Here is a 55,897-nt window from a genome sequence, read left to right as displayed (position 1 = left end):
ATCGCCCTCCTGCCACGGCACCTCCGGCGCGAAATCGATGTTCTTCTTGATCTTGTTGTCGGCCAACGCCGGCTGCGCGGCGCAAAGGGCCAGCACGATGATGGCGGCAAAAGTCTTCAAATCACTACTCCTCGTTCAGCGCGCCGGGGCCGCGCTTGGCTGGCCCGGACGCAAGGTGAAACGGCGGCGGCCGGTTTCCCTGCCGGCCAGGCCCCAACTCAACTCCGAAAACTGCATGTCGCCGCGCGCCGACACCGTCAGCAGCATGGACGCGCGGGTGCCGTAGTCGCGACCCTTGATGAAGATGGGCGACAACACCCGCTCCAGCGCGGAGCCGATGCGGGTGTTCGGCAACTGTCCCGGCGGCGCCGGCGTGCCGTCGGACAGGGCGACGAAGGCCTGGTCCTCGGTGGGCACGCGCTGGAACTCGCGCAAATACTCCGCCAGCCGCTCGCTCTTGAACCACGGCGTGTCCAGCGTGGCGTTGGACAGCGTATGAATGCCCGGCGTCACCCGCGCGATCTGTCCGCCGCGGCTATGAAAATGGAACAGGTCCGAGGCATAGCCGAACAAAAGATTGAACGGCGCATAGCGGCCTTGCTCGGCGCGCAGCCAGTCGGCGAAGGCGAACGGGTCCTCGTCGCCGCTGACGAAACGCTCCACCAGCTCGCCGCGCGAACGCTCCGCCTTGATCGGGTGGCCGTCGCGGATATTGGTCACCGCGGCGATGCGGCCGCGGCCGTCCACCATCAACCAGCTGCCGCCGGACTCGGCGTCGCGGCCGCCCAGCGTATTCTGATATTGCGGCCACCAATCCAGCGGCTCGGTCGGACGCGCATAGTATTCGTCCCGGTTGGCCAGCAACACCAGCTGGCCCAATCCGGGGGTCTTGTAGGCAAAAGCGATCACGCACATGATGAAGACCGATTTGAGGATGGCTTGGCGACTCGCGTAAACTTAGGGTTTAGGGAGCAGCCGCGGACAGTTCCGACCAGGCCTGTATTCCGTTCAATGTCCGCCGCGCGTCGGCGCTACGGCCTTGAACGGGTTCCAAGCGGCCGGGCTTCCCTCCATTGTAACTGATAAGGCTGAGGAAGCCGGACCATGAATTTCGACAAGACCATAGACCTCTCCGGCCTCAACTGCCCGCTGCCCATCCTGCGCGCCAAGAAGGCGCTGGCGGAAATGGACAGCGGCGCGGTGCTGGAGGTGATCGCCACCGATCCCGGCGCGCCCAAGGACTTCGAAGCCTTCTGCCGCCAGACCGGCAACGCACTGTTGACGTCGGACACCACCGCGGAAGGCAAATTCCGCATGGTGCTGAAACGGAAATAATCCCGATGGCTCAGAACCCGTTTACAACAAAGGCGAGACCCGGCGAAAACGGCAGAAGAAGCGGAATGTACTCACGTGCATGAGCATTCCGAAAGCTCTTTCACCGCCGTATCGCCGACGCTCAGCAGCTTGTAAACAGGTTCTTTTTGGCCGCCGCCTTTTTCATCGCAATCCGCAGGCAAGACCATGACGCAAACCCTGACCCTGATCCGCCCCGATGACTGGCATCTGCACCTGCGCGACGGCGCGGCGCTGGCCGCCGTATTGCCCGACACCTGTCGCCAGATGGGCCGCGCCATCATCATGCCCAATCTCAAGCCGCCGGTGACCACCGTGGACGCCGCCGCCGCCTACCGCGAGCGCATCCTGGCCGCGCGCCCGGCCGGCAGCCGCTTCGAACCGCTGATGACGCTGTACCTGACCGACAACACCTCGCCGGCGGAAATCCGCAAGGCCAAGGCCAGCGGCTTTGTCCACGCGGTCAAGCTCTACCCGGCCGGCGCCACCACCAACTCCGACTTCGGCGTGTCCGACGTCAACAAGGCCATGCCGGCGCTGGAAGCCATGGCCGAAACCGGCCTGCCGCTGCTGGTGCACGGCGAAGTCACCGACCCGGCCATCGACGTGTTCGACCGCGAGGCGGTCTTCATCGAACAGGTGTTCCAACCCTTGCTGGCCAAGCTGCCCGCGCTGCGCGTGGTGTTCGAGCACATCACCACCCGCGACGCCGCCGAATACGTGGCCGCCGCGCCGGACAACGTCGCCGCCACCATCACCGCCCATCATCTGCTGATGAACCGCAACGCGCTGTTCGTCGGCGGCATCCGCCCGCACCACTACTGCCTGCCGGTGCTCAAGCGCGAGCTGCACCGCCAGGCGCTGCTCAAGGCCGCCACCAGCGGCTCCGCCAAATTCTTCCTCGGCACCGACAGCGCGCCGCACGCGCGCCACGCCAAGGAGAGCAGCTGCGGCTGCGCCGGCATGTACACCGCCAACGCCGCCATCGAGCTGTACGCCGAGGCCTTCGAGGCGGCCGGCGCGCTGGACAAGCTGGAAGCCTTCGCCAGCCTCAACGGCCCGGCCTTCTACCGCCTGCCGGTCAACGCGGAGCGCGTGACCCTGGCCAAGCAGGCGTGGACGGTGCCGGACGCGCTGCCCTACGACGGCGACGCGCTGGTGCCGCTGCGCGCCGGCGAGAGCATGGCCTGGAAGCTGCAGGACTAAAAAGGAGGGGGCGAACCTCGCAGCCTCAATCGTCGCGGGTCAGCACTTCCAGCAACTCGATCTCGAACAAGAGATTGGAATTGGGCTTGATGTGGGCGCCGATCTGGCGCTCGCCGTAAGCCAGGCGCGCCGGCACGTACAGCCGGCGCTTGCCGCCCACCTTCATGCCCATCAGCCCCTGGTCCCAACCCTTGATCACGCGGCCGGTGCCGATCACGCACTGGAACGGCCGTCCCTTGGCGTGGGACGAATCGAACTCGGTGCCGTCCTCCAGCCAGCCGGTGTACTGGGTGGTGATCAAAGCGCCCCTGACCACTTCCTTGCCCGCGCCCTCCACCAGATCGGTGATTTGCAGTTCATCGCTCATCTATGCGTCCTCGCCTTCAGTTTGCCGCGGATGATAGCGGACTCGCCCCGCCGCGGCGAGTCCGGCTCGCCAAGCGGCGCCGTAGTTCCGGATAAAACTTTTTCTACAAATATATTAATCATTAAATGCAATTCAAATACTGCAAGGACAAACTTTCCCATTTGACATACATCATGACAAATCAGTAGGATGCAAACACTTGAGAACGGCTGAACCAAGACAAAATAGCCGTCGGAGCAATAGCAGGAGCCGTCAGACCAGTGCCAAGACATGGCTGGCGGGTCAGGAGAAAGCTTATGTTGCTGGATTTGCCATGGCAGGACCTGAGCGCCATCTTCGCGGCGGTCACCATTGCTTACGTGATTTTCGGCGTGGCCGGCTTCGGCACCGCCCTGGTCGCCAGCCCGGTGCTGGCCATTTTCATCCCGGTGGCCAAGATCGTGCCCCTGCTGGCGCTGATGGACATGTTCGCCGCCTTCAGCAACATCCTGCGCGACGGCAGCAAGGCGGACCTAGGCGAACTGAAGCGGCTGATCCCGCTGATGGTGGCCGGCAGCCTGATCGGCGCCGCCATCTTGCTGAAAACCCGGCCGGACGCGCTGCTGCTGGCGCTGGGCGTGTTCGTGGTGGCCTACTCGCTGTACTCGCTCAGCGGCCTTAGCCCCAAGCGGCAATTCCAGCCCCGCGCGGCGGTGCCCTTCGGCCTGGTGGGCGGCGTGTTCAGCGCGCTGTTCGGCAGCGGCGGCTTCATCTACGCCATTTACCTGTCCGGCCGCATCGAACAAAAAGAACATCTGCGCATCACCCAGACCACGCTGATCGGCCTGAGCACCCTGACCCGGGTGGTGCTGTTCGCGCTGGCCGGCGTCTATATGGACGCCTCCCTGCTGCTGCTGGCGCTGATCCTGGCGCCGGCCATGCTGTGCGGGGTGTTCGCCGGCCGCCACATCACCCTGAGGCTGACCCGCGAGCAGTTCATCCGGGTGATCAATACCGTCGTCCTGTTTTCCGGCATCGTCCTGCTAGGCCGTTACTTCAGCCACTGAGAACGTGTTTACGCTCTCGCGAGCGAAGGCGAGACCAGGCGAAAACAGCTGAGAAAGCGGAGTGTACAGATGGTACATGAGCACTTCGAAGCGGGTTTCAACGCCGTATCGCCAACGCGCGGCAGATCGTAAACAGGTTCTGAGCGGACTCCACTACGCAATACCCGCCATAGCCCTCCGCCGGCCCAAACCACGCGCGGCCGCGCCCATGGCGTCGATTCTCTTATCCCTGACGGGAGGGCGTCCTGTCGCCCGCGGTCCGGGATTGTGTTTGCTGCTCTTAATCGATGAGGAGTGCCAAGTGAATCAAGCTGCATTGAACGAAATGATGACGCCGGAGGAATACCTGGCCAGTCTCAACGACGGCCGCGAAGTCTACATCTACGGCCAGAAGGTGGCGGACGTCAGCCGGCACCCGGCTTTCCGCAACAGCGCCTACTCGATGTCGCGGCTGTACGAGGCGCTGCACCACCCGGACAGCCAGGAATTGATGACCGACATCGACCCGGAAGGCTACCGCACCCACCGCTATTTCATGCCCAGCCGCTCCTGTGAGGATCTGCTCAAGGCGCGCGACGCCATCGCCCACTGGTCGCGGCTGACTTACGGCTTCATGGGCCGCACCCCGGACTACAAGGCCGGCTTCACCGCCACGCTGAAGTCCGATCCCCACCTGTACGCGCCCTTCCACGACAACGCGCTGAACTGGTACCGCCAGAGCGCGCGCAAAGTGCTGTTCCTCAACCACGTGCTGGTGAACCCGCCGGCGGGCCGCGCCCGCGCCGCGTCGGAAATGCGCGATCTTTACCTGCACGTGGAAAAGGAAACCGACGCCGGCATCATCGTGCGCGGCGCCAAGATGGTGGCCACCAGCGCCGCCATCTCCAACGCCACCTTCGTCGCCCAGAACAGCGCCGCCCAATACCAGCCCGGCGGCGAAGAGGACTTCGCGCTCTGCTTCATCCTGCCGATGAACGCGCCCAACCTCAAAATCATTTGCCGCCGCTCCTACGAAGCCGCGGCGCTCAGCCCCTTCGACAACCCGCTGTCCAGCCGCTTCGACGAAAACGACTCGGTGCTGATCTTCGACGGCGTGTTCGTGCCCTGGGAAAACGTGCTGATCTACCGCGACATCGAGCGCGCGCGCAGCTTCTATTCCGCCTCCGGCTTCCTCAACCGCTACCCGCTGCAGTCCGGCACCCGGCTAGCGGTGAAGATGGACTTCATCTGCGGCCTGCTGGCCAAGGTGCTGGAGTCCAACGGCAGCGACGGCTTCCGCGGCGTGCGCGCCCGGCTGGCCGACATCGTGGCGCTGCGCAACCTGATGTGGTCGCTGACCGAATCGCTGTGTCACAACCCGGAACCGCGCCGCGACGGCTCGGTGGTGCCGCGGCTGGAGGCCGCCGCCACGGTGCGCTATTTCGGCACCCAGATGATGTCCCAGCTCAAACCGGTGTTCAACACCATACTCGGCGGCTCGCCCATCATGCAGGTGTCCAGCTGGCTGGACCTGGCCAATCCCGAGCTTAAGGATCTGATCGGCTGCTACTTCCAGGGCACCGACCAGGAAGCGGTGGACCGGCTCAAGCTGATCAAGCTGCTGTGGGACGCGCTGGGCAGCGAGTTCGGCGGCCGCCACGAGCTGTACGAGCACAATTACGCCGGCAACAACGAACAGGTGCGGCTGGACATGCTGCGCCACTGCGAGAGCAGCGGCGTGCTGGAGCAATGCCGCGCGCTGGTGGACGACTGCATGGCCGACTACACGACGGACGGCTGGGCGCGTCCGGGCTGGCAGTTCGACGGCGCTTGCCGCGACCGCGTTTGAACCGGACCGGAAAGGAGGCAAGCATGCTGTACGCAGGCAAATGGGACCGCGCCGGCCTGGACTACCAGGCCTTGAAGAACCAATGGCATGTGGTGGCGCGCGCCGACGAAGTCAGCGCCGAACGCCCCAAGGCGGTGCGGCTGCTGGGCGAGGAACTGGTGCTGTGGCGCGACGGCGCCGGCCAGATCCACGCCTGGAAAGATTATTGCGGCCATCGCGGCGCCAAGCTGTCGCTGGGCTGCGTCAAAAAGGGCGAGATCGAATGCCCGTACCACGGCTGGCGCTTCGACGCCGGCGGCCAGTGCACGCGGGTGCCGGCCCACCCGGATCAGGCCACGCCCTCGTCCGCGCGGCTGATCTTCCGCCACCACGCGGCCGAACGCTACGGCCTGATCTGGGCCAGCCTGGACGCGCCGCAGCGGCCGCTGCCGGTGTTCCCGGAATGGGAAGACGACAGCTTCCGCAAGGTTTTCGCCGGCCCCTACCGCTATCTGGGCAACGCCTTGCGCTCGGTGGAGAACTTCCTCGACGCCTCGCACTTCCCCTTCGTCCACGCCAATTTGAACGGCGACCCGGACGCGCCGGAGCCGCTGCCGGACTATCAGGTGTTCAAGGACGAGCGCGGGCTGCGCACCTCGGAAATCTCGGTGTTCCAGCCCTACGGCGACCACCGCGGCATCCCGGTCACCGCGCGTTACACCTACTCGGTGTTCAACCCCACCACCGCCTACTTCGTCAAGAAGACCGGCGACACCGAGCGCTTCTGCACCTTTCTCAACGCCACCCCGGTGGACGAGGCCGAATGCGTGATCTGGCTGATCGTCGCCATCAACTTCGGCGCCGACTTGAGCGAGGAGAAAATCCTCTACCGCCAGGACATGGTGTTCGAGCAGGACCGGCTGATCGTGGAGTCTCAGCGCCCAGCGCGGCTGCCGCTGGACCTCCAGCAGGAAATGCATGTGCGCAGCGACCGGCTGGGCATCGAATACCGGCGCTGGATCAAGGAACTGGGGCTGCGCGCCAGCGCGCAAGACCACGCCGAGCCGCGCGCCGCGGCCGTGCTGAACTGATAGGGAGCAAGCAATGGAAGCATTTGAACCCCGCCGCCTGCAGCTGGCCGAGCGCGAATCCAACGCCCGCACCTACGCGCGCGGCATAGACCGCGTGATCAGCCGCGGCGAACTGGCCCGGGTCTACGACAGCGAAGGCCGCGAATACCTGGACTGCCTGGCCTGCGCCGGCGCGCTGCCGCTGGGCCACAACCACCCCTTCGTCCAGCAGCGGGTGGCCGATTTTCTGCAATCCGGCCAACTGCAGCAGGCGCTGGACATCGCCACCCCAGCCAAGCTCGCCTTCGTCGAACAGCTGTACCAGGCGCTGCCGGCCGCTTTCGCCGAACACGCCAAGGTGCAGTTCTGCGGCCCGTCCGGCTCCGACGCGGTGGAAGCCGCGCTCAAGCTGTTCAAGACCGCCACCGGCCGCCGCCCGGTACTGGCCTTCCAGGGCGCCTATCACGGCATGACCATGGGCGCGCTGGGCATGATGGGCAATCTGGGGCCGAAACAGGCGGTCAGCGGCTACCCGGCGGAAATCCAGTTCCTGCCGTTTCCCTACGCCTACCGCAGCCCCTTCGGCGCCGACGCCGCCGACACCGAACGGCTGTCGCTGGCTTATCTGGAAAATCTGTTGTCCGACCCGGAAAGCGGCGTCGGCAAGCCGGCCATGCTGCTGGTGGAGCCCATCCAGGGCGAAGGCGGCTGCATTCCGGCCAGCGCGGAATGGCTGCGCGGCCTGCGCGAGATCACCGCGCGCCACGACGTGCCGCTGGTGATGGACGAAGTGCAGACCGGCTTCGGCCGCAGCGGCGACATGTTCGCCCACGAGTGGGCCGGCATCGTGCCGGACGCCGTCATCCTGTCCAAGGCGGTGGGCGGCGGCTACCCGCTGGCCCTGGTCGCCTACCACCAGAAATACGACCGCTGGGCGCCCGGCGCCCACGCCGGCACCTTCCGCGGCAACCAGATCGCCCTGGTCAGCGGCGCGGCCACGCTGGAATACCTGCGCCGGCCCGGCGTGCTGGAGCAAGTGCGGGAGGTGGGCCAACTGCTGCGCCAGCGCCTGCAGGCGCTGCAAGCGCGCTTCTCCTGCATCGGCGAGGTGCGCGGCCGCGGCCTGATGCTGGGGGTGGAACTGATAGACCCCAACGGCGCGCCGGACGCGCTGGGCCACCCGCCGGCCAACGGCCTGCTGGCCAAGGCGCTCAAGCGCGCCTGTCTGGAACACGGCCTGATCCTGGAAAGCGGCGGCCGCCACGGCGCGGTGATGCGCTTGCTGCCGCCGCTGATCATCGGCGCCGACGACGCGGAGGACATCGTCCGCCGTTTTGAAACCGCGCTGGCCAGCTTGTGGCCCGCCGCCCCGGCCGCCGCGCACGCCCCGGCCGCCATGGCCTTCTGAACCTGGAGCGACAGCATGACGCATACCGTACACGACATCATCGGCATCGGCTTCGGCCCCGCCAACATCGCGCTGGCCATCGCGCTGGAAGAACTGGCGCCGCAGCTGTCCGTGCGCTTTCTGGAGCGGCGGCCCTCCGCCGCCTGGCAGCCCGGCATGCTGCTGGAAGGCTCGGACATCCAGAACCACCCGCTGCGCGACCTGGTCACCCCGCGCAACCCGCGCAGCCGCTACACCTTCACCAACTTCCTGCACGAACACAACCGGCTCTACGAGCACCTGAACCTGCCGCTGCACTACCCGCTGCGGCTGGAATACGCGCAATACGTCAGCTGGGCCGCCGGCTGCTTCCAGCACCTGGTGGAATACCAGCGCGAAGTCATCGACATCCTGCCGGTCAGCGACAGCGGCGGCGCGCTCAGCCATTACCGCGTGCTGTGCGCCGACGGCCGCGAATACCTGGCGCTCAGCGTGGTGCTGGCGCCGGGCCGCACCCCCAACATCCCGGAGCCGTTCCAGCGCGCGCCGGACCCGCGCGTGGTCCACCTCAACCACTACCTGCCGGCGCTGGAGCGGCTGAAGGCCAAGGGCGGCGGCCGGGTGGCGGTGATAGGCGGCAGCCAGAGCGCGGTGGAAATCCTGCTGCACGCCAGCGCCGAGCCGACGTTGACGCGGGTGGTCGGCGTCACCCGCAACTTCGGCTACCGCCAGAAAGACACCAGCCCCTTCTCCGACGAGGTGTACTTCCCCGCCTTCGTCGACGCCTTCTTCGCCGCCAGCCCGGAACACAAGGCCAGGCTGCGCCAGGAACTGGTGTTCACCAACTACTCGGCCGCCGACATCGACGTGCTCAACCAGCTCTACGTCAAGCAGTACGCCAACCGGCTGCAGGACAAGGACAGCCTGGCCCTGCTCACCTGCATGGAGACCGAGGCCTGCGAACCCGGCGCCGACGGCGTCACGCTGCGGCTGCGCCACTTCCTGGGCGGCGACGCGGTCAGCGAAACCGTGGACCTGGTGGTGCTGGCCACCGGCTTCCTCGACCTGGGCCGCGGCCCCAAGCGCGAACCCTGGCCGCGCGTGCTGGAAACCCTGTCGCCGCAGCTGTTCGCCGAGCGCGACACCGTGGACATCGCGCTGGACTACCGCGTGCGGCTGCGCGGCGAGGCCGACCACGGCGCGCCGCTCTACCTGAACGGCCTGTGCGAATCCTCCCACGGCATGGGCGACGCCGGCTCCTTCAGCCTGCTGGCGCTGCGCTCCCAGGCCATCGTGCAATCGCTGACGGCGCGGCTGGAACAAGGATCGCGGCATGACGGCGCCCGCGCTTGAAGCGCTGCTGAGCGCCGCCACCGGCTGGCAGGCGCGCGCGCGGCCCTTATTGGCGGACAAGGCCGACGCGCTGCCGGTCAGCTGCGAGCTGGCGGTGATAGGCGCCGGCCTGACCGGGCTGTCGGCGGCGCTGGCCGCCGCCGAGGCCGGCTGCTCGGTGGTGGTACTGGAAGCCGACGCCGTCGGCAGCGGCGCCACCGGCCGCAACTCCGGCTTCGTGGTGCCGGTGCCGGCGCGCTGCGGCCCTCCGGAGCTGCGCGCCTGGCTGGGACCGCAGGCCGAAGGCTATCTGGCCGGCCTGAGCGAGGCCGCGGCCGAATTGCTAGCCCTGCCGGAAGCCAGCCCGGTGCGCAAAGGCTGGATGCAGCTGTTCGCCGCCCCCGGCTCCGCGCAGGCCGGCGCGCTGGCCTGGCGCAGGCTGGGCGTGCGCGCCCGCGCGCTGGACGCCGAACAGGCGCAAGCCCTGAGCGCCGCCGCCGGCTACCACGGCGGCCTGCTGTTCGAGGACGGCGGCCAGATCGACCCGCTGGCGCTGGCGCGCGGCCTGGCCGAACGCTGCCGCCGGCGCGGCGTGGTGCTGCTGGAGCGTTGCCCGGCCAAACTGCTGGAACTGGAAAGCCGCGACGGCATGCACGTGATCCGCACCCCGCGCGGCAGCCTGCGCGCCGGCCGCGTGCTGATGGCGGGCAACGCCTACAGCCGCGACGGGGTCGCCGCCGTCGCCCGCCACAGCGTGCCGCTGACGCTGGCGCTCGGACAGTTCGAGCTGAGCGCGGAACAGCAGGCGCGGGTGCTGCCCGCCGACATCCCCTTCTCCGACAACCGCCGCGATATGTGGTTTTTCCGCAAAACGCCGGAAGGCCAATTGCTGACCGGCCTGTTCGCGCTGCGCTCCGACGCCGGCGCGGAACACTACGACGCCGCCTTGCGCCGGCGCGTCCGCGCCGTCTTCGGCCTGGAGCTGGACGTCGCGCCGCGGTTATGGGCCGGCCAGGTCGGCCTCACCCCGTCCGGCCTGCCCAGCCTGCGGCGCGTCGGCGACGGCGTCCTGGCCTGGACCGGCTGCAACGGCCGCGGCCTGGCGCTGTCCTTCATGCTGGGCCGGAACCTGGCCCGCCAGCTGATAGGCGCCGGCCCGGCCCTATTGCCGTTCAACTCGCGAGCGCTGCGCGGCCGCGCGCTGCTAAAGTGGATGGCCGAAGCGGCCATCGCCCACGACCGCCGCCGACGCGCCCGGCTCGCGCCGACCGAAGCTTGTACGCCAAAGGACACCACCCAGTGAGTTCATGCGCCTTTCATTACCAGGAATACTGCTGTAGCCGCCCCGAGCTGATAGACCGGATGATAGCCCGCTACCCGCTGGCGCTGATCAGCAGCGAACACCAGGGCCGGCACCACGCCAGCCACATCCCGCTGTTCCGCGTCGCCGACCGCAGCCTGTTCGGCCACGTCGACCGCCGCAACCCCCAATTCCAGGGCCGCGGCCGCTTTCCCGCGCGCCTGGTGTTCATGGGCCCGCAAAGCTATATCCCGCCGGAAGCCTACCGCAGCCGGCTGCTGCCCACCTGGAACTACGTCGCGGTGCACATGGACGTCGAGATCGAAGTCCTCGACGACCTCGAATCCGCCCGCCGCGCGCTGCGCGACACCTGCGAGCGGCTGCAACCGCCGCAAGCGCCGTTCCAGTACCAGGCGGCCGATCCCCGGGTGATCGCCAACGCGCCGCACATCCTCGGCCTGCGCATCCACGTGCTCCACGAGGAAGGCCGCTTCAAGCTGTCGCAGGACAAGACCCCGGCCGACCAGCAGGCGGCGCTGGATCATCTGCTGCGCCGCGACGATGCCGCGGAGCGCGCGCTGCTGGAAGAACTGCTGCGCTTCGCCGAAACCGCGGAGCCGGCGCATGGCTGAGCCCTCCGCGCTGGCCCGGCGCTTCATCGACAGAGGCGTCGCGCTGGACCCCGGCCAGCGCCGCGCCGCCGACGCGCTGGACGCGCTGCGCCTCCAGGCGCGGCCCGGCCCCGGCTGGCCGCTGCGGCGGCCGCCGCCGCAAACCGGCGCCTATCTGTGGGGCGAGCCCGGCCGCGGCAAGACCATGCTGATGGACGGCCTGTTCTCGCTGTCCGACGCGCCGGCCCAACGCATCCACTACCACCAGTTCCTACGCGACCTGCACCGCGGCCTGGCCCAGGCCGGCGGCGAGCAAGCCAACTACCTGCCGGCGCTGGCGCGGCGCGTGGCCGCGCAAAGCCGCCTGTTCTGCCTGGACGAATTCCATCTGCACGACATCGCCGACGCCATCCTGATGGAACGCTTCCTGACCGTGCTGCTGGAAGAGCGGGTGCTGGTGATCCTGACTTCCAACTACGCGCCGGAGCAACTGCTGCCGGACCCGCAGCTGCACCGCTACGCGCTGCGGGTGATCGCGCTGATCCAGCGTCACATGCAGGTGCTGCACCTGGACGGCGACCGCGACTACCGCTACCGCGAAGCCGCCGCCGGCGAACACTATCTGCACCCCTGCGACGCGGACGCCGAACAACGCCTGCGCCGGCTGCTGCAAGAGCAGGGCCGGAGCGTGGGCCCCGCCGCCGCCGTCTCGCTGTCCGGCCGGCCGCTGTCCGCGCGGGCGCAAAGCCCGGACTGCGTCTGGTTCGACTTCGAAACCCTCTGCCTGGGCCCGCGCTCGCATCTGGATTACCTGGAAATGTCGGAACGCTGGCACACCGTGGTCGTCTCCGACATCGCCCAGGCGCAGTTGAACAAGGCGGACGGCCTGCGCCGCTTCATCTGGCTGGTGGACGTGCTCTACGACCGCCGCCAGCGCCTGCTGCTGATTTCCGAACGCCCCATCGAAACCATGCTGCGCGAAGTCACGCTGTCCGCGGACACCCACCGCACGCTGAGCCGGCTCGCCGAAATGCAATCCGCCTCCTTCGCCGCCGCCGCCCCCATCGAAATGAGCCCGCTATGCCAATAGTCAGAATCGAAGACGCCGCCGCGCGCACGCCGGCCCAGCGCCAAGCCATCGCCCACTGCGTCTACGACGCGCTGCGCGCCGTGTTCGGCGTCAGCGACGAGGAACTGCAAGCGCGCTACCAGCGCTTCGCGCCGGACGATCTGCTGCCGCCGGGCGGCGACCCGGACTACCTGCACATCGAGATCACCGTCTTCGCCGGCCGCAAACCGGACACCAAGAAAAAGCTCTACGCCAAACTGGCCGCCGACCTGGCCGCGCTGCTGGACATCGCGCCCGCCTCGGTGCTGATCCTGCTGCGCGAAGAGCCGGCCGAAAACTGGGGCATGCGCGGCGGCCAGTCCGCCAGCGACATCGACTTCGGCTACGCCATCGCCGTCTGATGAGCCAGGACCCGCAGGCCCTGCGCCAAACCCTGGGCAGCTTCGCCACCGGCGTCGCCGTCGCCTCGGTCTTAGACCCCGAACACGGCCCGCTGGGCCTGACCATCAACGCCTTCAGCTCGGTATCGCTGGAGCCGCCGCTGATCCTGTGGTGCTTGCGCCGGCAATCGCGCGCCGCCGCCAGCTTTCTCTCCGCCGATCGCTTCGCCATCCAGGTGCTGAGCCGGCAGCAGCTGGACGTGTGCCGGCTGTTCGCCGCCCCCGGCCACGCCGAACGCAAGCGCGCCCGCTTCACGCTGGAGCGCCACGGCGCGCCGCTGATAGACGGCGCTGCCGCCTGGCTGGCCTGCCGCCGCAAAAGCCATTACCAAGAAGGCGACCACCTGATTCTGATCGGCGAAGTCCTGGCCGCCCATCACGATCCGGCCCGCCAGCCGCTGGTCTACTGGCGCGGCCAGTACCATCAAACCCATCCCCTAGCCTCCCTGGAACCGCAACCATGACGCAAAACAACAAACACGTCCTGCGCAGTCTGATCGCCAGCCGCTCCGGCCTGCTGGTGCCCGGCGCCTACAACGCGCTGAGCGCGCGCATCGTCGAAGACCTCGGCTTCGGCGCGCTCTACCTGACCGGCGCCGGCCTGACCAATATGCAGCTGGGCCTGCCGGACCTCAGCTTCGTCGGCCTGAAGGAAGTGGCGGACCAGACCGCCGCCATCCGCGACGCGGTGTCCATCCCCATCATCGTCGACGCCGACACCGGCTTCGGCAACGCGCTCAATGTGCGCCGCACCGTGCGCGTGCTCGAGCGCGCCGGCGCCGACGCCATCCAGCTGGAAGATCAGGTGCTGCCGAAGAAGTGCGGCCATTTCGCCGGCCAGAACCTGATCAGCGCCGCCGAAATGTGCGGCAAGCTGCAGGCGGCGGCGGACGCGCGCCAGGACGAGCAACTGCTGATCATCGCCCGCACCGACGCTTGCGCGGTGGACGGCATAGACGCCGCCATCGAACGCGCCGGCCGCTACGCCGAGGCCGGCGCCGACGTGCTGTTCATCGAAGCGGTACGCGAGCTGGACGACATCCGCCGCCTGCCGGCGCTGTTCGACCGCCCCTTGCTGATGAACATCGTCATCGGCGGCAAAACCCCGGCGTTGAGCGCCGCCGACCTGAAGGAACTGGGCTACGGCCTGGTGCTGTACGCCAACGCCGCGCTGCAAGGCGCGGTGCTGGGCATGCAGCGGGCGCTGGGCGCGCTGTCCCGCGACGGCATCTTGCAGGAAGACCCGCAACTGGTGACCCCGTTCTCCGAGCGCCAGCGCCTGGTCAACAAACCGTTCTACGACGAGCTGGACGCGCGCTACGGCGCGGACGGACGGGATTGAGCGCGGGCGGGCCGCGATGAAGGGCGGGCTCCAAGCCCGCCCGTCTATTGGATTTCGTCTTTGATGAAGTACAGCTCGTGGTCCGACTTCAAGCCCAGCTTCTTGATCGCGGCCTGCTTCTGGCCGCTGATGGTCTTGATGCTCTTAGAAAATTTTTCGGCGATCTCGCTCACCGTCATGCCGTCGAGAAAACAGCGCAGCACTTCCAGCTCCCGCGGCGACAAGGCGGACAGGCGGACCACCCGGTCCATCGCGGCCGGCGCGTGCGTGGAACTGTCGGCGGGCACGCTGTCCGCCTGCTGGGCCTCCGCCAGTTCCAGCGCCATCTCCGCCGTCAAATAGACGCGCCCAGCCACCACCACCCGGATCGCGCGCACCAGTTCGTCCAGATCCTGCTGCTTGCCGACGAAACCGCGCGCGCCGGCCCGCAAGGCCAGGGACACCGTGGCCGTGTTGTAGTAAGAGGACATGATCAGGATCACCACCTCGGGGAAGCGCGCGCGGATGGCGCGGATCAGGTTCAAACCATCCATGTCCTGAGGCTGCAACGCATAATCCAGCACCAGCACATCCGGACTGCCCTGGCTCAACGCCGCCAGAAAAGAGCGGCTGTCGCCGAAACAGCCGGTCAAGACGATATCGCTCTCCCGCGACAATCTAAAGCCCAGGCCCTGCCTGACCACCTCATGATCGTCCAACAGCATCACTTTGATTTTGCTTTCCTTCATTTCCCCTCCACCGTCTCCAAACCCTCTCTCATTCGATTCAAATACTCATTTTTTTAATCATCGCCTCAATATAGCATGCAAAACCATCTAGCAGAGATCATGTCCATCCACAACTTGCGGCAGGTCCTCCACCCCATACAACCCCGTTTTAATCACAAGCATCAACATCGTTTTCAAATCGTCAGCATATATTCAGCAAGCCAAAATAAATCAGCTGCCAAAACGAGTAAAAACACCCTTTGCCAATCCAAAACCCCATAATCACCGCCATTCAAACCAAATGGGTATTTCCAATACACCACAATACAAAGCCATACCGTAAACGCATATACCGCAGAGTGTGCGTCAAATGGGGAAAAATGCTAAATTCGGCAACAAAGCCACGTCAACAAGAGCACTCTCAAACGGCTGGCATTCTCTCGCAAATCATTTTACAGTCATGCCACAATGAATGGCCGTCAAACGGCGCCGCATCGCAAAATCGGCCCGACCCACTATAATGTTCAAGCAAACTTACCCAAGATGGCGGCCGCATGGCAAAAACTCCCTTTAACCCATTTATTCTCCCCCCTCTCACCCTGGCCCTGCGCCATGCCATTACACCCGCGCTTCGTGCGATGGCCTGGATTATTGTGTTTATTTGCTGGCCGGCCATGGCCAGCGCGGCCGCTCAGGAACAGCCCTCGCTCTATACCGCGGAGGAAATCGCCTGGATCAAGAGCCATCCCACCATCCCCTACTCCATCGACCCCTACTGGCCATTGGAATACATTGAAAACGGCCACCATAAGGGACTCAGCTGCGCCTACCTCAAAGCCATCGCCCAAAAGAGCGGCCTGCAGTTCCAGCTGGTTAAAGCAGACAATACCCAAGACATGATAGGCAAGTTGAAAGGGGGTCAGATCTATCTGGCCACCATGGGCGCGACGCAGCTGATTCCCAAGGAATACGGCATCCCGCTGCTGAATAGCCAGCCTTACGCCTCCACCGCCACCATCATCATCACCAGGGCGGGCGCCGAAGGCCTGTTCAATCCCTCGCAGCTGGAACGCAAGACCGTCGCGGTCAAGGGCGGAGGCGGCTATGAGCAATATCTGCGCGCGCACTACCCTTACTTGAAACTGGTGTTGATCAACGACCCGGTGGCGGCCTTGAAGGCCGTCGCCGACGGCAAGGTGTTCGCCGCCATCGGCGCGGAAATCGTGTTCCGGCCGGTATTGCAGGGCCGCTTCCCCAAAACGCTGCAAATCTCCGGCACCATGCCGGAAATGTTCACCGGCCTGAACATCAAGGTGGCGCGGCAATATCCGGAACTGCGTTCCATCATCGACAAATCCCTGTTGCAGCTGAGCCCGTCCGAAACCGACGAGATCTTTGACGATTGGGTCGCCGACATCGACTTCGGAAAACCGTCGATGCATCAGATCAGCCGCTACTACCTGCCGGAAATCCTGCTGGTGCTCTCGGTGCTGTCGGTGATGGTCTTCCTGTTCATGCAGGCCCGCTGGGCCAAACGCCGCGCCGTGGCCAGCGAGGAAGCGAAGTCGAAGTTCCTCGCCATGATGAGCCACGAAATCAGAACGCCGATGAACGCCATCCTCGCCGCCATCGAGCTCTTGCAACAGACCCGACAAAGCCGGCAACAGCAGGAGCTGTCCTTGCTGGCCAGCTCCTCCGCCCACAATCTGCTGGAGCTGCTGGACGATGTGCTGGACACCGCCAAGCTGGAGGCGCGACACCTGGCGCTGGAAAAACTGCCCACCGATTTGCTGGAGTTGGCGAAAGGGATCAGCGACAGCCAGCGCCTGAGCGCCAGCCGCAAGGGCCTGGACTTGACGCTGTCCGCGGACGGACTGGAAAACCGGCTATTGCTGCTGGACCCGATGCGCATGCGCCAGATCATGACCAATCTGCTGTCCAACGCCATCAAGTTCACCGATCGCGGCGAGGTGGCGCTGTTGATGCAGTTCAATCTGCAAAGCGAGAAGTCCGGCAAGCTCCTGGTCACGGTGCGCGATACCGGGGTCGGCATCGCCAAGGCGCGGCAGGACAAGCTCTTCCGCGCTTATAGCCAGGCGGAGCGCTCCACCAGCCGCCGCTACGGCGGCAGCGGACTGGGACTGAGCATTTGCAAGCAGCTGATCGAGCTGATGGGCGGCAGCATTCTGTTGGAAAGCGCCGAGGGCAAGGGCGCCGCCGTCAGCTTCGTCCTGCATGTCGAGGTGGCGGACCCGCCCGTCGACGAGGCCCCTGCTCCCGACGCCATGCCCGCCGCCCTGCCGCGCCATAGATTGCTGGTGGTGGAAGACATGGCGGTGAATCAGCAAGCCATCCGCCGGCAGCTCGCCCAGCTGGGCTGCGCCGTCACGATAGCGGAAAACGGCCTGGCCGCCTTGCAACGACTGCGCCAGGGCGAAGTCTATTCGATGATTTTGATGGACTGCCAACTGCCCGGCATCGACGGCTACGAAACCGCCAGGCGAATCCGGGCACTGGAAACGGAACGAAACCTGCCCTTCACCCCCATCATCGCCATCTCCGCGATCACCGACCTCACGCACAAGAGCCGCTGCATCGCCAGCGGCATGGACGGCATCTTGTCCAAGCCGCTGAGCTTGCAGGATCTGGAGGATATTCTCCGGCTGTGGCTGATGACGGAGGAGCTCGCGCCGCCGCCGGCCCTGCCCGCTTCGGCCCCGGACCTGGCCCGGCTGTACAGCCAGAGCGCGCGGCACGACTTGCTCCAGTTCCGGCAAGCCGTCGCCGACCAACAGCCCGAGGCCATGCTCCACCATGTGCACCGGCTCAAGGGCGGCGCGCTGACCGTGGGCGCGGAAGCGCTGACGCGGCTGGCCGCCAATATGGAACAAGCGCTGCAGGCCGAGGGCGGACGCCCCGACGAAGCCGCGCTGCTGGCCTGGCACCAGGCGTTCGAACAGGCGCTGACCCAGTGGCGAGAAGAAACTCCCGAGAGCGGCGCTTAGCGCCGGTTCAAAGAACAGGCTCTTAGAGCCTGTTCAAAGTCTCGCGAGCAAGGGCGAGACAAGGCGAAAACCAGCGAAAAAGCGGAATGTACAAGTGGTACATGAGCATTTTGAGCTGGTTTTTAACGCCGTATCGCTGAAGCGCAGCAGACTTTGAACAGGTTCTTAGCCGCGCTCGCCGCCGCACTGATCCACCACCACCCGGATCTCGTCGCTCAGGCCCACCCGGACCAGCGAGCGTCCCGTCAGCGGCGCCAGCTGCGCCGCGCTCCCCGGCGTCTGTATCTTGGTGCTGCCGGCTTGTCGGCCGCAGGCTTCATCCTGCAACAGCCAGAAGGCCGCGTTGCCGGTATTGCGCAGCACGCCGCCCTCCAGATGGAAATCCAGATAGGCCGCGCGCGGCCGGACGATCAACACGCTGCTCAGAGACAGCGGATAGTCCGCCCATGCGCCGGCCCGGCGCGCGCCCCGCGCGGCGGCCGCCGTCGCCACCTCCTCCACTTGCAGCCGGTAATAGCGTTCCCGCGCCTCCATCGCCGCGCCGCGGTAACGCAGCTTGATCGCGCCGCTGGCGCCGGGCGGCAAGGTCAAGCGCGCCGGCGCTACCGCCACCGTGGCCGCGCCGGCCTCCTCCGCCTCGCCCGCGCCAGCCTCCAGGCCGGCCAGCGGTCGCAAACCGATGCGGTAGCTGTGCGGCTGGCGCGAATCGTTCTTCAGCTCCACCCGCATCTCGCTCTGATCGGCATCCAGCTCGATCAGCGGCGCCATCTGCAAGGCCCAGGCCGGCAGCGCCGACACAGCGCACAGCAGCGCCGGCCAGGCCTTTCGTATACTCATCAACATCTCGTTTCCTTTCGCCGATGCGCCGGGCCGTAACGGCCGCGCGCATCGCCTCTACTTACTTGGCAAGCTCCAGCCCCATTTCCACCCGCACCATGCCGGCGCCAAGCGCGCGACCGTACCAGGGCGCGCCTTGAACCGTCTGCAGCGATGCCGGGTCGTCCAGCTGGAACCACAGGCTGAACGGCAGCTTCCGTTTCTCCAGCCCCTGCGCGGGATCGCTGCCATCATCCAGCCAGATTCCCGCGCCCAGCTCGTGGCTTACCGTACCGGAACAGTTGTCCGGCTCGCGCCGGCCGCCGCCGTCGGCGTCGAAGCTGACCCAGGCCGGGAACAGCACCCCTTGCCGCGCATCGCTTTGCAGCGCGAAACGGCACATGCCCTCCCGCTGGCTCGCGCCGTGCTTGCCGTCCAGCGACAAGCGCGCCTTGACCGCGCCCAAGCCGCGCTGACTCAGGTAGCGCCGCGTCGCGCCGCGCTCCGGCCCGCCCGCCGGCGGCAGATTGGCCATTTGCGCGCGGATCAGATAATCCAGCCGGATGCGGCCGTCCGGCGCGCCCACCCAGCCGCCGCCGTGATTCGAACCCTCGCTGGCCGGCAGCACCGAGACGCTGGGCTTGGGCTGGTAGATGCGTCCGGTCGCGTGCTTGGCCCCGGCCGGCGGCTCCGCGCCCGGCTTGTCCTTGCTCAACACCGCGCCCAACTCGAGCGCGCGCGTGGCGCGGTCGCCGTCGTCAAAACGCCGCGTCGGCACCTCCACCTCAATGGTTTCACTGCCCTGCGGCAGGGTTACCGAGCCCCAGTCGCCGGTATTCAAGCCCGAAGACAACACGCGCTCCCCGTCTCTGACCGTCACCCGGCCGCCCTCGTAGCCATCGTCCTGCGCCTGGCCATCCTGCGGCCAGGTCCGCAGCCACAAGGTCAGCGCCTGCGACGCCGGCGCGTTCAAGCGCAGCCGGTAGCGCAGCGGCGCGCCGACCGTCACATCGCCGTCGGATGCCAGCGACTCCAGCCGCCAGGCCGGCACAATCGCGAAATCCCTGTTCAGCGTCTTATCCCCCTCCAGGCTGGCCGTGATGCGGTAGCCGTCGCGGCCGCCACTCACCGACTGAGCCTTGACGTCCAGCGCCAAGGCCACCCGGTCGCCCTTGTCCGGTCGCAAACTGAACACGCAGTCCTTGTCGCAACGCGGCGGGATCTTCACTCCCCCCACCTGCAGCGTCGGCGTCTCCAGTCCCCAGGGCGCGCCCTGGCCCGCCACGGTGACGGTCAGGTTGCGGTCGCCCAGCGACACGCCTTCGGTGAAAATATGGTATTGCAGCGCCTCCCCTACCCGGCCTTCGTCCGGGCCATCGATGGAGACCAGCTTCAAATCCTTCTCAACGGCATTGACCGAGGCATAAGACCAGCCGGAATAGTTGTACTCGCAGGAAACGGTTTTAAGGCCGGTGTAACCGCCGGTCTTGGTTCGGAGCTTGAACCTCACCGGAAACGGATGCTGGCTGGGCAGGATTTCCAGCGTCTGGCGGCCCTTCAAGGGCAGCATGCCGATGTATTGGCCCTGATTATCCCTAAGCTCGACGGCATCGGGATCACCAAACAGCCCAGCGGTCTGATTCAGATCGCACTCCAGCTTGTGGTCATTATTCCCAGCGCCAGGCCCGTCGATGATATCGATGGCGAACTCGACCTCGGTCTCCAAGGCCGTGCTCACCATATCCGGGTTGACGCTGACATGCTTGATCCTGGCCTCCTTATTCTCAAACCAGCGGAACCAGTCCGGCGCTTTTTGACCATTGAAGGTCACGCCGACATCCTTGGTGTTGGTGCCCTTATCAATGGTGCATGCCTCATTTTTGAAGCAGGCGTGCTTGAACTCGAAAGTCGCCGCCTGGGTGCCTACCGGCAGTTTCAACGTCTCCAGCAGGGAAATGTCCTGCTCGCCGAGAATCGCCGGCGAAAACTTCACATGCGCTTGTTTCCCCAATACCGAGTCGCTCACCTGGCCGAACACGATTTCATCCGGCCCGCCCGCCATCACCTGCTCGTTCAACACCAAATTGATCGACGCCGGCACCTCCTTCATCACCCCCTCGTGGCGGGTGCCGAAGACGAAGCTCACCTGGCCTCCCGCCTCAAGCGGCTTGGGCGCCTCCAACGGCAGCGCCAGAACATCCTCGCGCTCGCCGGAGTAAAACACGGCCTCCATCCCCTGCGCCTGGCGGCCACGGCCGGCCAAAGGCAGAAACAGCTCCACGGTCTTGGCGCCGACGAACTGCTCCAGCTCCACGCTCTCGCCCAGCCTATGCCAAGGCTGCGCGCCCACCCGGAAGCGCGCCTTGGCCAGCGTTTGCCGGCTGCGCACGCTGAAGCGGACGCCGTCGCTCTGGGCCTGGGATTCGCCCGCTACCGAGCGCAGCGCGCAGACCCGCCCCTGGACACCGTCCACCGTCTCCGGACGGCAGCCGGCTGCCGGCGGACCCAAGCGCAGCGTCGCGCTTTTTTCCGCCTGCGCCCGCAGCGTCACCGGCAGGCCGCCGCGTTCCGCCTCCAGCGTCAGCAACTGCCGTCCGCCCAGCGGCTGGCGCAGCCATTCGGCAAAAGCGCGCTCATTGAACACCGGATGGACCTGCCCCGCCTGCCGCTGCGCGCGGCCGACGCTGATCCGCCCCTGGCGATCGGCGAAACCGGCGATCAAGGCCGACGGCAAGGCCTGCCTGGCTTGCAGCTCGCCGCCACCCGCGGCGGCGACGTCCGCTTCCACATACCAGGTGGCGGCGCGCTGGCCCGCCCGCGGCTGCCGCGCGCCGTACAGGCTTTGCCCTTGCTCGGCCTGCAAGGTGGTGATGTAGTGCTGCTGGCTGGGCTGGTCTTCTATCGTCAGCAGCTTGAGCGCGGCGGCCTTGGCTTGCGGCGGCGGCAGGATGTTCGCCGTCAGGCTCAGCGCAAAACGGTCGCCCTGATGCTGGCGGCCATTGGAATAGAAATAGGCGTCCACCAGCGCGGCCAAGGGCTGGCCGGCCGCCGGCGCCGATGCTCCGCGCAGCAAGCCGTCCGCGGCCGGCAGGAACAACTCCAGCTCGCGCGCTCCGCTCAATTCGGCGACGGCCACGCTCTCGCCCAACCTATGCCAGTCGCGGCCGGCGCGAAAACGGCCCGCCGGCAGCGGACGCCTGGCGCGGACCAACAGGCGGATGTCGCCGCCCGTCCGGATCTCCGCCATCAGCCGGCGCAACACGCAACGCTGGCCGGCCACGCCGTCCACCGTGTCCGGCCGGCAAGCCGGCCCCTCCGGCGCGGCCAGCGTCAGCCTGGCTTGCTGGCTGGCGTTCAATTGATAGCTGACCCCTTCCCCGCCGCGGCGCAAACCCTCCACCGTCAGCCGCCGCTGTCCGCCCAGCGGCTGATGCTGCAGCGCGGCGAACGCGCTTTCGCTGAACACCGGGTTGAGGTAGGGCGCGGCGGCGCTGAGGCCGGTCCGCACCTGGCCCTCGGCGTCGGCAAAGCCGGCGAAACCGCCGGCGGGGCTGGCATGGCCCAGCTGCTGCAGCGCGAACAGCGGCGGCCGGCGGCCGTTTTCCAGATACCAGGCGGCGGCGCGGCTGCCGTCCTGCGGATGCCGCTCGCCGTAAATGGCCTGGTCCTGGCTGCCGTTGACGCTGCTCACGTACTGGCGGCCGCTGGGCTGATCGTCGATCAGCAACAGGCCCAAGCGCGAATAGCGCTGCTGGACTTGCGGCCTGCCGCCGCCCATCGTCGGCAATTGCAGATTGAAGCGATCGCCGTTGAACAAGCGCGAGCGCGAGTAAAAACCGGCTTCCACCAAGGTATTCAGCCGGATCTTGGGATGGGCGGCGACAAAGGCCTGCAGTTGCTCCGCCGGCGGCGGCACAAAGAACACCTCCACCGCCTTGGCGCGGGCGAAAGCGGCGATCGGCACGCTGTCGTTGATATGACGCCATTCGCCGCCCACCCGGAAGCGGGCGTTCGGCGTCGCCATCATCTTGGCGCGCACGGTGAACATCAAATCGCCGCCGCTGCTGGCATTGCTTTGGCCGGAAATGGTGCGCAACACGCACAGCTTGCCGGCGACGCCGTCCACCGTGGCGTCGCGACAGCTATTGGCCGGCGCGGGGTTGAGAATCAGATGGGCGCGCTTGCTGAGCTGGGTGACGAAGCGGCGCTCGCCGCCGCCGGCCAGCGTCTCCACGAAGGACAACTCGCGCGACGCGCCGGGCGCCGCCTTGGCGATGGTGTCGAAGGCCAGCTCGCTCAGCACCGGGTTGACCTGCCGGCCCTGCGTCGGCTTGAAGCCGTCGCCGCTCAGGCCCACCGCCGCGCCGCGCGCGTCCGCCATGCCGCGAAACGCTTGCAGCGGCTGCAACTGGCTGATATCCCGCACCTGGGCGTCCGGCTTGTGCGTGTACCAGATGGCCACTTTCTTGGCGCCGCCCCGCGGCGCGCGCGCGCCGAAGATGGCCTGGGCCTGGCTGCCGGGCAGGATGCCGCCGCTGCTGCCCAAGGTGCTCAGGTACTGGGTGCCGGCCAGCCGGTCTTCAATCAGGATCAGATCCTGCTGGCTGCGCCACTCCTGCCGGGCCGGCGCAGGGACCGGGACCGGCCGCGCCGGAATCTGCTCCGGCCGCATGCCGGGCGCGGGCAAAGGCACGGCCTGCAAAGCGCCGGCCGGCGCCGTCTGCGCCAGCCCCGCGCCGATGCCGGCCATCAATATCAGGGTTGAGATCCAGTATTTCATTTCAGTCCGTCTGTCCCGCTGGAATGGGGTGATGAGGGGATTGCGCATGCCGGTTCAGCCTTCGTCGTCGCGCAGCGGCGCATAGACCCGGCTCGCGTCCCGGCCGTAAACGATCTTGCCCAGCCAGGCCGTGGCGCCGGCGTCCGCCAGATCCAGCTGGACCCGGAAGCGCTCCGCCGCGTCGGGCTCGACGCTGACCTCCGGGTGACGCTGGTCCACGTCGATGGCGAAGTTGCCCAGTTCGTCGGTCTGGGCCTGGCCAATGTGGTTGCGCACCATCACATGGCGCAGCGGGGCGCCGTCGGCGCTGGTCAGCTGACCGAACACCGTCACCATCTGTTTGACCTTGGGCGTCACCCGCACCACATTGCCCGGGTAGAGCGTGTATTCGTGGTCGGTATCGGACACCTCGTAGCTGGCCTGGCCGCTTTCCGCGTCGCGCACATAGAAGTGGTAAGTGTTGTAGGCCGGCACCGCGATCCAATTGCGGCCCTGGCGCAAGCTGTAAGCCTGTTCGTTCAACACCGCCTCCAGCGCGCCGTCCGGGGTCTCGGGCACGTCGACGACGACGCCGGCCTCCTCCTGCCCGCCGCCGGCGGCGATGGCGCCGCCGCCCCAGGCCAGGCCGCCCTGCAGATTGACGCTGGCGCTGCGGCTGCCCCCGTCGGCATCCACGGCAACATTGCCCTGGCCGTAGCGGCCGTTGAAGCCGGCGTAAGCGCCGAAGCTGGAAGACCGGCCCTCGGCCCCCTCGCGGCTGAGGCTGGCATTGACGCCCACATCGTCGATCACGCTGTTTTCAAACGATTTGCTGGCCGACAGGTCCAGGGTGTCGCCGCCGTCGCGGTGCGACATGCCCACGCTGAAATTGCCGTCGATGGCGAGGTTGAAGGTCAGCATCGCGTAATACTGTTGATCGGCGGCCTTGCCGTTGAGATTGCGGCTGGTGCCGAGCTGCAACTGGGCGCCGCCCCATTTGCCGTTGTACATCTGCCGCGAATAATCGGCGCGCATGTATTGGTAGCCGCTGCCACGGTCCCGGTCGTAACTGAGATTGAGCGAGCCGGCGTCGACGCCCCAGCCACGCAGATTGACATTGGCGCCGACGGAATCGTAATCCCGGGCGTAGAAATTCAGCCGCCGGCCCTTGTCGCCGCGCTCGCCGGTCAGCCACAGGCTGCCAATGCCATGAGGCAAGGCCAGATTGAGCGTGCCCACCCGGCGTCGGGTGCCGTCGCTGGCCAGCAGGTTTTGCAGGCTGGCGCGGACCGCGTCGGATAGCTGCCAGGAGGCGTAGCCTTCCTGCACCGTGGTCTTGTCGTTTTGATACAGGGTCAGATTCCAGTCCAGCTGACGCCAGAGCCCGCCCGCCGACAAGCCGAACAGGGGGCGGTAAGCCCCGCCCTGGTCCGCCGGCGCGCCCGGGCCGCCGTAGCGGGACATCGCCTCGCCGGCGCCGCCCCACAGCTGCCAGTTCAGGCCGTCGCGCAGGCTGGAGCCGCCCACCGGCTTGTTGATCCGATACAGGCGGCGGCTCTGCACCTGGCCGGCCACCAACACCTCGACTTCCACGTCGTAAACGCCGGCCTGCAAGGCCGAGGTGTCCAACCTATGATTACCCATGCCCAGCCGCTGCGTGCTCAACAAGCGGCCCTCGCGCTTGACCCGCACCTCGCCGGTGGCCGGCAGATAGACGTCGATGGGATTCAAGGACTGGCTGGCGTCCAGCTTCAGAGTCTGGCTGACGTTGCCGTAGGAAAAGCCGTACATCCGGCTGCCGTTCAGCGTAGACACATTGCCCAGGCTCTGCAGATTCCAGCCGTCCACCATGCCCAACGCCAGCCGTTTGCCGTCGATATCGCGCTCATACATGACGCGGTCCAGCGTCACGGACTGATCCGCCGCCGCATCGTCGAGATAGGCGGAGCCCATGACGTTGAGATGATCAACGCCCAAGGACGTGGTGTCGTCGAAAGTGAGATAGCCGGAGGAATGGCCGCGGCCCTGATTGCGCGAGCTATAGCCGTTGAACGCGTACTTCAGCACGCTGGACAAGCCTCCCGACGACGGAGCCCGCAGCACGGATTCCCGCTGATGGGCGCTATCGACGGCGAAGCCCTCCGGATCGAGAAACAGATCCACCCGCATCGCCAGCGCGTCCAATTGCAGGCGTTCGCCGGCGCCAAGGCTTAACTCGCCGTCCGGCGCAAACGCCCGCCCCGTCGCCTGCCGCAAGGCCTGCAGCGCGGCCGGGCTCAACACGCTCTTCCGCTGGGCGATCAAGGGCGCAACCTTCTCCAGCCGCATCGAGCCGTCGGCCTGCAGCCTCACCGTCAGCGTCGCCGACACCACGCCCTCGTCCGAGGCTTGCAGCGCCGAGCGCGCCACCAGCGGCATGGACACGCCTTGGCGCAACAGCTCCTTGATCTCAGCCGACAAGGCAAGCTTGTTTAACTGCACTTGCTGCGCCAGCGGCCGCCGCTCGGCATCCGCCGCCGAGGCCAACGCCGTCTCCGCCAACAGCAGCGCACTTAAAAAAACCATCCCGTTTTTAAGACCGCTGCGCCGCGCGCGCCTCATTCCGCGCCACCCAAACGCCTGGCCCCCATCGCCGCCGTCATGCCTTGCCATGCGCCGCGTCTTTTTCCGCGTCAAAGAACTTCCCATCCCGTTGCAACATCACCTTGTCCTGATCCTGGCGGCTGTCTATCGTCTTGAAATTCACCGCATAGCCCGGACCGATCCAATAACGCTCCTTGCACACCTCGCCCAGCCGCTTTTCCCGGCACGGCCCGTAGGCGATAGCCTGAAACGACACATTGCCCCGGTTTTCCAGATAGCCGCGGCGATAGGCGTAAGCGAAACGCTGCTGTTTCGGGAACACCAGCAAATTGGTCCTGATGCCGGTCAAAAACTCGACATCGCCGCTTTTCTCGGAATCCGCGCTCTCATCCGCCAAACCCAGCAAGGCGTTTTTCCAGGTCACCTTGTAATAGCGCTCCCGCTCATCCTTGGGGCCGTTGTAAATGAAGCGCACCGCTTGATCCTGCCCCGCCGCCAGCAATACCCGCGCCGGGGTGAATTGCAGGCTGGCGCCGTCGGCCTTCACCTCGCGCGCGCCCTCATACGGCGAATCCACCTGCGTCACGCTGACCGACAACAAGGACGCCCGCTGCTCGGTGTTTCTGACATGAATCGCGACCTCCCCCTTATTGGATGGAATCGCCGACGTCATGTCGGAAACCTGAATCGCTCCGGCCAAGGCCGGCAATAGCAAATAGAGCGCAGCGCAAAAATTCAACCACCATGGCATAAACCAGAACTCCTCAAAATAAAAAGGGAGCCAGGCTCCCTTTTATTGGCGCTACCATTTGAAATCAGCGAATGAAAACTTGACTGCTTTCGTCTTCGCCTTTTACGGTTTTCTGCCAGGAGGCATCCAGAATCAGATCGAATTTGCCGACATACTGGCCATCGCTGAGTTTGGAGGCCTCGGTCACGATGGCGCCGTTGGCGTCCTTGCCGCTAATGAACTCCGCTTTCAATTGCGAAGTGCCGCTATTCTCGCCGGCCATGGCCGCCACTTTCGCGAACTCGCCAAAACCGGACAGGCCGTCCAGATCCTTCGGTTCGGCCGACAGTTTCACCTGCTTGCCGGTGTGGTCCGTCACGCTGAGATCAAAATCCATTTTCCCGATGGAGGCGGTATGGCTCAGCTGATGCTGCACCGAGGAGGCTTTCACCTTATAGCCGCTGATGGTGTATTCATCCGAATTCAGCATGCGGATATCGAAATCCAGATTCTTGGATTCGATGGTTTTGGAAATCGGGCTGTACACAAAATGCACATTCGGTTTTTTAGCGGTGATTTCGATAGCGTGCGAGCTATCCTTGTCCGCGGTCACGTCCCATTCAGCGGAGGCGCGGGTGGAACCGGGAATGGCGTCGGCGGCATGGGCGCCAACGCTGAATACCGCAGCCAGCAAAGCAGGCAGCACGACTTTATTCATAATTTCGCTCTCAATGACAACTCAGAAAATAAAAGCTGCAAATACAACCAACAGCTGTATCTGGCCTGTCATTATCAAAAAGCCGCCAGTCAAATTCTATGAGAGCACTCTCAAATCACGCATTGCGGCCTTTTCATCCTCGCCATCGCCAAAATACTCGTCGGTTTTTCGGTTGTCGCCGCCGCTAGCCAAACCCTAAGCTGTGCGCTTTCAAACCGGAGACATCCATGAACTTCACCGCCCTGCACCATCAAGCCGAGCCGCTGTTGATGGCCAATGTCTGGGACGCGGACAGCGCCCGCCTCGCCGAACAGGCCGGCTATGCCGCCATCGGCACCTCAAGCGCGGCAATCGCCGCCTTGCTTGGCTACGATGATGGCGAGGACTTGAGCTTCGCCGAGCTGCGGCGGATGGTACTGCGCCTGCGCACCGCCTCCCGGCTGCCGCTGAGCGTGGACATGGAGGCCGGCTACGGCGACAGTCCCGCCCGCATCGTCGCCAACCTGCTCGACTTGGCCGCGCTTGGCGTGGCCGGCGTCAATCTGGAAGACAGCGTGGTGCGGCAAGGCCAGCGCCGCCTGCTGCCCGCGGAGGACTTCGCCGCCACGCTGGCCGCGGTGCGCGCCGGCTTGACACAAGCGGGCGCCGCGCTGTTTCTCAACATCCGCACCGATATCTTCCTGCTGGGCGCGCCCGACGCGCGGGCGCAGGCCATCGTCCGCGGGCGCTTGTACGCCGAGCGCGGCGCGGACGGGCTGTTCGTGCCTGGCGTGGTTCAGGAAGAAGACATTCTCGCCATTGCCGAGGCGGTGCCGCTGCCCTTGAATGTGATGTGCATGCCGGCCTTGCCGGACTTCGCCGCTCTGGCGCGGCTGGGCGTCAAACGGATCTCCATGGGCAATGCCGTCCACGAGCAATTGCAGCGGAGCTTGCGGAACATGCTGCAAAATATCCGCACCCAACAATCCTTCCAGGCTGTCTTCACCCATGCTGATCACTGACACGGCCCAGGCCGACGGCTATTACCGGGCGCTGCTGGAGCGCGCCGAGGAATACAACGGTATTTTCTTCGTCGGCGTCCGCACCACCGGTGTGTTCTGCATCGCCAGTTGCCGCGCGCGCAAGCCGAAACGGGAGAACGTCGAGTTTCACTCCAGCTTCAAATCGGCGCTGGACGCGGGCTTCCGCCCTTGCAAAATCTGCCGGCCCACCGAAAACGCGCACGCGGCGCCGCCGGCGGTGGCCCAAGTCATGGCCTGGCTGCGCGCCGATCCCCAAAGCCGGATCACGGACCGCTGGCTCAGGCAAAACGGCATCCGCCCGGAACCGCTGCGCCGCTGGTTTGTTCAGCACCACGGCATGAGCTTCCACGCTTTCCAGCGCATGCTGCGGATCAATGCCGCGCTGCAGGAGCTGAAGCGGGGCCGCAGCGCCACCCAGGTTGCATTCGACAGCGGCTATGACTCGCTCAGCGGCTTTGCCTACACCTACAAGAAACTGACCGGCAGCGCCCCCAGCGACCCTGCGCGCCTCATTCTGCTGCACCGCTTCACCACGCCGCTGGGGCCGATGCTGGCCTGCGCGACGGAACAGGGCATCTGTCTGCTGGAGTTCGCCGACCGGCGCATGCTGGAAACCGAGTTCAAAGACCTGCAGCGCCTGCTCAAGGCGCGGATCATCGCCGGGGAGAACGCGCACACCCGCCAGGTTGAGCGGGAGATTGGCGAATACTTCGCCGGTAGCCGGCAACAGTTCGACGTGGCGCTGGAAACGCCGGGCAGCGCATTCCAGCGCAGCGTCTGGCAAAGCCTGCGGACGCTGGACTACGGCAGCACCCACAGCTATCAGAGCCTGGCGGAACGGATAGGCCGGCCCAGCGCGGTGCGCGCGGTGGCCGCCGCCAACGGCGCCAACCGCATCGCCATCATCGTTCCCTGCCACCGCGTGCTGGGCAAGGATGGCGCGCTGACCGGTTACGGCGGCGGCCTGGCGCGCAAGCAATGGCTACTGGAACACGAACGCGGTCCCTCGGACTCGACCTTCCGGCTGGAGGCTTAGAGCCTGTTCAAAGCCTCGCAAGCAAGGGCGAGACAAAGCGAAAGCGGCTGAGAAGGCGGAATGTACGAGTGGTACATGAGCATGTTGAGCTCGTTTTCAACGCCCCTTTCTATCCATCCCGCCGCCGCGCGGCGGACCTTAAGCCGCTTCCAACAGCCAGCCCTACCGGGCCGGCTGTCCCTCCCCGGCTTAGCTCCTCTTCTTCCGCCGCGGCTTCCGCTGCAAGGTGTCCAACTCGTCCAGGCTGAGATGGAAGCGTTGCATCGCCTCCACGTGTTGCGCCAGGTCGACCTGTTGCGCCCCCAAGTTCAGCAGTATCTCCAGATAGTTGAAGAAGCTTTTGCACATGCTGCGGCGGTGGCCGCGGTCGCGGAAATCCATATCGCTGGCGATGCGGAACAACAGCCCGCGCGCCGAGTGCTGGCGATTGAGCTTCAGCATCTGCGCCAGATGGGCGGCGTACTGACGGCCCAAGGCGCAGGCTTCGAACTCATCCTTGGCTTCGGCCGGCTGCCAGTAATGCGGATAAGTGCGGCCTGCGATGCGGCGGATAAAGGGCAGGCTGAGGTCTTTGGCGTGGGGGCCGGCAAAGCGGTAGCGCGAGCGTGGACCTAGCGGCGGGAGTGGGGACACGGAGTCCAGACGGATGTCTTGGGTTTCAGTAGCGGACGGAGAAAGTTCGATGCCTAGCACCGGACGGACAAGCTTTACCATTTGCAACCTCCTGAGCAGAAGGGCCCAGCCGCAAAGCGGCAGGGCGGGCACATGACAAGAGTTGGTCTACCGGTGAATGCTTGCACAAGCCGGTGCGCCCATAAGGACGCCACTTGCCACGGCCCGCCCGGATAGGCAAAGCAATGGCAACGGATACGCTGTGGAAACAGCGCATCCGCGACAAGCATTCATTATCAGGAGACCAATCCCGAGCGCCGCGATTGCTGCGGCGCGGGGGCTATTGTTGGGGAGCAGCGGGAGAGCGTCAAGCCAGCGGCATCCGGCCAGACCGGAATAGCCGCGCCTGGCACACCGCACGCGGCGGAGGCAAGCCAGCGCTTGGGCTAGGAATGGCGTTAAATTGGCTGTTCAGGTTGCTTCGCAAAATGCCGGCACACCCACTGCTCGCACACAAGCCAAAGCTGCGGCGCGCCTTTCTGGATCACCGGGCCGTAACGGGACAGCACCTGCTCCAGCGAAACATCGTTCTGCGTCCAGGTCCCGCCGCCGGTGAAGACATTGATCAGCAAAGGCTGGAAGCGGTCCAGCGCCTTGGCGAAACAGGCGTCCGCGCTTTCCGCGAGTTCGAACTCCCGCCACAAAGCCAGCAGCTCAGCGCCCTGCTCCGGCGGCAGCAAGCCAAACAAACGCTCCGCTGCCCTCGCCTCCGCTTCCGCCTGCGCCCCAGGCGCGGCCTGGCCGTGGATGGGGAAGTCGCCGGCGTCCACCTCCACCACGTCGTGCAGCAGCAGCATCTTGATCACCCGCTCGGTATTGACCGGGCCGCTGGCGTAGTCGCCCAGCAGCAAGGCGTACATCGCCAGATGCCAGGAATGCTCGGCCGAGTTCTCCCGGCGGCTCTGGTCCAGCAACGGCGATTGCCGCAGCACCGACTTCAAGCGGTCTATCTCTCTCAGAAAATTCAGTTGCCGTTCCAAGGCCGATACTTGCATCGCTTATCCCGCATTCAGATCTGTTTCGCCACGGAGGTGGATTATAGCCGCAGCCCGGGTCTTCGACCCTGCTCAGAGTCTCGCGTGCAAGGGCGAGACAAGGCGAAAACGAGCGGGGAAGCGGAATGCACGAGTGGTGCATGAGCATTTAACAAGACCCCTGATCCCGCCTTGCGCCTCCTTGCCGTACCACTGCCGCCGCCTGCGTCGGCGCGCCTTGGCTCGGGTTCTCCATGAGGTGTTGTGAGCGGCTCTTATGGGCGTTTTTCCGGCAATCTTGCGGGAAATTTTAAAAACCACTATTGACAGCGGTGCAATTTTCCTTTAAAAATAACGGCGCAGGATTTTCAAGCGTCATATCTATCGATACCTCGTTGCCCATCAAGTTGGTCTTCTTTGTTTCCTTATCTATTCCTTGATTATCATGCCATACGATAATTTTATTGTCCTTAACTGACACATGGAGTGCATTATGGAAACTGGTACCGTTAAATTTTTCAATGACGCAAAAGGCTTTGGCTTTATCACCCCGGACAATGGCGGCGACGATCTGTTCGCTCACTTCTCCGAAATTCGCGCGGATGGCTTCAAGTCTCTGAGTGAAGGTCAAAAAGTAAGCTACACCCGTGCAATGGGCCAAAAAGGCCCGGCAGCAACCGCGATTCAGCCGCTCTAAGCATTAGCGCTGCAATGAAAAAGCCCCTCACGGGGCTTTTTGTATTTTAAAAATAGAACCTGCCTTGAGGCAGGTTTTATTTATTGGATAGCAGTATAGCCAGAGCTCTGTACATGGCTATAGATCTCTGCGCCTTCTTTGCACCAAGAGCGGCTAACAAAACTCCTGATGCTGCACTGCGCCGACTTGCCGTACTCAAGTACTGCCTGCGTCGGCGCGCCTTGCCTCAGACATAAAACTGATTTTTGTTAGCCGCTCTAAATGCCCTTGCTCAACTTTAGTGTTCACGGTTGAGTTCCAACATCTGCGCCAGATGGGCGGCGCACTGGCGGCCCCAGACGCGGCCTAGCCGTGGATGGGGAAGTCGCCGGCATCCACCTCCACCACATCGTGCAGCAGCAGCATCTTGATCACCCGCTCGGTGTTGACCGGGCCACTGGCGAGCAGCAAGGCGTACATCGCCAGATGCCAGGAATGCTCGACCGCGGTTTCCCTGCGGCTCTGGTCCAGCAACAGCGATTACCTCAGCACCGACTTCAAACGGTCTATTTCCCTCAGAAAATTCAGTAGCTGTTCCAAGGCCGACACTTGCATCGCTTATCCCGCATCCAGATGTGTTTCGCCACAGGCGAGGATATATCCGCAGCCAGGGTCTGTACCACCACAGGATGATGGGAAGCCATCAGGACAGACAAGCCTTCGTCTCATTACACACATCAGAACCCGCAGAAAAACACCCAATCTCATCCTGACCAAGGAGCCAAGATCGATCTCTCCACACCCTTATCAATGCAGAGCAGGCTTATCGTCGGCCATAGCGGCCTTGTCGATAACCACCTGCTGCATATCGGCTACCGATCCGATGAAGTAGTTCAGGGCAATACCGGTTAGCGGCAGATATCGGAGCAAACCAAAACTACGGACTGGACATCGGTTTTGGGGAAGCGGCTGCCTTCTGAGGGAATGCCGCCGATTGTGGTTTGGAGCAAATAAATTTAGAAGGTATCAAGCGGGCAGGTCACCGCTCGGATCGCCTGCAGCACATGGGTATAGATCATGGTGGTCTGCAAGCTGCGGTGGTCAATTTTAGCAAGCCCACTTAGAATAACGCCCAATCTTGCAACCCACATAGACGCGTTAAAGCGAGCTGGTTATTTTTAACGTTAGGTCATATATAGAAATTCATTCCCGTCTTGCGAAGTAGAAGGTAACTTGGAGTCGGCACCGTTCGAGCACTTGGTCTTATGCGGCACAGTCCCAATCAAGTAAAAATACCCTACACGCTTCGCCCTCTGCCGCCAGCTAACTAGGACATTAGACGCTTATGAGTCCATCTGACTTTGATCTCGATCTCGAAGATCTGTACAACAAATCGGTAGGTCGCCTCATAACCTCCGAGAGTTTTGATACAGCAGCGTTTGCGCGACTATATGACTATCTTTGTAACAAGGCGGAGCTGATTAAGACCGAGCATGTCGTCTCAAAGCAAGTAATGATGGTGCTACTCTCTGCACAAAGCTCAATCGAAAACGCAGCTCAGTACAATCCTCAAGCGAAGGAAAACTTGTCGCTCACAAGCAAGTTCTCATTATTGCTGAGCCTCATCGCCATAGGTGAGAGTCCACGGGATAGGCAGCCGGGAGTTCCGCGCCTTGTTTAACCGCGCAGCTGCACTCTAGGTCACCTCCGCTGCGCCCCAGCGCCAGTGATTTCCAACGTTAGAGCGTATCAAATGCACTTCGTCCGCCTCGGAGCTTTTCTAGCAGCAACAATGATCACTGGCCCGAAGCACAACCTATTGCAGATTCGTCTGGGGACGGGAGTGCAAGGAACGCCGACATGCGAATGCCTGCCGTCCCATGGGGAATGCCAGCATGAGCCGCTGATCGAGGAGGAAATTATTGCTCACGTCCTCGAAGGCACTTCTGAAGCAAATTCGCGACTGGCAACGTCCTATACCGTATCGCACATTCGGTATGTTCAGAACGACACCAAGCCGGAAGTTGTTTATGGCTACCTAACTCTCAAGATCATTGAGCACCTGCAAGCGGGCGGCGTGTTCCAAGAGAGCCAAAATGCGTCCTAACCAGTCGATCAAGCCGATTTGCGTCGGCAAGCCGCCACTCGCGGCTCAGTCTCAAAGTTGGGGCTAATTAAACACGGAGCCGTTATAACCGATCAAAATCCACACCTGACACCCGCATCTCCTCCCCACGAGCCATACCAGAGATAAGGAGAGAAGTCCCTTTCTGAAGAAGAATGACAGACATGAAGAAGAGCAGATCGCCGACGAGTAGCCCGCTCTTCGGTCCTTACCCTTGCTCATCCTCAAACCAAGCCATCTCAAACGAAAAGAGGCCCTACCGGGCCTCTTTGTTTAACGCCGCTCGTGACGAACCATCATGTCGTCGTGACAGGCTTTATTCCTTCTGATCACTAGTCAACGCCTGGCGCAAGCCTCACTCCACCGTCACGCTCTTGGCCAGATTGCGCGGCTTGTCGACGTCGGTGCCGCGCGCCAGCGCCACGTGGTAGGCCAGCATCTGCACCGGGATCGCGTGCACCACCGGGCTGAGCACGCCGACATGGCGCGGGGTGCGGATCACGTGCACGCCGTCGGACTCGCTGAAATGGCTGTCCAGGTCGGCGAACACAAACAGCTCGCCGCCGCGCGCACGCACTTCCTGCATATTGGATTTCACCTTTTCCAGCAGCGTGTCGTTGGGGGCGATCACCACCACCGGCATGTCCTCGTCCACCAGCGCCAGCGGGCCATGCTTGAGCTCGCCGGCCGGGTAGGCTTCGGCGTGGATGTAGGAAATTTCCTTCAGCTTGAGCGCGCCTTCCAGCGCGATGGGGAAATGCAGGCCGCGGCCCAGGAACAGCGCGTTGTCCTTGGCGGCGAACTTGTCCGCCCAGGCCTTGATCTGCGGCTCCAGGTTCAGCGCGTGCTGCACGCTGCCCGGCAGGTGGCGCAGTTCGTCCAGGTAGCGCGCCTCGTCGGCCGCGCTGACCTTGCCGCGCATCTTGCCCAGGGTCACCGCCAGCGCGAACAGGCCCACCAGCTGGGTGGTGAAGGCCTTGGTGGAGGCCACGCCGATTTCGGCGCCGGCGCGGGTGAAGAACACCAGTTCGCTGGCGCGCGGAATCGCGGATTCGCGCACATTGCAGATCGACAGCGCGTAGCGGTGGCCCAGCTCCTTGGCGTATTTCAGCGCTTCCATGGTGTCCAGCGTCTCGCCGGATTGGGAGATGGTGGTCACCAGATAGTTGGGGTTGGCCCAGGCGTCGCGGTAGCGGTATTCGCTGGCGATTTCCACGTCGCACTGCACGCCGGCGATAGTCTCGATCCAGTATTTGGCGGTCAGGCCGGCGTAGTAGCTGGTGCCACAGGCCAGGATCTTGACGCCTTCCAGCTGCGGCAGCACTTCGCCGGCGCGCTCGCCGAACAGCTCGGGATTGAAGCCGTAGTCCTGCACTGCGTCTATGGTGTCGGACAGCGCCTTCGGCTGTTCGTGGATTTCCTTCTGCATGAAGTGGCTGTACGGGCCCAGCTCCAGCGAGGCCAGCGACACGTCGGACACGTGCACCGGGCGCTGCGCCGGCTGGTCGTCCTTGTCCAGCAGCTCCACGCCGTCGCGGGTCAGCCGGCCGATGTCGCCCTCTTCCAGGAAGATCACGCGGCGGGTGGCGGATACGATGGCGGAAACGTCGGAGGCGATGAAGTTCTCGCCGTCGCCCAGGCCCACCAGCAGCGGGCAGCCCATGCGCGCGCACACCAGTTCGTCCGGGCGGTCCACCGCGATCACGCCGATGGCGTAAGCGCCGGTCAGCTCCCGGCTGGCGCGCTTGACGGCGTCGAACAGGCTGTCGCCGGCCTGGTAGTAGTGATGCACCAGGTGGGCGATGACTTCGGTGTCGGTCTGCGATTCAAAGGCGTAGCCCAGGCCTTTCAGGCGCTCGCGCTGCTCTTCGTGGTTTTCAATGATGCCGTTGTGCACCACGGCGATCTTGCCGAAGGACACGTGCGGGTGGGCGTTGGGCTCGGTGACGCCGCCGTGGGTGGCCCAGCGGGTGTGGCCGATGCCCACCTGACCTTGCAGGCTTTCTTCCGCGGCGGCGTTTTCCATCTCCGCGACGCGGCCGACGCGGCGCACGCGACGGATGGCGTCGCCGGCCAGCACCGCCACGCCGGCGGAGTCGTAGCCGCGATATTCCAGCCGCTTCAGGCCGTCCACCAACACCGGAACCACATTACGCGCCGCGATGGCGCCGACAATGCCGCACATTACTTTCTCCTTGGACTATCAGTGGGCGAGGACGCGCAGATCAGCGCAATGCCCTTCGCCTGAATTTGGGTTCTGGCCTCCGCCGACAAGGCGTCGTCGGTCACCAGGGTATGGATGCGCTCCCACGGCAATTCCAGATTGGGGATGCGCCGGCCTATCTTTTCCGACTCCACCATCACGATGACTTCGCGCGCCACTTCGGCCATCACCCGCGACAAGCCCACCAGCTCGTTGAAGGTGGTGGTGCCGCGATCAAGGTCTATGCCGTCGGCGCCGATGAACAGCTGATCAAAATCATAGGAACGCAGCACCTGCTCCGCCACCTGGCCCTGGAAGGATTCGGAATGCGGGTCCCAGGTGCCGCCGGTCATCAGCAGCGTCGGCTCGTTCTCCAGCTCGCGCAGCGCGCCGGCCACGTTCAGGGAGTTGGTCATCACCACCAGGCCGCGCTTATTGCCCAGCAGCGGAATCATCGCGCTGGTGGTGGTGCCGCTGTCTATGATCACGCGGTTGTGGTCGCGGAGGCGCTCGGCGGCGGCGCGGGCGATGGCGATCTTTCGTTTTGAAACCTGTTCCGCGTCTTCCTCGACCACCATCTCCGACGGCAAGGACACCGCGCCGCCGTAGCGGCGCAACAACAGTCCGCCGGTTTCCAGCAGGGCCAGGTCCTTGCGTATGGTCACTTCGGATGTGGAGAAACGCTTGGTCAGCTCGTCCACGCTGACTTCGCCGCGTTCCTGCACCAGGGCGGCGATGGCGTGACGGCGTTGCTGAGTATTTCGTTTGGTCATCACAAGTTTCGTTTCGAAAGTTTTGCGATGATAGCAGCGCAATTTCCGCCTTGCAAGCGGACGCCTAAGAACCTGTTCAAAGTCTCGCGAGCAAGGGCGAGACAAGGCGAAAACAAGCGAAAAAGCGGAATGTACAAGTGGTACATGAGCATTTTGAGCTTGTTTTTAACGCCGTATCGCTGAAGCGCAGCAGACTTTGAACAGGTTCTAAGAGCCCACCTTGCGTGCCGATATGCCGCGTTCAGCGGCTCAAGCCAGCCCCAGCCGCCGCAGCCGCGACACCAGGGTGCTGCGCGCCAGCCCCAGTTGCCGGGCGGCGGCGGACACATTGCCCCGCTGTTCGGCCAAGGCGGCCCGGATCTGTTCGGCCTCGCGCTCGCGCAACTGGCCGCGCAGGCCGCCGTCCGCGCGCGGCGCGGCCTGGACGCCGGCGTGCAGGGCGATGCGCTCCAGCCGCGCGCCGCCGTCGTGCAGCAGCAGGCTGCGGCGCAGGATGTTTTCCAGCTCGCGCACATTGCCGCGCCAGTCCTGCGCCAGCAGCACGGCCTCGGCCTCCGGCCCCAACTGCGTCACCTGTGGCTTGAGCTCCGGCGCGTGGCGGGCCAGCAGCTCGCGGGCCAGCAGCGGCACGTCGTCGCGCCTGTCGCGCAGCGCCGGGATGTGCACATAGCCGACGTTGAGCCGGTAGTACAGGTCTTCGCGCAAGCGCCCCTGCTCCACCGCCGCCAGCGGCTCCTGGTTCAACGCCGCGATCAGCCTCACATTGGCCAGCAGCGATTGATGGCTGCCCAGCGGCTGGTAGCTGCCGTCCTGCAGCACGCGCAGCAGCTTGCCCTGCAACTGGATGGGCATGGAGTTGAGCTCGTCCAGGAACAGCGTGCCGCCGTCGGCCTGGGTCAGCAGCCCCTTGCGGTTTTCCGCGCCGGTGAACGCGCCGCGGACAGTGCCGAACAGCGTGCTTTCCAGCAGGGTGTCGGGAATGGCCGCGCAGTTGACGGTGAACAACGGCCGGCTGCCGCGCGGGCTCAGCGCGTGCGCGCGGCGAGCGAACAGCTCCTTGCCAGTGCCGGTTTCGCCGTAGATCAGAATCGGCAGCTCGCTGGCGGCGAAGGCGTCCAGCCAGGCGATCTGCTGGCGCATCTGCGGGTCGGCAGTGGCGATGCGGGGCACGTCCGCGTCCTCACCGCGATGATTGGGCATATGCCGCAGCTGACGGCCGATCTCGATCGCGCCCAGCAGAGCGCCGCCGCGGCCCGTCAGCGGCACGGCGGTGTGCAGATAGGGGATGGCCTGCCCGTCCGGGCCGATATAGGACTGGCAAACGTCGGTGAAGCGCGCGCCGCGGTCCAGACACTGCAGCAGGGTGCTGTCCTCGCGCGTGAGCCAGGGGTTTTGCTCCAGCACATGCTTGCCGATCACCTCGTCGACGTCCACGCCGTCCATGCGCGCGCTGGCCGGGTTGTAGTAGACGAAACGGCCGTCGGCGTCGACCACGGTGGCCGGCCGGTCCAGCGTATCCAACACCGGCCGCAGGCAGGCCACCAGCCAATCCAGTTCCTCGCTCACGCCTCGCTCCCCTTTCCGCCACGCCCGGCTCCGCGCGCGGGCATAGACGCCATCCACCATGGCGAATTCGCCAATTATCGACATCCTGCGCCAAATATCACCATTTGTCGCGTCAGCACGGCGGCGATAAATGGCGAATTGACGAAGCCAAATGCAAGACCCCGCCATTTCCGGTGAAAAACCCCGCGGAATCCACGCGGTCTCGGCCAAGAGCCACGCAAAACCGGACCGAAAGCTTGAGCGTGGTCAAACAAAACCGTTACGCGCTCCGCCCGGCTGGCACGGTAGTTGCCCTTAACGAGGCAGTACCCCGCAACTAGCCATCAGGAGATCGCAATGTTCAAGCACATCATCGCCCGCACCCCTTGCCGCGGACTGGTCAACGGCATTTCCTCCAGCAATCTGGGCAAGCCCGACTATGAAAAGGCGCTGGAACAGCACAACGCCTATATCCGCGCGCTGCAGACTTGCGGCGTGGACATCACCATCCTGCCGCCGGCCGAGGACTTTCCGGACTCGGTGTTCGTGGAAGACCCGGCGCTGTGCACCCCGCACTGCGCCATCGTCACCCGGCCGGGCGCGGACAGCCGCCGCGACGAGGCCGGCCTGATGGAGCCGGTGCTGCGCCGCTTCTATCAGCATGTCGAGCGCATCCAGGCTCCCGGCACGCTGGACGCCGGCGACGTGATGATGGTGGGCAGCCATTTCTATATCGGCGAATCCGCCCGCACCAACGCGGAAGGCGCGCGCCAGTTGATCGCCATTCTGGAAAAGCACGGCATGAGCGGTTCGGTGGTGCGGCTGGAGGAAGTGCTGCACCTAAAGACCGGCCTCGCCTATCTGGAAAACAACAATCTGCTGGCCGCCGGCGAGTTCATCACCAAGCCGGAGTTCCAGAAATTCAACATCATCGCCATCCCGGAAGAAGAGTCCTACGCCGCCAACTGCATCTGGGTGAACGGCAAGGTCATCATGCCCTCCGGCTACCCCAACACCCGCAACCGCATCGCCGCGCTGGGCTATGAGGTGATCGAGGTGGACACCTCCGAATACCGCAAGGTGGACGGCGGCGTCAGTTGCATGTCGCTGCGTTTCTGAAGGCATTGAACGCGTGAAACCCGGGGCGCGTCCGCGCGCCCCGTCCCCGGAGGAGAACAAGGATGACACAAGCCGCAGACAAGAAACTGGGGGTGGTGCCGCTCACCGCGCTGGTGGTGGGGGCCATCGTCGGCAGCGGCATCTTCAGCTTGCCGCAAAACATGGCGGAGGGCGCCGGCGCCGGGGCCATCCTGATCGCCTGGGTCATCACCTTCGTCGGCATGCTGGCGCTGACGCGCATTTTCCAATGGCTGTCCATCAACCGGCCGGACATCGGCGACGGGGTCTACGGCTACGCCCGCAACGGCTTTGGCGACTACCTGGGCTTCAACGCCGCCTGGGGCTACTGGATCTCGGTATGGGTGGGCAACGTCGGTTATCTGGTGGTGATGTTCAGCGCGCTGGGCTCGTTCCGGGCGCTGGGCTTCTTCGGCGACGGCAGCACGCTGCCGGCGCTGCTGTGCGGCCTGCTGTTGCTGTGGACGCTGCACGGCTTCGTGCTGCGCGGCGTGCAATCCGCCAGCCTGCTCAATGTGATCGTCACCATCGCCAAGATCGTGCCCATCGTCCTGTTCGTGCTGTGCGTGGCGCTGGCGTTCAAGGTCCAGACCTTCCGCCTGGATTTCTGGGGCGGCGCCTCGCTGGGCGGCGTCGGCCAGCAAGTGAAGAACACCATGCTGTACACCGTGTGGGTGTTCCTGGGCATTGAATGCGCGACGGTCTACGCCAGCCGCGCCAAGAGCATGCGCACGGTCAGCCTGGCCACGGTGCTGGGCTTCGGCATCACCATGCTGCTGCTGGTCTGCGTGTCGGTGCTGTCGCTGGGGGTGTTGCCGCAGGCGGAACTGGCGGCGATGAAGAACCCGTCGATGGCGGCGGTGCTGGAAAAGGCGGTGGGACCGTGGGGCGGCGCGCTGATCAATATCGGGCTGATCCTGTCGGTGGCCGGCGCCTTGCTGGCCTGGACGCTGATTTCGTCCGAAATGCTCTACCTGGCCGCCCGCGGCGAAGGCCACACCGCACCCGCCTGCTTCGGCAAACTCAACGCCAGGGGCGCGCCCGCCAACGCGCTGTGGCTGACCAATGGGCTGATCTCGCTGTTCCTGATCATCAACCACCTGAACAACGCCGGCTACAATCTGCTGATCCAGCTGGCGTCCGCGATGGCGCTGATCCCCTATCTGCTGTGCGCGGCGTTCAGCCTGAAGCTAGCCTGCTCCGCGCCGGCGAAACAGGCCGGCCTGCTGGCGCTGACGCTGCTGGGCACGGTCTACGGCGCCTGGCTGATCTACGCCGGCGGGATGAAATTCCTGCTGCTGTCGATGATTCTCTACGCGCTGGGCCTGCCGTTCTACCTGCGCGCGCGGCGCGAACGCGGGCTGCCTGCGTTTTCCAGCAGGTTGGACGCCGCCCTCGCCGCCGGCGTGGCAGCGCTGGGTGGGCTGGCCGTCTGGTCGCTGGCGGCGGGGTAGCTCATCCGCTCATCGGAGCCGCGCCTTTGTCGCGCGGCTCCGATCCGAATTCGTAGCAGCATTCCCCCTCGCAGTCGCTTCCCCTCGCCTAGCGTTCCGGCGCCGGAGCCGTAGGGCTTTCTCCATGCCCTTTTCCACGCTGGCTCGCCAAACGTTTGACCCAAGCCCGCCCCCCCTCAAGATTTTCCGATTTTTGATACTGCCCATCGATCAGTCTGGACTAGCATCGTCTCAACCCGAAAAACCATGGTGACGTTATGGAAAAGGAACGCATCATTCAGGAGTTCGTGCCCGGCAAGCAGGTGACGCTGGCGCATCTGATCTCCCATCCCACCGAAGAGCTGTCGCGCAAGATCGGCGTGGCTCAGGCCGAGGCCATCGGCATCATGACGCTGACGCCCGGCGAAACCGCGATGATAGCCGGCGATCTGGCCTGCAAGGCCGCCGCCATCGAAATCGGCTTCCTGGACCGCTTTTCCGGCGCGCTGGTGATTACCGGCAGCTGCGGCGCGGTGGAGGAAGCGCTGCACCAGACCATAGCCGGCCTGCAACGGCTGCTGGGCTATGCCGTGTGCCAACTGACGCGTTCCTGAGGTCCGCCATGCATCCCCCCATCCGATACGCGCTGCTGGGACCGGTCGAGGCCGGCAAATCCACGCTGTTCCACGCCCTGGGCGGCGGCGGCGCGGTGCGCAAAACCCAGGCGCTGGAATACGACGCGCAAGGCTGCATCGACACCCCGGGCGAATTCTTCAGCCATCCGCGGCTGTTCCACGCGCTGATCAACAGCACCGCCGAGTGCGAACTGCTGATCTACGTTCACCCCGCCAACGATCTGGAATGCCGGCTGCCGCCCGGCCTGCTGGACGTGCATGGCCACCGGCGCGTGGCGGTGGTGATCAGCAAGACCGATCTGCCCGACGCCCGGCCCGACGCGGTGGAGGCCATGCTGCGCGAACGCGGCTTTGGCGGCGACATCCTGCGCGTGTGCGGCCTGCGGCCGGACAGCGTGGCCGAACTCAAGGCCCGGCTGGGGCTGAATCCTGAATCCGCCGCCTCGTCGCGGCAAACAGCATGAGGCGAGTAGCAAGATGAAAAAGCTGATCAGTGCCGAAACCGTGCGCGCGGCCCATGCCGCCGGAGAACACGCGCTTTGCGTCAGTCCGCGCGAACACATCGTCACCCCGGAAGCGCGGGTGGTGGCGGAACGCCTGGGCCTGGCCCTGAGCGAGGGCGGCGACGCCGCGCCGACCGCAAGCCCCGCGCCGGCCGCCGAAACCCCGGCAGCGCCGGCGAGCGAGGCCGACGCGCTGGCCGAAATCCGCGCCCAGGTCTTGTCGCGGCTGCCGCCGGGCTCGGTGGCGCCCGAGCTGGTGGAGCAACTGGTGCGCAAGGCCGCCGCCGAGCTTCAGGGCGCGGCCGACAGCGGGCCCGCCATCAAATGCGTCCGCGCCCAGGATGTGCGCATGGGCGTATTCGACGGCGCCGGCCCCGGCCAGCAGGTGGGCATCGCCGACGTGATCACTGCCGCGGACGGCAGCTCGATGGCCGCCGGCTTCATGCAGTGGGAGCAGGCCTTCTTCCCGTGGACGCTCAATTACGACGAGGTGGACCTGGTGCTGGAAGGCGAACTCCACATCCGCCGCGGCGAGCAGACCACGGTGGCCAAGGCCGGCGACGTGGTATTCATTCCCAAGGGCTCCAGCATCGAGTTCGGCACCCCGAGCCGGGTCCGTTTCCTGTACGTGGCCTATCCGGCCAACTGGCAAAGCTGCTGAGGCCGTTATGGGCAATTTCATCACCGAAGACTGGCTGCGCTCCCGCTACTCGCTGGCCCGGCACACCGAGATCCACCTGCCGCGCGACGCCAGGCTGACGCCGTCGGCCGAGGAGCTGCTGAAAAGCCGCGCGGTCGTCGTCCGTTATCTGGACCCGCAAGGCAGCGTCTTCGACGCCGGCGCCGACGGCGAACGCCATGCGGTGCACGCGCTGACCGGCAACAAGGAACAACGGCCTGAATGCCGCTGCCTGCTGTGCCGCCAGCCGGTGGCGCGCAAGACCGAGGCGCTGACCCATCTGGACGCCAACACCCTAGTGCCCAAGAACCATCCGCGCATCGCCCTGCGCGGCAAGCTGGACAGCGCCATCGCCCAGGCGGTGTGGCTGCAGGCCGAATGGGAAGAGCGCCAGGCGCCCGCGGCGCTGGCGCGCTGCCTGGCCGACATCCGCTCGGCGCTGGGCAACGCCTTGCGCGCCGAAGTCAGCGGCGAGCCCATGCCGCCCATCGCCATGGGCGAGGCCGACGAGGCGCGCCTGCACGCGCTGTCGCACCGGCCGCTGGCCCTGCTCGGCCACGACCACATCGTGCCCGCCGTCGAGCACGGCGCGGAAGTGGCGCGGCTCAATCTGCTGCGCGCCGCGATACGCGAGTGCGAAACCATGGCCGCCGGCCTGTACCTGGGCGCGGACTTCCAACTGAGCAGGCCGGACATTTTGCAGGGGCTCAACCGGCTGAGCAGCGCGGTGTACGTGCTGATGCTGCTGGCCTTGCTGGCCAAGTGCGGCCAGCCGCTGCCCAGGCTGGGAGAAACGCGATGAGCTTGATCCATCAATGCCGCCTCGACGCGCGCGAGCGTCCGGCCCGCATCGTGTTCCCCGACAGCCTGGACCCGCGCTGCGTGCGCGCCGCGCACCAGTTGGCGCTGGCCGGCCTGGCGCGGCCCATCCTGCTGGCCAATCCTTTCGAGCTACGCCATTTTTGCCACCTTCACGGCCTGCCGCTCACCGGCTTCGCCGTCCACGATCCGGCGGTCTCGCCGCGCTTGCCCGCCTACCAGGCGGCGCTGGCCGCGCGCCAGCCCAAGGAAGGCGCGGACGCGCTGCTCGCCTCGCTGCGGCGGCCGCTGTGGTTTGGCGCGGCCATGCTGGCGGCCGGCGACGCCGACCTGTGCATCGCCGGCAATCACTCCTCCACCTCGGACGTGCTGCGCGCCGCGCTCAAGGTGATAGGCCTCGCGCCCGGCAACCGCACGGTGTCGTCCATCTTTTTCATGCTGCCGGCAGACGGCGACGAGCCGCTGGGCTTCGCCGACTGCGGCGTGGTGCCGCAGCCCACGGCCGAACAGCTGGCCGACATCGCGCTGGCCAGCGCGGACAGTTACCGCCAGGTCACCGGCCGGGAACCGCGCGTGGCCATGCTGTCCTTTTCCAGCCACGGCAGCGCCCGCCACCCTGACGCGGAAAAAGTGCGCGCCGCCGTCGCGCTGGCGCGCGGACGCAGGCCGGAGCTGATCCTGGACGGCGAGCTGCAATTCGATGCGGCGATGGTGCCGGACGTGGCCGCCGGCAAGGCGCCGGACAGCCCGCTGGCCGGGCGCGCCAATGTGCTGGTCTTCCCGTCGCTGGAGGCCGGCAACATCGGCTACAAGATCGCGCAGCGGCTGGCCGGCTACCAGGCGCTGGGCCCGATGGTGCAGGGCCTGGCCCGCCCGCTGCACGATTTGTCGCGCGGCTGCAGCGTGGAAGACATGGTCAACGTCAGCCTGCTGGCGATGAAGATGAGCCGCGCCAGCGGCGCGGAGGAGATCCGGGGCCGGCGCGCCGCGCGCCTCACGGCCGCCGACAGCGCGCTTCATGGCGCGGCCCCGGCATGGAACGCCCCCGCCCTTGCCCGGCAAGGGAGCCTCGCCTTAGAGCAGGCGAGCCGGGGCAGGCAAGCCGAGAACGCTCCGCGTTCCCGTTAGAGATAGACAGATATTCGTGTTGAACCCCCAACCCCTCAAGGAGTGTGCAAATGGAAGCTCTTGGCATGATTGAAACCCGCGGCATGGTGGCCCTGATCGAAGCGTCGGACGCCATGGTCAAGGCGGCCCGGGTCAAGCTGGTCGGCGTCAAGCAGATCGGCGGCGGCCTGGTGACCGCGATGGTGCGCGGCGACGTGGCCGCCTGCAAAGCCGCCACCGACGCCGGCGCGGCCGCCGCGCAGCGCATCGGCGAACTGGTGTCAGTGCATGTGATCCCGCGCCCGCACGCCGATCTGGAAGAAGTGTTTCCGATCAAGATGTCGGCCGACAAGAACCTGGACTGAGCATCAGCTGATCCTGGCCGGCGGCTGACGCCAAGCCGACCGGCCGCTTCTCCCCCCGCAAACCGCATGTCGCCCGCGCGCGACAGGGGGAGGTTTTGCCCGCCGCCAGGCGGGACACGGGAGCCAGACACATGAAATTGGGCATCGTGGTGGGACAAGTGGTGTCCACCGTCAAGCACGGCGGCTTGCAGAAAGACCGCCTGCTGCTGGTGGAGATGCTGACGGCGGACGGCCAGCCCAGCGGCGACGCCCAGGTGGCGGCCGACAGCCTGGGCGCCGGCGACGGCGAATGGGTGCTGCTGGTGGCCGGCAGCTCGGCGCGGCGGATGCAGGACGAGGACACGCCGGTGGACCTGGCCGTGGTCGGCATCGTCGACGAGGTGGTGCGCCGGCAACGGGTGGTTTTCCACAAGTGATCCGGCGCGCCGGAGCACTTGGCAATTCCAGTTTCAGAAGGAGTGGGTTGTGGAACTCAAGGCAAGCGATATCGAACAAGTGGTGAAGGCGGTGCTGGCGTCGATCGGACAAGCGGCGCCGGCAAACGGCGCGGCGGCCGAAAGCGCGCTGCCGGCCGGCGTTTTCGCCGAGTTGGACCAGGCGGTGGCGGCGGCGAAGCAAGCGCAGACGGCGCTGGCCAGCGTGGCGCTGCGCGAACGCGTCATCGCCGCCATCCGCGCGGCGGGCGAGGCCCACGCCCGCGAGCTGGCCGAGCTGGCCGTCGCCGAAACCGGCATGGGCCGGGTGGACGACAAGATCGCCAAGAACCTGGCGCAGGCGCGGCACACCCCCGGCGTCGAATGCCTGCAAGCGCAGGTGCTGACCGGCGACCGGGGCCTGACGCTGATAGAAAACGCGGCCTGGGGCGTGATCGCCTCGGTGACCCCGTCCACCAATCCGGCGGCCACCGTCATCAACAACGCCATCAGCATGATAGCCGCCGGCAACAGCGTGGTGTTCGCGCCGCATCCGGCGGCCAGAAAGACCTCGCAACGCGCGATCACGCTGCTGAACCAGGCCATCGTCGCCGCCGGCGGCCCGGCCGATCTGCTGACCACGGTGGCCAAGCCCGACATCGAAACCGCGCAGCGCCTGTTCCGCTACCCCGGCATCCATTTGCTGGTGGTCACCGGCGGCGAAGCGGTGGTGGACGCCGCGCGCAAGGTCACCGACAAGCGGCTGATCGCCGCCGGCGCCGGCAATCCGCCGGTGGTGGTGGACGAGACCGCCGACATCGCCCGCGCCGCGCGCGACATCGTCTGGGGCGCCTCCTTCGACAACAACATCATCTGCGCCGACGAGAAGGCGCTGATCGCGGTGGACGCGATCTGCGACGACTTGAAGGTGGAGATGGAAAAACACCGCGCGGTGGAGCTGACCGCCGACGAAGCCGCCCAACTGTTGCCCATCCTGCTCACCAAGGTGGACGAGCATGGCCGCGGCGCGGTCAGCCGCGACTGGGTGGGCCGCGACGCGGCGAAGATCGCCGCCGCCATCGGCCTGCAAGTGCCGGACAACACCCGCCTGCTGTTCGTGGAAACGCCGGCAGATCATCCGTTCGCGGTCACCGAGCTGATGATGCCGCTCTTGCCGGTGCTGCGCGTCGCCAACGCGGACCAGGCCATAGACCTGGCGGTGCGGCTGGAAGGCGGCTGCCGCCACACCGCGGCCATGCACTCGCGCAATCTGGACAATCTGGACCGGATGGCCAACGCCATCAACACCAGCATCTTCGTCAAGAACGGCCCCTGCCTGGCCGGCCTGGGCTTCGGCGGCGAGGGCTGGACCACGATGACCATCTCCACCCCCACCGGCGAAGGCGTCACCTCGGCCCGCAGCTTCGTGCGTCTGCGCCGCTGCGTGCTGGTCAACCGCTTCCGCATCGTGTGAGGAGCCGCGCCATGCCGTCCCCTTCCCTCTCCCCCCACCAGCTGCAGCAGCGGCTCAACGCCGCGCGCGCCTTGCATCGCGGCGAGGCCCGCCGCGCGGCCGTGGCCGGCATGCGCCTGGGCATAGACCTGGGCACCAGCGACGTGGTGTCGGTGGCGATGGCGCCGGACGGCGAACCGCTGGCGCTGCGGCTGGATTGGGCCGATGTGGTGCGCGACGGCGTGGTGTGGAATTTCTTCGGCGCGGTGGACATCGTCCGCCGCCAGCTGGACGCGCTGGAGCAGGCGCTGGGACATCGCTTCGCCGCCGCCGCCACCTCCTACCCGCCGGGCACCGACCCGCGCATCTCGGTCAATGTGCTGGAAGCGGCCGGGCTGGAAGTCAGCGGCGTCATCGACGAACCCTCGGCGGTGGTGGGGCTGCTGGGGCTCAGCCGCGCCGCCGTGGTGGACATCGGCGGCGGCACCACCGGCATCGCCATCGTCGAGAACGGCCGGGTCAGCCATAGCGCCGACGAAGCCACCGGCGGTCATCACGTGTCGCTGGCGCTGGCGGGCCACAGCGGCCTGCCGCTGGCCGAGGCGGAGATCCTGAAGCGCGAGCGCGGCGCGGAGGTCTGGCCGGTGGTGCGGCCGGTGTTCGAGAAGATGTGCGACATCGTGCGCCGCCATCTGACGCGCCTGCCCGACGGCGACCTCTATCTGTCCGGCGGCTCCTGCTCGCTGCCGGGGGTGCGCGAGCTGTTCCGGCGCGAATTTCCCGCCCACCGCGTCCACCTGCCCGAGCATCCCCTCTACCTGACCCCGCTCGCCATCGCCCACCACGCGCTGGCCGCGCAAGGAGCCAACCATGCCAGCCGCTGATCTGGGCCAGGCGCTCTATCACGCCATCGATCTGTTCAACGCCCGCGAGGTGCAAACCTTCGCGGTGCCGCCGGCCACCTTCATCGGTGCCGGCGCCATCGCCCGGCTGGGCCAGTCCGCGGCCGAACGCGGCTATCGCCGCGTCTTCATCGCCATCGACGGCTTCCTGCTGGAACAGGGGCTGGCCGACAATCTGTTCCGCTCGCTGCAGCGGCACGGCGTGGCCGCCGAAACCTACCGCTACCCCGGCGGCGAACCGGACAGCGACACGGTGGAGGCGGCGGCGCGCCAGCTGGCCGCCGCGGCCTGCGACGCCATCATCGCCTTCGGCGGCGGTTCGGTGCTGGACACCGCCAAGGCCATCGCCGCGCTGGCCGCCCACCCCGGCATGCGGGTGGCCGATCTGGCCGCCGCCGCCGCGCTGCCCAACGGCCGGATGCCGCTGCTGCTGGCGCCCACCACCGCCGGCACCGGCTCGGAAGCCACCAACATCACGGTGATCACCGACAGCGCCAGCGGCGTCAAACAGGCCATCGCGCAAGCGGCGCTGCTCCCGGACCTGGCGGTGCTGGACGCCTGCCTGACCCTGGCCGTGCCCGCGCCGTTGACCGCGGCCACCGGCATAGACGCGCTGACCCACGCCATCGAGGCCTATCTGGCGCGCGGCGCCAACCCGCTGACCCAGGCGCTGGCGCACCGCGCCATCACCCTGATAGGCCGCGCGCTGCCCATCGCCGTCGGCCAGGGACACCAGCTCGCCGCCCGCCAGGACATGATGCTGGGCTCCTACCTCGCCGGCATGGCCTTTTCCAACGCCGGCCTGGGGCTGGTGCACGCGATGGCCCACCAGATAGGCGCGCGCTACCACATTCCTCACGGCGTCGCCAACGCGGTGCTGCTGCCCTCGGTGCTGCGCTTCAACCGCCTGGTGTGCGCGCCCCGCTATCGCGAACTGGCCCACGCGCTCTGCGGCGAAACCCTGGACGCCGACGGGCTGATCGCGGCGGTGGCGCGGCTGATCATCGACATCGGCCTGCCCGGCAGCCTGCGCTTGCCGGGCGTCGAACCCGAACACTTCGCCGCGCTGGCCGACGCCGCGCTCGACGACGCCTGCCTCGCCGGCAATCCGCGCGACGCCAGCCGCGAGCAAATCATCGACATTTACCGCCACGCCTGGCAACGCCAGGCGCCGGCCTGCTGAATCCGCAATCGGGCACCGCCCACCGTCACAGGAGCAAGAGCAATGGGTATCAATGAAATCATCATGTGGATCATGATGACCTTCATGGTCGTCGCGGCGCTGGACAGAATGCTGGCGCAATTCGGCGGCTCGGAGGCCGTGCTGGCCAAAGTGGGACTGAGCCGCGTCGGCCGTCAGATCGAGGGCTCCGGCGCCCAGTTCGAAGAAGGCTTTCTGGCCATGGGCGCGCTGGGCCTGGCCATGGTCGGCGTGATCGCGCTGGCGCCGGTGCTGGCCCACTGGCTGGGGCCGGTGGTGATTCCGCTGTACGAGGCGGTGGGCGCCAATCCGGCGATGTTCGCCACCACCCTGCTGGCCAACGATATGGGCGGCTTCTTCCTCGCCAAGCAGCTGTCCGGCGGCGACACCGCCGCCTGGCTGTACGCCGGCCTGATCCTGGGCGCGATGATGGGCCCCACCATCGTGTTCAACATCCCGGTGGCGCTGGGCATCATCGCCAAGGAAGACCGCCGCTTCCTGGCGCTGGGGGTGATGGCCGGCATGGTCACCATCCCGCTGGGCTGCATCGCCGGCGGCGCGGTGGCCATGGTCAGCGGCGTCACCGTGGACGGCCAGCCGGTGGACTTCAGCCTGAGCATGATCCTGATCAATATGATTCCGGTGATCGCCGTGGCGGTGCTGCTGGCCATCGGCCTCAAGCTGTGCCCGGAGAAGATGATTTCCGGCTTCCAGATTTTCGCCAAGTGCCTGGTGGTGCTGATCACCGCCGGTCTGGCGCTGGCCGTGCTGCAAGCCACGCTGGGCCTCAGCCTGGTGCCGGGCATGGACCCCATCTTCATGGTCAAGGGCGACGCGCCGGGCGCGACGATGCGCGCCATCGAGGTGATAGGCTTCATCGCCTGCGTGCTGCTGGGCGCCTATCCGATGGTGTTCATGCTGACGCGCTGGTTTGAACGGCCGCTGATGAAGGTGGGCGGACTGCTGGGCATGAACAACAGCGCCGCCGCCGGCATGGTGGCCACGCTGGCCAACTCCATCCCGATGTTCGGCCTGATGAGCAAGATGGACGACCGCGGCAAGGTGATCAACGTGGCCTTCGCCGTGTCCGCCGCCTTCACCTTCGGCGACCACCTCGGCTTCACCGCCGCCAACGTCTCCAGCATGATTTTCCCGATGATAGTCGGCAAGCTGGTGGGCGGCTTCAGCGCGGTGCTGCTGGCGATGAAACTGGCGCCCAAGCCGGCCGACGCCCCCCTCCGCGCCGCGCTGTCGGCGCAGCAAGGCTGAGGCGCGCGATGAACCGCCGCCAGATACACAGCGTGGGCATAGACATCGGCACCACCACCACCCAGGTGATCTTCTCGCTGCTGGAGCTGGTCAACCGCGCCGGGGTGTCGCAAGTGCCGCGCTATGAATTCTCGCGCCGCGACATCGTCTACCAGAGCCCGGTGGCCTTTACGCCGCTGGACGACGACGGCCGCGTGCGCGAAGACGAGCTGGTGGCCTTCATCCGCGCGCAATACCAGGCGGCCGGGCTCGCCCCGGCAGAGGTGGAGTCCGGGGCCATCATCGTCACCGGCGAAACCTCCAAGGCGCGCAACGCCCGCGACACGGTGCTGCGCCTGTCCGAATCCCTGGGCGACTTCGTGGTGGCCACCGCCGGCCCGCATCTGGAGTCGGCCATCGCCGGCTACGGCTCGGGCGCGGCCGAACTGTCCGAGCGCGAAACCAGCCGCGTCGCCAATATCGACATCGGCGGCGGCACCGCCAACTACGCGGTGTTCGAAGCCGGCCGGCTGCTGGACAGCGCCTGCCTGAACGTGGGCGGCCGCTTGCTGGAGGCCGGCGCCGACGGCCAGACCCGCCGCCTGCACGCGCCGGCCCGCGCCATCTGCGTCGAGCTGTTCGGCGCCGGCTTCGACGCCGCCGCGCTGGGCCCGGCCGAACACGCGCGCGTGGCCGAACGCATGGCCGAACTGCTGTGGGAGGTGCTGCTGGGCCGCCCTTCGGCGCTGGCGCGCCAATTGTTGATGACCGACGCGCTGCAAGCCGGCCGGCCGTTCGACGCGGTGCTGCTGTCCGGCGGCGTCGGCGAGTGCTACCGCAGCCCGCCGGCCAATCCCTACGCCTTCGGCGACATCGGCCCCCTGCTGGCGCGCGCCATCGCCGCCCACCCCGGCCTCGGCGCGCAGCCGCTGCGCGCCGCGGCGCAGACCGTGCGCGCCACGGTGATAGGCGCCGGCGCGTACACGCTGTCGTTGTCCGGCAGCACCATCTGGCTGCGCGGCCTGCGCCTGCCGCTGCGCAACATCCCGGTGGCTCATCCCGATCTCGGCTGGGCCGATTTCAGTCCCGGCGGCCTGACGGACAGCCTGGAGCGCGCGGTGCGCCGGCTGGACCTGGACCCGGCGCAAGACCTGTACGCGCTGGCGCTGCCGGACGACCTGCCGATCGCCTACCGGGCGATAGACGCCTGCGCCGGCGAGCTGGCCGAATTCTCCCGCCGTTTTCCGCAACAGCGCCCCTTGCTGGCCTTGTCCCGCAGCGATCTGGGCAAGGCGCTGGGCATGCTGCTGCAGCCGGCGCTGGCCGGCCGCGAGCTGGCGGTCATCGACGAAGTGGCCACCCGCGCCGGCGACTACATCGACATCGGCGCGCCGCTGTTCGGCGGCGACATCGTGCCCGTCACCGTCAAATCGCTGGCCTTCCCAACATCCAAAGGGGTTTGATCATGAAACTGAAGACGCATTTATTCGGCAAGACCTATCAGTTCCGCGACGTCAAGGACGTGCTGGCCAAGGCCAACGAGCCGCGCTCCGGCGACATGCTGGCCGGCGTGGCCGCGCAAAGCGCGCAAGAACGCGTGGCCGCCAAGCAGGTGCTGTCCGAGCTGACGCTGGCCGACCTGCGCGAAAACCCGGTCATTCCCTACGAGGAGGACTGCGTCACCCGGGTGATCCAGGACGACCTCAACGAAGCCGCCTACGCCCGCATCCGCAACTGGAGCGTGGGCGAGCTGCGCGAAGCGGTGCTGGGCGACGACGCCGATGCCGAGGCGCTGGATTTCCTGCGCAAGGGCATGACCTCGGAAATGGTGGCGGCGGTGGCCAAGCTCTGCTCCAACGCCGACCTGATCTACGGCGCCAAGAAAATGCCGGTGATCAAGCGCGCCAACACCACCATAGGCCTGCCCGGCCGCTTCAGCGCGCGCCTGCAACCCAACGACACCCGCGACGACGTGAAAAGCATCGCCGCCCAGATGTTCGAAGGGCTGTCCTTCGGCATGGGCGACGCGGTGATAGGCGTCAACCCGGTGACCGACAACGTGGAAAACGTGCGCCGCATCCTGGACACCATCTACGACGCCATCGACAAATACCGGATTCCCACCCAGGGCTGCGTGCTGGCGCACATGTCCACCCAGATCGAGGCCATCCGCCAGGGCGCGCCCGGCGGCCTGATCTTCCAGAGCATCTGCGGCAGCGAGAAAGGGCTGAAGGAATTCGGCGTGACGCTGGAGCTGCTGGACGAGGCGCGCGAGGTGGGCCGCCAGCACAACCGCATCGCCGGCGACAATTATCTGTACTTCGAAACCGGCCAGGGCTCGGCACTGTCCGCCGGCGCCCACAACGGCGCGGACCAGGTGACGATGGAAGCGCGCAACTATGGCCTGGCCCGCCACTACGACCCCTTCATCGTCAACACCGTGGTCGGCTTCATCGGCCCGGAATACCTGTACAACGACCGCCAGATCATCCGCGCCGGCCTGGAAGACCACTTCATGGGCAAACTCTCCGGCATCTCGATGGGCTGCGACTGCTGCTACACCAACCACGCCGACGCCAACCAGAACTCCAACGAGAACCTGGCCATCCTGCTGGCCACGGCGGGCTGCAACTTCATCATCGCCATGCCGCTGGGCGACGACATCATGCTGAACTACCAGACCACCGCCTTCCACGACACCGCCACCATCCGCCAGTTGCTGGGCCTGCGCCCGGCGCCGGAGTTCGAGGCCTGGCTGGAAACCATGGGGCTGATGGAAAACGGCAGGCTGACGCGCCGCGCGGGCGATGCGTCCTTCTTCTTCTGACTTGGAGCCCACAATCATGGACAAGCAGCAAATCGACGAAATCGTACGCGCGGTGATGACCCAGCTGGCGCAGCCCGCGCCGGCCACCGTCCCCGACGCCGCCAAAGCGGCCCCGGCCAGCGCCGAGGAAACCCTGCCCGACCTGGGCGGCGAAGCCTTCCGGCTGTGGATGGGCGTGGCGGCGCCTCAACGCGCCGAAGTGCTGGCCGAATTCCGCGCCAACACCGCCGCCCGCGTCTGCACCGGCCGCGCCGGCCCGCGTCCGCGCACCACCGCGCTGCTGCGCTTCCTGGCCGACCACTCGCGCTCCAAGGACACCGTGCTCAAGGAGGTGCCGCAGCCATGGGTGGAGGAAAAAGGCCTGCTGGAGCTGCAAAGCGAGATCGACAACAAAGACCAGTACCTGACCCGCCCCGACATGGGCCGCCGCCTGAACGAGGCCTCGCTGCAGCTGTTGAAAACGCGCTGCAAGCAACGGCCGCAGGTGCAGGTGGTGGTGTCCGACGGCCTGTCCACCGACGCCGTCACCGCCAACTTCGACGAAATCCTGCCGCCGCTGCTCAAGGGGCTGGAAAGCGCCGGCCTCGACGTCGGCACGCCCTTCTTCGTCCGCTACGGCCGGGTCAAGGTGGAAGACCAGGTGGGCGAAACGCTGGGCGCGCAGGTGGTGATCCTGCTGGTGGGCGAACGCCCTGGCCTCGGCCAGTCGGAAAGTCTGTCCTGCTACATGGTGTACGCGCCCAACGCCGCCACGGTGGAGGCGGACCGCACCTGCCTCTCCAATATCCACCGCGGCGGCACGCCGCCGGTGGAAGCCGCCGCCGTCATCGTGGACCTCGCCAAACGCATGCTGGAGAAGAAGGCTTCCGGCATGGCGCTGAACCGTTAAAGGAGACTGTCATGGCAGTTCTGGATCTGATCAAACCCAGCGTCAAGGCCGTGCGCCTGATCGCCTCGGCCCAATCCGACCTCAAGGCCGCGCTCAAGCTGCCCGCCCACATCAACAGCCTGGGCCTGCTGACCGCCGATTCCGACGACGTCGCCTATATCGCCGCCGACGAGGCCACCAAGCAGGCGCAGGTGGAGGTGGTGTTCGGCCGCTCGCTGTACGCCGGCGCGGCGCACAGCTCCTCGCCCACCGCCGGCGAAGTGCTGATCATACTCGGCGGCGGCTCGCCGGCCGAAGTGCGCGCCGGACTGGACTCGATGATGGCCACCATCGCGGACGGCCCCGCCTTCCGCTGGGCCAACGACGCCGAGGACACCGCCTTTCTCGCCCACGTGGTCTCGCGCAGCGGCTCCTATCTGTCGGCGCAGACCGGCGTGCGGCTGGGCGAACCGCTGGCTTATCTGATCGCGCCGCCGCTGGAAGCCACCTTCGGCATCGACGCCGCGCTCAAGGCCGCCGACGTGCAACTGGCCAGCTATGTGCCGCCGCCGTCGGAAACCAACTACTCCGGCGCCTTCCTCACCGGCAGTCAGGCCGCCTGCAGCGCCGCCTGCCAGGCCTTCACCCAGGCGGTGCTGGACGTCGGCCGCCAGCCCGTCACCCTGATGTGAGCGGAGGCCGCAGATGATCAACGCCTTGGGCTTGCTGGAAGTCAGAGGGCTGGCCACCGCCATCGAGGCGGCGGACGCCATGCTCAAGTCCGCGAACGTGCGCCTGTTGCGGCAATGGCGCACCGACCCGGGCATGATTTCGCTGGTGGTGGAGGGCGACCTCGCCGCCTGCCGCGCGGCGCTGGACGCCGGCGCCGCCGCGGCGCTGCGGCTGGGCGAAGTGGTCAGCCGCTGCGAGATCGGCCGCCCCGATCCGGACACCGAAACGCTGGTGGACGCGATGCTGCGGCCGCCGGAGACGGTGGCCGCGCCGGCGGCCGGCCTGGACGAGGCGGCGGTGCTGGCCCGCATCGCCGCGGAGCCGGGCGGCATGAGCCTGGTCGACCTGCAAACCGTCTTCCCCTTCGTCGGCCTGAATCGCGGCTGGCTGCAGGCGCAATGCCGCGCCGGCACGCTGCTGCGCCGCCGCGGCCGTTATTTCCGCGCCGGAGGCAAGCCATGACGACCGCCGACCTGATCCGTCAGCGGGTGGCCGCCGCCGGCGTCGTCGGCGCCGGCGGTGCGGGCTTTCCCGCCGCGGTCAAGCTGGCGGCGCGGGCCGACACCTATCTCGTCAACGGCGCCGAGTGCGAACCGCTGCTCAAGGTGGACCAGCAACTGGCGGCGCGCGAGGCGGCGGCCTTGCTGCGCGGCCTGCGCCACGGCATGACCGCCACCGGCGCGACCCAGGGCGTGATCGCGCTCAAGGCCAAATATCGCGAGGCCATCGCCGCGCTGACGCCGCTGCTGCCCGCCGACGTGCGCCTGCACATTCTGGAAGACATCTATCCTGCCGGCGACGAAGTGATCACCATCTGGCTCGCCACCGGGCGTCGCGTGCCGCCGGCCGGCTTGCCGCTGGACGTGGGTGTGGTGGTCAGCAATGTGCAGACCCTGCTCAA

The 55,897-nt window shown here is 66.1% G+C and carries 53 protein-coding genes (2 of these 53 cut by a window edge); 38 read left to right on the top strand and 15 right to left on the bottom strand.

Features of this window, described 5'->3' with window-relative positions; translation table 11 throughout:
* Both JW897_RS01085 and JW897_RS01080 read right to left on the bottom strand, forming a co-directional pair.
* On the bottom strand, nucleotides 1–120 hold the 5' end (the start) of the coding sequence (locus tag JW897_RS01085) for a CNP1-like family protein (protein WP_205464893.1). Its footprint begins 378 nt before the window's first position; 120 of the gene's 498 nt are visible here — the first part of the coding sequence; it begins with the start codon at nucleotides 118–120; its stop codon lies off the left edge, out of view.
* Between the two features lie 15 nt (nucleotides 121–135).
* Nucleotides 136–915, bottom strand: coding sequence for an NRDE family protein (locus JW897_RS01080; protein WP_205464892.1), 780 nt, complete (start codon nucleotides 913–915; stop codon nucleotides 136–138).
* Nucleotides 916–1,104: 189 nt separating this feature from the next.
* Here JW897_RS01080 and JW897_RS01075 point away from each other — a divergent pair, with 189 nt between their 5' ends.
* Nucleotides 1,105–1,335 (top strand): sulfurtransferase TusA family protein, encoded by a 231-nt coding sequence (locus JW897_RS01075; protein WP_043589636.1) that lies wholly within the window; start codon nucleotides 1,105–1,107, stop codon nucleotides 1,333–1,335.
* A gap of 186 nt (nucleotides 1,336–1,521) precedes the next feature.
* The gene (pyrC, locus tag JW897_RS01070; RefSeq protein ID WP_205464891.1) at nucleotides 1,522–2,559 is read left to right on the top strand and encodes a dihydroorotase; all 1,038 of its coding nucleotides are present in this window, start codon (nucleotides 1,522–1,524) and stop codon (nucleotides 2,557–2,559) included.
* A 25-nt stretch (nucleotides 2,560–2,584) separates the two neighbouring features.
* On the opposite strand, the gene JW897_RS01065 is transcribed toward pyrC, so the two are convergent.
* Nucleotides 2,585–2,926 (bottom strand): FKBP-type peptidyl-prolyl cis-trans isomerase, encoded by a 342-nt coding sequence (locus JW897_RS01065; RefSeq protein ID WP_048413069.1) that lies wholly within the window; start codon nucleotides 2,924–2,926, stop codon nucleotides 2,585–2,587.
* A 296-nt stretch (nucleotides 2,927–3,222) separates the two neighbouring features.
* On the opposite strand from JW897_RS01065, the gene JW897_RS01060 reads away from it, so the two are divergent.
* From JW897_RS01060 to JW897_RS01010, 11 genes are all read left to right on the top strand, one after another.
* Nucleotides 3,223–3,972, top strand: a complete 750-nt coding sequence (locus JW897_RS01060; RefSeq protein ID WP_048413068.1) for a sulfite exporter TauE/SafE family protein — start codon at nucleotides 3,223–3,225, stop codon at nucleotides 3,970–3,972.
* A 301-nt stretch (nucleotides 3,973–4,273) separates the two neighbouring features.
* Nucleotides 4,274–5,800 carry a 4-hydroxyphenylacetate 3-hydroxylase family protein gene (locus JW897_RS01055; protein WP_197082970.1) on the top strand — a complete coding sequence of 509 codons (1,527 nt, stop codon included), beginning with the start codon at nucleotides 4,274–4,276 and terminating at the stop codon, nucleotides 5,798–5,800.
* A 23-nt stretch (nucleotides 5,801–5,823) separates the two neighbouring features.
* Nucleotides 5,824–6,870 (top strand): aromatic ring-hydroxylating dioxygenase subunit alpha, encoded by a 1,047-nt coding sequence (locus tag JW897_RS01050; RefSeq protein WP_205464890.1) that lies wholly within the window; start codon nucleotides 5,824–5,826, stop codon nucleotides 6,868–6,870.
* A gap of 13 nt (nucleotides 6,871–6,883) precedes the next feature.
* A complete protein-coding gene (locus JW897_RS01045; protein WP_048413066.1) occupies nucleotides 6,884–8,257 on the top strand; it encodes a diaminobutyrate--2-oxoglutarate transaminase family protein in 1,374 nt (457 codons plus the stop codon).
* A gap of 15 nt (nucleotides 8,258–8,272) precedes the next feature.
* A complete protein-coding gene (locus JW897_RS01040) occupies nucleotides 8,273–9,589 on the top strand; it encodes a lysine N(6)-hydroxylase/L-ornithine N(5)-oxygenase family protein (protein ID WP_205464889.1) in 1,317 nt (438 codons plus the stop codon).
* Complete coding sequence (locus tag JW897_RS01035) at nucleotides 9,570–10,871, top strand: NAD(P)/FAD-dependent oxidoreductase (RefSeq protein ID WP_205464888.1); 1,302 nt, start codon at nucleotides 9,570–9,572, stop codon at nucleotides 10,869–10,871. Before JW897_RS01040 ends, JW897_RS01035 begins: the two co-directional genes overlap by 20 nt.
* Complete coding sequence (locus tag JW897_RS01030; protein ID WP_205464887.1) at nucleotides 10,868–11,500, top strand: FMN-binding negative transcriptional regulator; 633 nt, start codon at nucleotides 10,868–10,870, stop codon at nucleotides 11,498–11,500. Before JW897_RS01035 ends, JW897_RS01030 begins: the two co-directional genes overlap by 4 nt.
* Entirely contained in the window at nucleotides 11,493–12,569 is a 1,077-nt protein-coding gene (zapE, locus tag JW897_RS01025; protein ID WP_205464886.1) for a cell division protein ZapE, read from the top strand. The genes JW897_RS01030 and zapE overlap by 8 nt, the downstream gene beginning before the upstream one ends.
* Nucleotides 12,560–12,949, top strand: coding sequence for a tautomerase family protein (locus tag JW897_RS01020; protein WP_205464885.1), 390 nt, complete (start codon nucleotides 12,560–12,562; stop codon nucleotides 12,947–12,949). Before zapE ends, JW897_RS01020 begins: the two co-directional genes overlap by 10 nt.
* Nucleotides 12,949–13,452: a flavin reductase family protein gene (locus JW897_RS01015; RefSeq protein ID WP_205464884.1), complete on the top strand. Its 504-nt coding sequence runs from the start codon at nucleotides 12,949–12,951 to the stop codon at nucleotides 13,450–13,452. Before JW897_RS01020 ends, JW897_RS01015 begins: the two co-directional genes overlap by 1 nt.
* Complete coding sequence (locus tag JW897_RS01010) at nucleotides 13,449–14,330, top strand: isocitrate lyase/PEP mutase family protein (protein WP_205464883.1); 882 nt, start codon at nucleotides 13,449–13,451, stop codon at nucleotides 14,328–14,330. The genes JW897_RS01015 and JW897_RS01010 overlap by 4 nt, the downstream gene beginning before the upstream one ends.
* A gap of 44 nt (nucleotides 14,331–14,374) precedes the next feature.
* Here the strand turns inward: JW897_RS01010 and JW897_RS01005 are convergent, their stop codons facing one another.
* Complete coding sequence (locus JW897_RS01005; protein ID WP_048413058.1) at nucleotides 14,375–15,058, bottom strand: response regulator transcription factor; 684 nt, start codon at nucleotides 15,056–15,058, stop codon at nucleotides 14,375–14,377.
* Nucleotides 15,059–15,711: 653 nt separating this feature from the next.
* Here JW897_RS01005 and JW897_RS01000 point away from each other — a divergent pair.
* Entirely contained in the window at nucleotides 15,712–18,042 is a 2,331-nt protein-coding gene (locus JW897_RS01000) for an ATP-binding protein (protein ID WP_205464882.1), read from the top strand.
* Between the two features lie 165 nt (nucleotides 18,043–18,207).
* On the opposite strand, the gene JW897_RS00995 is transcribed toward JW897_RS01000, so the two are convergent.
* The 5 genes from JW897_RS00995 to JW897_RS00975 form a co-directional block, all read right to left on the bottom strand.
* Entirely contained in the window at nucleotides 18,208–18,879 is a 672-nt protein-coding gene (locus tag JW897_RS00995) for a fimbria/pilus periplasmic chaperone (RefSeq protein WP_205464881.1), read from the bottom strand.
* Nucleotides 18,880–18,940: 61 nt separating this feature from the next.
* Nucleotides 18,941–23,638 (bottom strand): hypothetical protein, encoded by a 4,698-nt coding sequence (locus tag JW897_RS00990; protein WP_205464880.1) that lies wholly within the window; start codon nucleotides 23,636–23,638, stop codon nucleotides 18,941–18,943.
* Nucleotides 23,639–23,692: 54 nt separating this feature from the next.
* A complete protein-coding gene (locus JW897_RS00985; RefSeq protein ID WP_205464879.1) occupies nucleotides 23,693–26,182 on the bottom strand; it encodes a TcfC E-set like domain-containing protein in 2,490 nt (829 codons plus the stop codon).
* A 73-nt stretch (nucleotides 26,183–26,255) separates the two neighbouring features.
* Complete coding sequence (locus JW897_RS00980; RefSeq protein ID WP_275899822.1) at nucleotides 26,256–26,951, bottom strand: EcpB family pilus assembly chaperone; 696 nt, start codon at nucleotides 26,949–26,951, stop codon at nucleotides 26,256–26,258.
* Between the two features lie 64 nt (nucleotides 26,952–27,015).
* A complete protein-coding gene (locus JW897_RS00975) occupies nucleotides 27,016–27,648 on the bottom strand; it encodes a hypothetical protein (RefSeq protein ID WP_205464877.1) in 633 nt (210 codons plus the stop codon).
* Between the two features lie 227 nt (nucleotides 27,649–27,875).
* Between JW897_RS00975 and JW897_RS00970 the strand changes: the two genes are divergently transcribed.
* On the top strand, nucleotides 27,876–28,649 hold the full coding sequence (locus JW897_RS00970) for an isocitrate lyase/PEP mutase family protein (protein ID WP_205464876.1): 774 nt from the start codon (nucleotides 27,876–27,878) through the stop codon (nucleotides 28,647–28,649).
* On the top strand, nucleotides 28,636–29,706 hold the full coding sequence (locus tag JW897_RS00965) for a bifunctional transcriptional activator/DNA repair enzyme AdaA (protein ID WP_205464875.1): 1,071 nt from the start codon (nucleotides 28,636–28,638) through the stop codon (nucleotides 29,704–29,706). Before JW897_RS00970 ends, JW897_RS00965 begins: the two co-directional genes overlap by 14 nt.
* Before the next feature lie 189 nt (nucleotides 29,707–29,895).
* Here JW897_RS00965 and JW897_RS00960 read toward each other — a convergent pair whose 3' ends face one another.
* Both JW897_RS00960 and JW897_RS00955 read right to left on the bottom strand, forming a co-directional pair.
* Nucleotides 29,896–30,420 (bottom strand): hypothetical protein, encoded by a 525-nt coding sequence (locus JW897_RS00960; protein WP_205464874.1) that lies wholly within the window; start codon nucleotides 30,418–30,420, stop codon nucleotides 29,896–29,898.
* A 356-nt stretch (nucleotides 30,421–30,776) separates the two neighbouring features.
* Entirely contained in the window at nucleotides 30,777–31,373 is a 597-nt protein-coding gene (locus tag JW897_RS00955; protein WP_205464873.1) for an HD domain-containing protein, read from the bottom strand.
* A gap of 472 nt (nucleotides 31,374–31,845) precedes the next feature.
* On the opposite strand from JW897_RS00955, the gene JW897_RS00950 reads away from it, so the two are divergent.
* Nucleotides 31,846–32,049 carry a cold-shock protein gene (locus tag JW897_RS00950; RefSeq protein ID WP_019102093.1) on the top strand — a complete coding sequence of 68 codons (204 nt, stop codon included), beginning with the start codon at nucleotides 31,846–31,848 and terminating at the stop codon, nucleotides 32,047–32,049.
* A gap of 345 nt (nucleotides 32,050–32,394) precedes the next feature.
* Here JW897_RS00950 and JW897_RS00945 read toward each other — a convergent pair whose 3' ends face one another.
* Complete coding sequence (locus JW897_RS00945) at nucleotides 32,395–32,562, bottom strand: HD domain-containing protein (protein ID WP_205464872.1); 168 nt, start codon at nucleotides 32,560–32,562, stop codon at nucleotides 32,395–32,397.
* 811 nt (nucleotides 32,563–33,373) lie between these two features.
* Between JW897_RS00945 and JW897_RS00940 the strand changes: the two genes are divergently transcribed.
* Both JW897_RS00940 and JW897_RS00935 read left to right on the top strand, forming a co-directional pair.
* On the top strand, nucleotides 33,374–33,709 hold the full coding sequence (locus JW897_RS00940; RefSeq protein WP_205464871.1) for a hypothetical protein: 336 nt from the start codon (nucleotides 33,374–33,376) through the stop codon (nucleotides 33,707–33,709).
* A gap of 72 nt (nucleotides 33,710–33,781) precedes the next feature.
* Nucleotides 33,782–34,135: a hypothetical protein gene (locus JW897_RS00935; protein WP_205464870.1), complete on the top strand. Its 354-nt coding sequence runs from the start codon at nucleotides 33,782–33,784 to the stop codon at nucleotides 34,133–34,135.
* A 373-nt stretch (nucleotides 34,136–34,508) separates the two neighbouring features.
* Here JW897_RS00935 and glmS read toward each other — a convergent pair whose 3' ends face one another.
* The 3 genes from glmS to JW897_RS00920 all read right to left on the bottom strand — a co-directional run bounded on the left by glmS (nucleotide 34,509) and on the right by JW897_RS00920 (nucleotide 38,695).
* The gene (glmS, locus tag JW897_RS00930) at nucleotides 34,509–36,338 is read right to left on the bottom strand and encodes a glutamine--fructose-6-phosphate transaminase (isomerizing) (RefSeq protein WP_048413040.1); all 1,830 of its coding nucleotides are present in this window, start codon (nucleotides 36,336–36,338) and stop codon (nucleotides 34,509–34,511) included.
* Entirely contained in the window at nucleotides 36,338–37,129 is a 792-nt protein-coding gene (locus JW897_RS00925) for a DeoR/GlpR family DNA-binding transcription regulator (RefSeq protein WP_043589593.1), read from the bottom strand. Before JW897_RS00925 ends, glmS begins: the two co-directional genes overlap by 1 nt.
* Before the next feature lie 249 nt (nucleotides 37,130–37,378).
* A complete protein-coding gene (locus tag JW897_RS00920) occupies nucleotides 37,379–38,695 on the bottom strand; it encodes a sigma-54 interaction domain-containing protein (protein ID WP_338030541.1) in 1,317 nt (438 codons plus the stop codon).
* A gap of 336 nt (nucleotides 38,696–39,031) precedes the next feature.
* Here JW897_RS00920 and ddaH point away from each other — a divergent pair, with 336 nt between their 5' ends.
* The 19 genes from ddaH to JW897_RS00825 all read left to right on the top strand — a co-directional run.
* The gene (gene ddaH, locus JW897_RS00915; RefSeq protein ID WP_205464869.1) at nucleotides 39,032–39,793 is read left to right on the top strand and encodes a dimethylargininase; all 762 of its coding nucleotides are present in this window, start codon (nucleotides 39,032–39,034) and stop codon (nucleotides 39,791–39,793) included.
* A 62-nt stretch (nucleotides 39,794–39,855) separates the two neighbouring features.
* Complete coding sequence (locus JW897_RS00910; protein ID WP_048413037.1) at nucleotides 39,856–41,265, top strand: basic amino acid/polyamine antiporter; 1,410 nt, start codon at nucleotides 39,856–39,858, stop codon at nucleotides 41,263–41,265.
* A 257-nt stretch (nucleotides 41,266–41,522) separates the two neighbouring features.
* The gene (gene eutS / locus JW897_RS00905) at nucleotides 41,523–41,858 is read left to right on the top strand and encodes an ethanolamine utilization microcompartment protein EutS (protein ID WP_048410041.1); all 336 of its coding nucleotides are present in this window, start codon (nucleotides 41,523–41,525) and stop codon (nucleotides 41,856–41,858) included.
* 8 nt (nucleotides 41,859–41,866) lie between these two features.
* Nucleotides 41,867–42,343, top strand: a complete 477-nt coding sequence (locus JW897_RS00900; protein WP_048413036.1) for a EutP/PduV family microcompartment system protein — start codon at nucleotides 41,867–41,869, stop codon at nucleotides 42,341–42,343.
* A gap of 13 nt (nucleotides 42,344–42,356) precedes the next feature.
* A complete protein-coding gene (gene eutQ, locus JW897_RS00895; RefSeq protein WP_205464868.1) occupies nucleotides 42,357–43,043 on the top strand; it encodes an ethanolamine utilization acetate kinase EutQ in 687 nt (228 codons plus the stop codon).
* Between the two features lie 7 nt (nucleotides 43,044–43,050).
* The gene (gene eutT / locus JW897_RS00890) at nucleotides 43,051–43,863 is read left to right on the top strand and encodes an ethanolamine utilization cob(I)yrinic acid a,c-diamide adenosyltransferase EutT (protein WP_205464867.1); all 813 of its coding nucleotides are present in this window, start codon (nucleotides 43,051–43,053) and stop codon (nucleotides 43,861–43,863) included.
* Complete coding sequence (gene pta / locus JW897_RS00885) at nucleotides 43,860–45,008, top strand: phosphate acetyltransferase (RefSeq protein WP_205464866.1); 1,149 nt, start codon at nucleotides 43,860–43,862, stop codon at nucleotides 45,006–45,008. The genes eutT and pta overlap by 4 nt, the downstream gene beginning before the upstream one ends.
* Nucleotides 45,009–45,058: 50 nt before the next feature.
* Nucleotides 45,059–45,352: an ethanolamine utilization microcompartment protein EutM gene (eutM, locus tag JW897_RS00880; RefSeq protein WP_048410037.1), complete on the top strand. Its 294-nt coding sequence runs from the start codon at nucleotides 45,059–45,061 to the stop codon at nucleotides 45,350–45,352.
* Between the two features lie 131 nt (nucleotides 45,353–45,483).
* Nucleotides 45,484–45,768 carry an ethanolamine utilization microcompartment protein EutN gene (gene eutN, locus JW897_RS00875; protein WP_205464865.1) on the top strand — a complete coding sequence of 95 codons (285 nt, stop codon included), beginning with the start codon at nucleotides 45,484–45,486 and terminating at the stop codon, nucleotides 45,766–45,768.
* Nucleotides 45,769–45,817: 49 nt separating this feature from the next.
* Nucleotides 45,818–47,239 carry an aldehyde dehydrogenase gene (locus tag JW897_RS00870; protein WP_205464864.1) on the top strand — a complete coding sequence of 474 codons (1,422 nt, stop codon included), beginning with the start codon at nucleotides 45,818–45,820 and terminating at the stop codon, nucleotides 47,237–47,239.
* Between the two features lie 11 nt (nucleotides 47,240–47,250).
* Nucleotides 47,251–48,102: an ethanolamine utilization protein EutJ gene (gene eutJ, locus JW897_RS00865; protein WP_205464863.1), complete on the top strand. Its 852-nt coding sequence runs from the start codon at nucleotides 47,251–47,253 to the stop codon at nucleotides 48,100–48,102.
* Nucleotides 48,089–49,303, top strand: coding sequence for an iron-containing alcohol dehydrogenase family protein (locus JW897_RS00860; protein WP_205464862.1), 1,215 nt, complete (start codon nucleotides 48,089–48,091; stop codon nucleotides 49,301–49,303). Before eutJ ends, JW897_RS00860 begins: the two co-directional genes overlap by 14 nt.
* A 42-nt stretch (nucleotides 49,304–49,345) precedes the next feature.
* A complete protein-coding gene (eutH, locus tag JW897_RS00855; protein WP_205464861.1) occupies nucleotides 49,346–50,590 on the top strand; it encodes an ethanolamine utilization protein EutH in 1,245 nt (414 codons plus the stop codon).
* Between the two features lie 8 nt (nucleotides 50,591–50,598).
* Nucleotides 50,599–52,032 carry an ethanolamine ammonia-lyase reactivating factor EutA gene (locus tag JW897_RS00850; RefSeq protein WP_205464860.1) on the top strand — a complete coding sequence of 478 codons (1,434 nt, stop codon included), beginning with the start codon at nucleotides 50,599–50,601 and terminating at the stop codon, nucleotides 52,030–52,032.
* Nucleotides 52,033–52,034: 2 nt separating this feature from the next.
* Nucleotides 52,035–53,396, top strand: coding sequence for an ethanolamine ammonia-lyase subunit EutB (locus JW897_RS00845; RefSeq protein WP_048413027.1), 1,362 nt, complete (start codon nucleotides 52,035–52,037; stop codon nucleotides 53,394–53,396).
* 16 nt (nucleotides 53,397–53,412) lie between these two features.
* A complete protein-coding gene (gene eutC / locus JW897_RS00840; RefSeq protein WP_205464859.1) occupies nucleotides 53,413–54,285 on the top strand; it encodes an ethanolamine ammonia-lyase subunit EutC in 873 nt (290 codons plus the stop codon).
* An 11-nt stretch (nucleotides 54,286–54,296) separates the two neighbouring features.
* The gene (gene eutL, locus JW897_RS00835) at nucleotides 54,297–54,956 is read left to right on the top strand and encodes an ethanolamine utilization microcompartment protein EutL (RefSeq protein WP_205464858.1); all 660 of its coding nucleotides are present in this window, start codon (nucleotides 54,297–54,299) and stop codon (nucleotides 54,954–54,956) included.
* Nucleotides 54,957–54,969: 13 nt separating this feature from the next.
* On the top strand, nucleotides 54,970–55,458 hold the full coding sequence (locus tag JW897_RS00830) for a BMC domain-containing protein (protein ID WP_205464857.1): 489 nt from the start codon (nucleotides 54,970–54,972) through the stop codon (nucleotides 55,456–55,458).
* Nucleotides 55,455–55,897: the start of a 4Fe-4S dicluster domain-containing protein gene (locus tag JW897_RS00825; RefSeq protein ID WP_205464856.1), read on the top strand. Its footprint extends 913 nt past the window's final position; the window shows 443 of its 1,356 coding nt (coding positions 1–443); it begins with the start codon at nucleotides 55,455–55,457; its stop codon lies off the right edge, out of view. Before JW897_RS00830 ends, JW897_RS00825 begins: the two co-directional genes overlap by 4 nt.

Source organism: Chromobacterium alkanivorans (assembly GCF_016937655.1).
GTDB lineage: Bacteria > Pseudomonadota > Gammaproteobacteria > Burkholderiales > Chromobacteriaceae > Chromobacterium > Chromobacterium alkanivorans.
This window is presented reverse-complemented; position numbering and strand designations above follow the sequence as displayed.

What these genes read in the sequence shown, in the direction of transcription:
- JW897_RS01005 (WP_048413058.1), bottom strand. Translation starts at nt 15,058, where the DNA reads ATGAAGGAAAGCAAAATCAAAGTGATGCTGTTGGACGATCATGAGGTG.
- JW897_RS00955 (WP_205464873.1), bottom strand. Translation starts at nt 31,373, where the DNA reads ATGCAAGTATCGGCCTTGGAACGGCAACTGAATTTTCTGAGAGAGATA.
- JW897_RS01040 (WP_205464889.1), top strand. Translation starts at nt 8,273, where the DNA reads ATGACGCATACCGTACACGACATCATCGGCATCGGCTTCGGCCCCGCC.
- eutJ (WP_205464863.1), top strand. Translation starts at nt 47,251, where the DNA reads ATGCCGTCCCCTTCCCTCTCCCCCCACCAGCTGCAGCAGCGGCTCAAC.
- glmS (WP_048413040.1), bottom strand. Translation starts at nt 36,338, where the DNA reads ATGTGCGGCATTGTCGGCGCCATCGCGGCGCGTAATGTGGTTCCGGTG.
- JW897_RS00980 (WP_275899822.1), bottom strand. Translation starts at nt 26,951, where the DNA reads ATGCCATGGTGGTTGAATTTTTGCGCTGCGCTCTATTTGCTATTGCCG.
- JW897_RS01080 (WP_205464892.1), bottom strand. Translation starts at nt 915, where the DNA reads ATGTGCGTGATCGCTTTTGCCTACAAGACCCCCGGATTGGGCCAGCTG.
- JW897_RS00940 (WP_205464871.1), top strand. Translation starts at nt 33,374, where the DNA reads ATGAGTCCATCTGACTTTGATCTCGATCTCGAAGATCTGTACAACAAA.
- JW897_RS01035 (WP_205464888.1), top strand. Translation starts at nt 9,570, where the DNA reads ATGACGGCGCCCGCGCTTGAAGCGCTGCTGAGCGCCGCCACCGGCTGG.
- JW897_RS01060 (WP_048413068.1), top strand. Translation starts at nt 3,223, where the DNA reads ATGTTGCTGGATTTGCCATGGCAGGACCTGAGCGCCATCTTCGCGGCG.
- JW897_RS00925 (WP_043589593.1), bottom strand. Translation starts at nt 37,129, where the DNA reads ATGACCAAACGAAATACTCAGCAACGCCGTCACGCCATCGCCGCCCTG.
- zapE (WP_205464886.1), top strand. Translation starts at nt 11,493, where the DNA reads ATGGCTGAGCCCTCCGCGCTGGCCCGGCGCTTCATCGACAGAGGCGTC.
- JW897_RS01000 (WP_205464882.1), top strand. Translation starts at nt 15,712, where the DNA reads ATGGCCAGCGCGGCCGCTCAGGAACAGCCCTCGCTCTATACCGCGGAG.
- JW897_RS00995 (WP_205464881.1), bottom strand. Translation starts at nt 18,879, where the DNA reads ATGAGTATACGAAAGGCCTGGCCGGCGCTGCTGTGCGCTGTGTCGGCG.
- JW897_RS01020 (WP_205464885.1), top strand. Translation starts at nt 12,560, where the DNA reads ATGCCAATAGTCAGAATCGAAGACGCCGCCGCGCGCACGCCGGCCCAG.
- eutH (WP_205464861.1), top strand. Translation starts at nt 49,346, where the DNA reads ATGGGTATCAATGAAATCATCATGTGGATCATGATGACCTTCATGGTC.
- eutN (WP_205464865.1), top strand. Translation starts at nt 45,484, where the DNA reads ATGAAATTGGGCATCGTGGTGGGACAAGTGGTGTCCACCGTCAAGCAC.
- eutS (WP_048410041.1), top strand. Translation starts at nt 41,523, where the DNA reads ATGGAAAAGGAACGCATCATTCAGGAGTTCGTGCCCGGCAAGCAGGTG.
- eutQ (WP_205464868.1), top strand. Translation starts at nt 42,357, where the DNA reads ATGAAAAAGCTGATCAGTGCCGAAACCGTGCGCGCGGCCCATGCCGCC.
- JW897_RS00860 (WP_205464862.1), top strand. Translation starts at nt 48,089, where the DNA reads ATGCCAGCCGCTGATCTGGGCCAGGCGCTCTATCACGCCATCGATCTG.
- JW897_RS01075 (WP_043589636.1), top strand. Translation starts at nt 1,105, where the DNA reads ATGAATTTCGACAAGACCATAGACCTCTCCGGCCTCAACTGCCCGCTG.
- JW897_RS01015 (WP_205464884.1), top strand. Translation starts at nt 12,949, where the DNA reads ATGAGCCAGGACCCGCAGGCCCTGCGCCAAACCCTGGGCAGCTTCGCC.
- JW897_RS01010 (WP_205464883.1), top strand. Translation starts at nt 13,449, where the DNA reads ATGACGCAAAACAACAAACACGTCCTGCGCAGTCTGATCGCCAGCCGC.
- JW897_RS00985 (WP_205464879.1), bottom strand. Translation starts at nt 26,182, where the DNA reads ATGGTTTTTTTAAGTGCGCTGCTGTTGGCGGAGACGGCGTTGGCCTCG.
- JW897_RS00965 (WP_205464875.1), top strand. Translation starts at nt 28,636, where the DNA reads ATGCTGATCACTGACACGGCCCAGGCCGACGGCTATTACCGGGCGCTG.
- pyrC (WP_205464891.1), top strand. Translation starts at nt 1,522, where the DNA reads ATGACGCAAACCCTGACCCTGATCCGCCCCGATGACTGGCATCTGCAC.
- eutM (WP_048410037.1), top strand. Translation starts at nt 45,059, where the DNA reads ATGGAAGCTCTTGGCATGATTGAAACCCGCGGCATGGTGGCCCTGATC.
- JW897_RS00950 (WP_019102093.1), top strand. Translation starts at nt 31,846, where the DNA reads ATGGAAACTGGTACCGTTAAATTTTTCAATGACGCAAAAGGCTTTGGC.
- JW897_RS01050 (WP_205464890.1), top strand. Translation starts at nt 5,824, where the DNA reads ATGCTGTACGCAGGCAAATGGGACCGCGCCGGCCTGGACTACCAGGCC.
- JW897_RS00935 (WP_205464870.1), top strand. Translation starts at nt 33,782, where the DNA reads ATGCACTTCGTCCGCCTCGGAGCTTTTCTAGCAGCAACAATGATCACT.
- eutT (WP_205464867.1), top strand. Translation starts at nt 43,051, where the DNA reads ATGGGCAATTTCATCACCGAAGACTGGCTGCGCTCCCGCTACTCGCTG.
- JW897_RS00970 (WP_205464876.1), top strand. Translation starts at nt 27,876, where the DNA reads ATGAACTTCACCGCCCTGCACCATCAAGCCGAGCCGCTGTTGATGGCC.
- JW897_RS00910 (WP_048413037.1), top strand. Translation starts at nt 39,856, where the DNA reads ATGACACAAGCCGCAGACAAGAAACTGGGGGTGGTGCCGCTCACCGCG.
- eutC (WP_205464859.1), top strand. Translation starts at nt 53,413, where the DNA reads ATGGACAAGCAGCAAATCGACGAAATCGTACGCGCGGTGATGACCCAG.
- JW897_RS00830 (WP_205464857.1), top strand. Translation starts at nt 54,970, where the DNA reads ATGATCAACGCCTTGGGCTTGCTGGAAGTCAGAGGGCTGGCCACCGCC.
- JW897_RS00845 (WP_048413027.1), top strand. Translation starts at nt 52,035, where the DNA reads ATGAAACTGAAGACGCATTTATTCGGCAAGACCTATCAGTTCCGCGAC.
- JW897_RS01065 (WP_048413069.1), bottom strand. Translation starts at nt 2,926, where the DNA reads ATGAGCGATGAACTGCAAATCACCGATCTGGTGGAGGGCGCGGGCAAG.
- pta (WP_205464866.1), top strand. Translation starts at nt 43,860, where the DNA reads ATGAGCTTGATCCATCAATGCCGCCTCGACGCGCGCGAGCGTCCGGCC.
- JW897_RS00990 (WP_205464880.1), bottom strand. Translation starts at nt 23,638, where the DNA reads ATGAAATACTGGATCTCAACCCTGATATTGATGGCCGGCATCGGCGCG.
- JW897_RS00850 (WP_205464860.1), top strand. Translation starts at nt 50,599, where the DNA reads ATGAACCGCCGCCAGATACACAGCGTGGGCATAGACATCGGCACCACC.
- JW897_RS01045 (WP_048413066.1), top strand. Translation starts at nt 6,884, where the DNA reads ATGGAAGCATTTGAACCCCGCCGCCTGCAGCTGGCCGAGCGCGAATCC.
- ddaH (WP_205464869.1), top strand. Translation starts at nt 39,032, where the DNA reads ATGTTCAAGCACATCATCGCCCGCACCCCTTGCCGCGGACTGGTCAAC.
- JW897_RS00960 (WP_205464874.1), bottom strand. Translation starts at nt 30,420, where the DNA reads ATGGTAAAGCTTGTCCGTCCGGTGCTAGGCATCGAACTTTCTCCGTCC.
- JW897_RS00975 (WP_205464877.1), bottom strand. Translation starts at nt 27,648, where the DNA reads ATGAATAAAGTCGTGCTGCCTGCTTTGCTGGCTGCGGTATTCAGCGTT.
- eutL (WP_205464858.1), top strand. Translation starts at nt 54,297, where the DNA reads ATGGCAGTTCTGGATCTGATCAAACCCAGCGTCAAGGCCGTGCGCCTG.
- JW897_RS00900 (WP_048413036.1), top strand. Translation starts at nt 41,867, where the DNA reads ATGCATCCCCCCATCCGATACGCGCTGCTGGGACCGGTCGAGGCCGGC.